General features: G+C 42.5%; 51 protein-coding genes (2 of these 51 cut by a window edge). 30 read left to right on the forward strand and 21 right to left on the reverse strand.

Annotation, left to right across the window (positions count from 1 at the left end; translation table 11 throughout):
* A protein-coding gene (locus tag WKV44_02240; GenBank protein ID MEM5947353.1) for a tetratricopeptide repeat protein crosses the window boundary here: on the forward strand, positions 1 to 439 show its 3' end. The gene continues 3,047 nt to the left of window position 1, outside the view; the window shows 439 of its 3,486 coding nt (coding positions 3,048–3,486); its start codon lies off the left edge, out of view; it ends in the stop codon at positions 437 to 439.
* A gap of 135 nt (positions 440 to 574) precedes the next feature.
* On the opposite strand, the gene ilvE is transcribed toward WKV44_02240, so the two are convergent.
* Positions 575 to 1,669, reverse strand: coding sequence for a branched-chain-amino-acid transaminase (ilvE, locus tag WKV44_02245; protein ID MEM5947354.1), 1,095 nt, complete (start codon positions 1,667 to 1,669; stop codon positions 575 to 577).
* A 358-nt stretch (positions 1,670 to 2,027) separates the two neighbouring features.
* Between ilvE and WKV44_02250 the strand changes: the two genes are divergently transcribed.
* The 8 genes from WKV44_02250 (at position 2,028) to trxA (ending at position 11,326) form a co-directional block, all read left to right on the forward strand.
* Positions 2,028 to 3,083 (forward strand): mannose-1-phosphate guanylyltransferase, encoded by a 1,056-nt coding sequence (locus WKV44_02250; GenBank protein MEM5947355.1) that lies wholly within the window; start codon positions 2,028 to 2,030, stop codon positions 3,081 to 3,083.
* A 144-nt stretch (positions 3,084 to 3,227) separates the two neighbouring features.
* Positions 3,228 to 4,316, forward strand: a complete 1,089-nt coding sequence (locus WKV44_02255; protein ID MEM5947356.1) for a hypothetical protein — start codon at positions 3,228 to 3,230, stop codon at positions 4,314 to 4,316.
* A 240-nt stretch (positions 4,317 to 4,556) separates the two neighbouring features.
* On the forward strand, positions 4,557 to 5,966 hold the full coding sequence (locus WKV44_02260) for a chorismate-binding protein (protein ID MEM5947357.1): 1,410 nt from the start codon (positions 4,557 to 4,559) through the stop codon (positions 5,964 to 5,966).
* Positions 5,947 to 7,539, forward strand: a complete 1,593-nt coding sequence (locus tag WKV44_02265; protein MEM5947358.1) for a bifunctional anthranilate synthase component II/anthranilate phosphoribosyltransferase — start codon at positions 5,947 to 5,949, stop codon at positions 7,537 to 7,539. The genes WKV44_02260 and WKV44_02265 overlap by 20 nt, the downstream gene beginning before the upstream one ends.
* Entirely contained in the window at positions 7,526 to 8,998 is a 1,473-nt protein-coding gene (locus WKV44_02270; protein MEM5947359.1) for a bifunctional indole-3-glycerol phosphate synthase/phosphoribosylanthranilate isomerase, read from the forward strand. Before WKV44_02265 ends, WKV44_02270 begins: the two co-directional genes overlap by 14 nt.
* Positions 8,985 to 10,208, forward strand: coding sequence for a tryptophan synthase subunit beta (trpB, locus tag WKV44_02275; GenBank protein ID MEM5947360.1), 1,224 nt, complete (start codon positions 8,985 to 8,987; stop codon positions 10,206 to 10,208). Before WKV44_02270 ends, trpB begins: the two co-directional genes overlap by 14 nt.
* Entirely contained in the window at positions 10,201 to 10,941 is a 741-nt protein-coding gene (gene trpA, locus WKV44_02280) for a tryptophan synthase subunit alpha (protein MEM5947361.1), read from the forward strand. Before trpB ends, trpA begins: the two co-directional genes overlap by 8 nt.
* Positions 10,942 to 11,008: 67 nt before the next feature.
* Positions 11,009 to 11,326, forward strand: a complete 318-nt coding sequence (trxA, locus tag WKV44_02285) for a thioredoxin (GenBank protein MEM5947362.1) — start codon at positions 11,009 to 11,011, stop codon at positions 11,324 to 11,326.
* A 2-nt stretch (positions 11,327 to 11,328) separates the two neighbouring features.
* On the opposite strand, the gene WKV44_02290 is transcribed toward trxA, so the two are convergent.
* Complete coding sequence (locus WKV44_02290) at positions 11,329 to 12,240, reverse strand: hypothetical protein (protein MEM5947363.1); 912 nt, start codon at positions 12,238 to 12,240, stop codon at positions 11,329 to 11,331.
* Positions 12,241 to 12,398: 158 nt separating this feature from the next.
* Here WKV44_02290 and WKV44_02295 point away from each other — a divergent pair, with 158 nt between their 5' ends.
* From WKV44_02295 to WKV44_02315, 5 genes are all read left to right on the forward strand, one after another.
* Positions 12,399 to 13,022, forward strand: coding sequence for a cyclic nucleotide-binding domain-containing protein (locus WKV44_02295; protein MEM5947364.1), 624 nt, complete (start codon positions 12,399 to 12,401; stop codon positions 13,020 to 13,022).
* Positions 13,023 to 13,036: 14 nt separating this feature from the next.
* A complete protein-coding gene (gene glmS / locus WKV44_02300; protein MEM5947365.1) occupies positions 13,037 to 14,860 on the forward strand; it encodes a glutamine--fructose-6-phosphate transaminase (isomerizing) in 1,824 nt (607 codons plus the stop codon).
* A 95-nt stretch (positions 14,861 to 14,955) separates the two neighbouring features.
* The gene (locus WKV44_02305; protein MEM5947366.1) at positions 14,956 to 16,065 is read left to right on the forward strand and encodes a VWA domain-containing protein; all 1,110 of its coding nucleotides are present in this window, start codon (positions 14,956 to 14,958) and stop codon (positions 16,063 to 16,065) included.
* Between the two features lie 226 nt (positions 16,066 to 16,291).
* A complete protein-coding gene (locus WKV44_02310; protein MEM5947367.1) occupies positions 16,292 to 17,107 on the forward strand; it encodes a dihydroorotate dehydrogenase electron transfer subunit in 816 nt (271 codons plus the stop codon).
* Positions 17,092 to 18,003 (forward strand): dihydroorotate dehydrogenase, encoded by a 912-nt coding sequence (locus WKV44_02315; GenBank protein ID MEM5947368.1) that lies wholly within the window; start codon positions 17,092 to 17,094, stop codon positions 18,001 to 18,003. The genes WKV44_02310 and WKV44_02315 overlap by 16 nt, the downstream gene beginning before the upstream one ends.
* A 93-nt stretch (positions 18,004 to 18,096) precedes the next feature.
* Here WKV44_02315 and WKV44_02320 read toward each other — a convergent pair whose 3' ends face one another.
* The 7 genes from WKV44_02320 to WKV44_02350 form a co-directional block, all read right to left on the reverse strand.
* On the reverse strand, positions 18,097 to 19,104 hold the full coding sequence (locus WKV44_02320) for an alpha/beta hydrolase (GenBank protein ID MEM5947369.1): 1,008 nt from the start codon (positions 19,102 to 19,104) through the stop codon (positions 18,097 to 18,099).
* A 149-nt stretch (positions 19,105 to 19,253) separates the two neighbouring features.
* Positions 19,254 to 21,344: a peptidase U32 family protein gene (locus WKV44_02325; GenBank protein MEM5947370.1), complete on the reverse strand. Its 2,091-nt coding sequence runs from the start codon at positions 21,342 to 21,344 to the stop codon at positions 19,254 to 19,256.
* 148 nt (positions 21,345 to 21,492) lie between these two features.
* Positions 21,493 to 21,771 carry a PG0541 family transporter-associated protein gene (locus WKV44_02330; GenBank protein ID MEM5947371.1) on the reverse strand — a complete coding sequence of 93 codons (279 nt, stop codon included), beginning with the start codon at positions 21,769 to 21,771 and terminating at the stop codon, positions 21,493 to 21,495.
* 1 nt (position 21,772) lies between these two features.
* On the reverse strand, positions 21,773 to 24,961 hold the full coding sequence (locus WKV44_02335; protein ID MEM5947372.1) for an efflux RND transporter permease subunit: 3,189 nt from the start codon (positions 24,959 to 24,961) through the stop codon (positions 21,773 to 21,775).
* A gap of 10 nt (positions 24,962 to 24,971) precedes the next feature.
* The gene (locus WKV44_02340; GenBank protein ID MEM5947373.1) at positions 24,972 to 25,913 is read right to left on the reverse strand and encodes an efflux RND transporter periplasmic adaptor subunit; all 942 of its coding nucleotides are present in this window, start codon (positions 25,911 to 25,913) and stop codon (positions 24,972 to 24,974) included.
* Positions 25,910 to 27,316 (reverse strand): TolC family protein, encoded by a 1,407-nt coding sequence (locus WKV44_02345; protein MEM5947374.1) that lies wholly within the window; start codon positions 27,314 to 27,316, stop codon positions 25,910 to 25,912. The genes WKV44_02340 and WKV44_02345 overlap by 4 nt, the downstream gene beginning before the upstream one ends.
* A 20-nt stretch (positions 27,317 to 27,336) precedes the next feature.
* Positions 27,337 to 28,623: a TetR/AcrR family transcriptional regulator gene (locus WKV44_02350; protein MEM5947375.1), complete on the reverse strand. Its 1,287-nt coding sequence runs from the start codon at positions 28,621 to 28,623 to the stop codon at positions 27,337 to 27,339.
* Between the two features lie 350 nt (positions 28,624 to 28,973).
* Between WKV44_02350 and WKV44_02355 the strand changes: the two genes are divergently transcribed.
* Complete coding sequence (locus WKV44_02355) at positions 28,974 to 30,341, forward strand: MFS transporter (GenBank protein ID MEM5947376.1); 1,368 nt, start codon at positions 28,974 to 28,976, stop codon at positions 30,339 to 30,341.
* A 170-nt stretch (positions 30,342 to 30,511) separates the two neighbouring features.
* Here the strand turns inward: WKV44_02355 and metF are convergent, their stop codons facing one another.
* Complete coding sequence (metF, locus tag WKV44_02360; protein ID MEM5947377.1) at positions 30,512 to 31,396, reverse strand: methylenetetrahydrofolate reductase [NAD(P)H]; 885 nt, start codon at positions 31,394 to 31,396, stop codon at positions 30,512 to 30,514.
* Positions 31,397 to 31,582: 186 nt separating this feature from the next.
* On the opposite strand from metF, the gene WKV44_02365 reads away from it, so the two are divergent.
* Entirely contained in the window at positions 31,583 to 33,547 is a 1,965-nt protein-coding gene (locus tag WKV44_02365) for a phosphoenolpyruvate carboxykinase (GTP) (protein MEM5947378.1), read from the forward strand.
* A gap of 167 nt (positions 33,548 to 33,714) precedes the next feature.
* Entirely contained in the window at positions 33,715 to 34,131 is a 417-nt protein-coding gene (locus WKV44_02370; protein ID MEM5947379.1) for a PilZ domain-containing protein, read from the forward strand.
* Between the two features lie 45 nt (positions 34,132 to 34,176).
* Here the strand turns inward: WKV44_02370 and WKV44_02375 are convergent, their stop codons facing one another.
* Genes WKV44_02375 through WKV44_02385 form a run of 3 tightly spaced genes read right to left on the reverse strand, consistent with a single transcriptional unit; the run spans position 34,177 to position 37,420 of the window.
* Complete coding sequence (locus WKV44_02375; protein MEM5947380.1) at positions 34,177 to 35,391, reverse strand: sodium ion-translocating decarboxylase subunit beta; 1,215 nt, start codon at positions 35,389 to 35,391, stop codon at positions 34,177 to 34,179.
* A gap of 8 nt (positions 35,392 to 35,399) precedes the next feature.
* On the reverse strand, positions 35,400 to 37,190 hold the full coding sequence (locus WKV44_02380; GenBank protein ID MEM5947381.1) for a biotin/lipoyl-containing protein: 1,791 nt from the start codon (positions 37,188 to 37,190) through the stop codon (positions 35,400 to 35,402).
* Positions 37,191 to 37,204: 14 nt separating this feature from the next.
* Positions 37,205 to 37,420, reverse strand: coding sequence for an OadG family protein (locus tag WKV44_02385; protein ID MEM5947382.1), 216 nt, complete (start codon positions 37,418 to 37,420; stop codon positions 37,205 to 37,207).
* A gap of 153 nt (positions 37,421 to 37,573) precedes the next feature.
* Between WKV44_02385 and fabD the strand changes: the two genes are divergently transcribed.
* The 3 genes from fabD to fabF are packed head-to-tail and all read left to right on the forward strand — an operon-like array spanning position 37,574 to position 40,521.
* On the forward strand, positions 37,574 to 38,506 hold the full coding sequence (gene fabD / locus WKV44_02390; GenBank protein ID MEM5947383.1) for an ACP S-malonyltransferase: 933 nt from the start codon (positions 37,574 to 37,576) through the stop codon (positions 38,504 to 38,506).
* Between the two features lie 11 nt (positions 38,507 to 38,517).
* Positions 38,518 to 39,261: a 3-oxoacyl-[acyl-carrier-protein] reductase gene (fabG, locus tag WKV44_02395; protein ID MEM5947384.1), complete on the forward strand. Its 744-nt coding sequence runs from the start codon at positions 38,518 to 38,520 to the stop codon at positions 39,259 to 39,261.
* 18 nt (positions 39,262 to 39,279) lie between these two features.
* Positions 39,280 to 40,521, forward strand: a complete 1,242-nt coding sequence (gene fabF / locus WKV44_02400) for a beta-ketoacyl-ACP synthase II (GenBank protein ID MEM5947385.1) — start codon at positions 39,280 to 39,282, stop codon at positions 40,519 to 40,521.
* Positions 40,522 to 40,658: 137 nt separating this feature from the next.
* Here fabF and WKV44_02405 read toward each other — a convergent pair whose 3' ends face one another.
* Positions 40,659 to 41,114, reverse strand: coding sequence for a hypothetical protein (locus WKV44_02405; GenBank protein MEM5947386.1), 456 nt, complete (start codon positions 41,112 to 41,114; stop codon positions 40,659 to 40,661).
* A gap of 85 nt (positions 41,115 to 41,199) precedes the next feature.
* Here WKV44_02405 and WKV44_02410 point away from each other — a divergent pair, with 85 nt between their 5' ends.
* The 3 genes from WKV44_02410 (at position 41,200) to WKV44_02420 (ending at position 44,347) form a co-directional block, all read left to right on the forward strand.
* Positions 41,200 to 41,892 carry a response regulator transcription factor gene (locus WKV44_02410; protein MEM5947387.1) on the forward strand — a complete coding sequence of 231 codons (693 nt, stop codon included), beginning with the start codon at positions 41,200 to 41,202 and terminating at the stop codon, positions 41,890 to 41,892.
* Positions 41,889 to 43,442, forward strand: a complete 1,554-nt coding sequence (locus tag WKV44_02415; protein MEM5947388.1) for a HAMP domain-containing sensor histidine kinase — start codon at positions 41,889 to 41,891, stop codon at positions 43,440 to 43,442. Before WKV44_02410 ends, WKV44_02415 begins: the two co-directional genes overlap by 4 nt.
* Before the next feature lie 119 nt (positions 43,443 to 43,561).
* The gene (locus WKV44_02420; protein ID MEM5947389.1) at positions 43,562 to 44,347 is read left to right on the forward strand and encodes a DUF2202 domain-containing protein; all 786 of its coding nucleotides are present in this window, start codon (positions 43,562 to 43,564) and stop codon (positions 44,345 to 44,347) included.
* Positions 44,348 to 44,383: 36 nt separating this feature from the next.
* Here WKV44_02420 and WKV44_02425 read toward each other — a convergent pair whose 3' ends face one another.
* Complete coding sequence (locus WKV44_02425; GenBank protein ID MEM5947390.1) at positions 44,384 to 44,965, reverse strand: HD domain-containing protein; 582 nt, start codon at positions 44,963 to 44,965, stop codon at positions 44,384 to 44,386.
* On the reverse strand, positions 44,962 to 45,321 hold the full coding sequence (locus tag WKV44_02430; protein MEM5947391.1) for a hypothetical protein: 360 nt from the start codon (positions 45,319 to 45,321) through the stop codon (positions 44,962 to 44,964). Before WKV44_02430 ends, WKV44_02425 begins: the two co-directional genes overlap by 4 nt.
* Positions 45,322 to 45,478: 157 nt before the next feature.
* On the opposite strand from WKV44_02430, the gene WKV44_02435 reads away from it, so the two are divergent.
* Positions 45,479 to 46,561, forward strand: coding sequence for a glycosyltransferase family 4 protein (locus WKV44_02435; GenBank protein MEM5947392.1), 1,083 nt, complete (start codon positions 45,479 to 45,481; stop codon positions 46,559 to 46,561).
* A 1-nt stretch (position 46,562) separates the two neighbouring features.
* Here WKV44_02435 and WKV44_02440 read toward each other — a convergent pair whose 3' ends face one another.
* Together WKV44_02440 and WKV44_02445 are read right to left on the reverse strand one after the other, a co-directional pair.
* Positions 46,563 to 47,231: an ElyC/SanA/YdcF family protein gene (locus WKV44_02440; protein MEM5947393.1), complete on the reverse strand. Its 669-nt coding sequence runs from the start codon at positions 47,229 to 47,231 to the stop codon at positions 46,563 to 46,565.
* A 37-nt stretch (positions 47,232 to 47,268) separates the two neighbouring features.
* Complete coding sequence (locus tag WKV44_02445) at positions 47,269 to 48,453, reverse strand: hypothetical protein (GenBank protein MEM5947394.1); 1,185 nt, start codon at positions 48,451 to 48,453, stop codon at positions 47,269 to 47,271.
* Between the two features lie 62 nt (positions 48,454 to 48,515).
* On the opposite strand from WKV44_02445, the gene WKV44_02450 reads away from it, so the two are divergent.
* Both WKV44_02450 and WKV44_02455 read left to right on the forward strand, forming a co-directional pair.
* A complete protein-coding gene (locus WKV44_02450) occupies positions 48,516 to 49,484 on the forward strand; it encodes a TIGR01212 family radical SAM protein (GenBank protein ID MEM5947395.1) in 969 nt (322 codons plus the stop codon).
* A 56-nt stretch (positions 49,485 to 49,540) separates the two neighbouring features.
* Entirely contained in the window at positions 49,541 to 50,260 is a 720-nt protein-coding gene (locus WKV44_02455; protein MEM5947396.1) for an alpha/beta hydrolase, read from the forward strand.
* A 43-nt stretch (positions 50,261 to 50,303) separates the two neighbouring features.
* On the opposite strand, the gene WKV44_02460 is transcribed toward WKV44_02455, so the two are convergent.
* The 3 genes from WKV44_02460 to WKV44_02470 all read right to left on the reverse strand — a co-directional run bounded on the left by WKV44_02460 (position 50,304) and on the right by WKV44_02470 (position 54,118).
* Positions 50,304 to 51,599: an aminotransferase class I/II-fold pyridoxal phosphate-dependent enzyme gene (locus WKV44_02460; GenBank protein MEM5947397.1), complete on the reverse strand. Its 1,296-nt coding sequence runs from the start codon at positions 51,597 to 51,599 to the stop codon at positions 50,304 to 50,306.
* A 129-nt stretch (positions 51,600 to 51,728) separates the two neighbouring features.
* Positions 51,729 to 52,922, reverse strand: a complete 1,194-nt coding sequence (locus WKV44_02465) for a glycoside hydrolase family 18 protein (protein MEM5947398.1) — start codon at positions 52,920 to 52,922, stop codon at positions 51,729 to 51,731.
* A 203-nt stretch (positions 52,923 to 53,125) separates the two neighbouring features.
* On the reverse strand, positions 53,126 to 54,118 hold the full coding sequence (locus tag WKV44_02470; protein ID MEM5947399.1) for a 4Fe-4S double cluster binding domain-containing protein: 993 nt from the start codon (positions 54,116 to 54,118) through the stop codon (positions 53,126 to 53,128).
* 57 nt (positions 54,119 to 54,175) lie between these two features.
* On the opposite strand from WKV44_02470, the gene WKV44_02475 reads away from it, so the two are divergent.
* The 4 genes from WKV44_02475 to fmt form a co-directional block, all read left to right on the forward strand.
* Positions 54,176 to 55,717: a DUF5312 family protein gene (locus tag WKV44_02475; GenBank protein MEM5947400.1), complete on the forward strand. Its 1,542-nt coding sequence runs from the start codon at positions 54,176 to 54,178 to the stop codon at positions 55,715 to 55,717.
* A 215-nt stretch (positions 55,718 to 55,932) separates the two neighbouring features.
* Complete coding sequence (locus WKV44_02480) at positions 55,933 to 56,493, forward strand: redoxin domain-containing protein (GenBank protein ID MEM5947401.1); 561 nt, start codon at positions 55,933 to 55,935, stop codon at positions 56,491 to 56,493.
* Between the two features lie 235 nt (positions 56,494 to 56,728).
* A complete protein-coding gene (gene def, locus WKV44_02485; protein ID MEM5947402.1) occupies positions 56,729 to 57,223 on the forward strand; it encodes a peptide deformylase in 495 nt (164 codons plus the stop codon).
* On the forward strand, positions 57,220 to 57,671 hold the beginning of the coding sequence (gene fmt / locus WKV44_02490) for a methionyl-tRNA formyltransferase (protein ID MEM5947403.1). Its footprint extends 502 nt past the window's final position; the window shows 452 of its 954 coding nt (coding positions 1–452); it begins with the start codon at positions 57,220 to 57,222; its stop codon lies off the right edge, out of view. The genes def and fmt overlap by 4 nt, the downstream gene beginning before the upstream one ends.

The raw sequence follows: 57,671 nt of genomic DNA on the forward strand, positions 1-57,671 counted from the left end.
CGCTCTTTTTGCACTTGCCAATACACTGTACATGAGAAAAAGCTATGCAGCCGCAGAGGGTTACTACAGACGTCTTCTGGACATGCTTGAGAAACAAAAAGCAGGGATAGGTTACCTCAACGTACAGGAGGACCCCCGTCACAAAGCCCTTTTGGGAGCAATCATACATGTTGAGAACAACCTTGGAGTCTGCCTCTTTCGGCTTTCTGGAGGCTCAGAAGGCAGCGATAAATATAGAGAAGCCCTTATCTACCTAACGGATGCTCAGGAACTCTTTGTCAATCTTTACCGCGACCCGGCATCACTTGAACGTGCAGGCATAAAAAACCTTGCATTTATCAATCAGGATATAATATTGCATCCTACAACGGACTTTATCCGCCTGCCCCTTGCAATATACGCAAAACTTCCGCCATCTCTTGACGACGAAAATCTATAAATTCTATACCGAACGGCGTACAGCTAAGCTGTCCGCCTTTTTACCCTGTTACTGACAACAAACCCGTATGCCGTTCTTTTTAAAAAAAAGCCGGAGCGTGTAAGCGCTCCGGCGTTCGGTTTTATAATATAAAAACTATTCTATATCAGTCATCCAGCCAAACTTATCCTCATGAGAACCGTATTGTATGCCTTTGAGCGTCAAAAGAAGCTCTCTAGTAAGCTCTCCCATCTTGCCGTCTGCAAAGACGGCTGTTCTGCCCTTGTGTGTTACTGACTCTATATGGGCTATACCTGCTGCAGTGCCTGTCACAAAAACCTCTTTTGCACTGTCCATAACCTCTTCTATGGCGATTTTTCTCTCTTCTGTCTTTATTCCCATTGATTGTGCAAGCTCTATTATGCTCTTTCTTGTAATTCCCGGCAGAATGGTATCTCCCAGAGCAGGGGTAACAAGTGTACCGTCCTTGAGATAGACAAAAATATTGCAGGATGAACCTTCCTCAAGATATTTTCTTTCTTTTGCATCCAAGAATATGGCTTCCATATAGCCCTGGCTGTTGGCTTTTTTCTTGGCAAGAGTGGAGATTACATAGTTGGAAGCACATTTTATCCAACCTGTTCCATTTTCTGTTGCACGTATCATATCGCTTGTTATTGCCTTGTTGTTGGGTCCTTCAAAATATGCTCCAACAGGGGTGCTTACTATTACTACCCAGGGGTGTTCTGACTGGTTGAGCCCTATGCCTGGTTCTGAGTAGCTAAAAGGTCGTATGTATACGGAGTGTCCTGATAGAAAGCCGTCTTTTTCCCATGTATCGGAGTATCGCGGATAGTAGCCAAGGTTTTTATTTTGTCTCACTAGGGTTTTTACGGCATTTACAAAAAGTTCTGGCGGAAACGGAGGCATAAGTATCCCCTCCATGGAGCGCTTAAAGCGTTCTGCATTCTGCTCTGGTCGAAACAGTCTTAGCGAGCCGTCTTTTTGTGGAAAGGCCTTAAGCCCCTCAAATACGGAGAGGGCATACTGCGTAGAAAAGTTAACAAGGGGCAGCTGCGGAAAAGAATTTCTCCTCTCAAGAAGTGCTTCTCTTTCCTGTTCTGAGAGAGTTGCTTCTTTTTCCGCACCCAAGTGCGGTTTTGCCTGATATTCTTCTATCCAACCGTTTGTTGTGTATTTTGCTGTGTAAGTCCACGGATACAATGACAGACTAAAACTTTTCTTTGCCATACCGCAGTGCTCCTTATTGTAAAAATAATGGCTAAAGTTTAGGCCTGTTTTAAAAAATAGTCAAGGATATGGAGATAAAAACGTATTTGCATGCAAAGTATTGTGTTTGTTTTTAGTATACATGTAATATTTTGTGTTTTTGAGTTTTATGTTTCTATATGTAGTATCTTTTTTAAAGATAATTTACCCATTTTTCTTATGTTTTCTACAGGTTTTGCAGTTTTGCGTTTTGTTTTTATTATATTAATGTGTTCTTGTATTTATCTTATTATAAAAATAGTTCTGGATTATTGTTTGTGCTGTTATTAGACTGTGTTGTATAATATTTTTACAATAATTTGCAAAAAGGAGTGCTGTTATGGTGGATGCTGTAATCATTATGGCAGGAGGAAGGGGAACGCGGTTATGGCCGGCTTCTGTGGAGGACTCTCCCAAGCAGTTTTTGCCTGTAGAAGGGGAAAAAAATCTTCTTGACCTTGCTCTAGAACGTGCGTTTGCCTGCAATCCTAATACCCCAGTTTTTATTGTTACTGGGGAACGATATATGGAAAAAACGCTTTCCTGCACGGATAAGCTGGAAAAAAATAGAAAAAAACAAGTTAGGGTCGTGGGAGAGCCTGCAGGTAAAAATACTGCACCGGCCATTATGCTGGGAATGCTGATGGCAGAGAAAGAGTGTGGCAACTGCAATGTACTTGTCCTTACTGCAGACCACCTTATAAAACCCCTGGACGCTTTTGTTGCGGATGTTGAAAAAGCAGTGGAACTTAGTGCCTCTGGATATCATGTTGCCTTTGGCATAAGACCTAGTGCTCCAGAGACAGGATACGGATATATACATGTGGGAGAAAAGATTATGTCTGGGAGGCGTGTCCTTGAGTTTAAAGAAAAGCCCGATGAGCTGACTGCACTTGCTTATCTCAAAGATGGCTCCTATCTTTGGAACTCTGGTATGTTTGTCTTTAATTCTTCTTTATTTGTAAGAGAGCTGGAGAAGCTATCTCCAGATGTTGCTGCTGCTTTTCTTGATGCCGATATGTCAGTGGAGCATGATTATAGAGACGGCGTGAGCCTTTATTATGGCGGAGATTTGCCTGGGATATATGCTAAGACAGAATCAATATCCGTAGATTATGCCCTTATGGAAAAAACTTCACTGGCCTGTGTAGTTGAGGCCGGATTTGAGTGGAGCGATGTGGGGAGTTGGGACGAGTATGCATCGCTAGCAAGTGTTACTGGACAGGTCTTTGAGGCAGAATCCTCAGGCTGTACAGTGCTCAGCGATGTGCCCGTTGCCTTGTGTGGAGTGGACAATCTTGTGGTTGTTTTTAAGAACAACAGGCTTCTTGTTTTAAAAAAAGGAAAGGGACAGCTTGTGCGGGATGCTGCAGAATTCTTTGATAAAAGAAAATAGACTTTTTTAAAAATACGGTTAGCAAAAAATAAAAAAACTTGACAGCGTATTAAGGCGTTGGTATACTTATGCCGAAGGATAAGGGGATTAGTGATGGGTCGTTGACTCTTCTTACCCCTACTAAGATTTTTAGGAGGCTATGTGATGAAAAAACTAACTTTAGTGTTAGTGGTACTGCTTATCGCAGCAGGTATGGTTATGGCCGATGTGACCGTTGGAGGTTGGGGCCGTATAGAGTTTGGTGTTACTGGTAATAATACCAGTGGTTCTAAGCCGATGGTGGTGGCTGGACCTGGTTGGGCAGGTGGCGGAAGAGTTGGAATAGCTATCAATGGTTCTTCCGACAATGTTGGTTTTTCTCTCAATATCAATTCTAATGGTGGTTCTATAGGGATTGGCGATAACGCAAATATCTGGATTAAATTTAATGACATTGTTATGCTTACTTTAGGGCAGGCTCAGGAGGATTCTCTTAGAGGTAAGGTGGGTGACATCTATGGTGCAATGACAGGTGGTGACCAAGATAGTATTTTTATGCGTGCTTATCCTAAGAAGGGTGCTGTTCTTAAGCTCACTCCTGTTTCTGGTCTTACTGCTATATTGGCTCTTGATACAGACAATAGCACAACAACCCTTGAAGATGCTTTTAAGTATATTTATGCTGGTGTTGGATATGTGATAGATGGTGTAGGTTTTGTAAGACTTGGATATAATCCTAATGATAATCAGTGGGGTACTGCTGCTTCATCTCCTGTTGCTGACAATACTTTTGGCTATCTTAACTTTGCCTTCCAGCTTACAGCTGTTGAGGGGCTTAATGCCGATCTTGGTGTAAAGTATAATCTTGCTAATACTGTTGCTGGTGATACTGTTGCTAAGGTTGCTCTTGGTGCTACATATGGCATGGATGCTTTTGGTGCAACACTCAGGGTTGATACTGCTTTCCAGAAGGATGACAGCAATTCTGATACTTCTGAGTTTGATCTCAATGTCGCAACAGACCTTAACTATAGTCTGGATATAGCTACTTTTGGTGTGGTTCTGGCATCTAACAACCTGCTTGATACAGCTAATGCTGGTACTGGAAAGGCTTTCCAGGTTCAGCCTTATGTAAAGAAGGGTTACTCCAACGGGTATGTACGTCTTGGTGTTAATTATCTGTCTATGCTTGATACTGGTGCAGATCCGTCTAGCGTATGGACGATTTTTACAACAGCTGAGTACTGGTTTTAATTAGTATCTAGTTGTCTTATTGTGGGAGCAGCCATTGGATGCTCCCACATTTTTTTTGTATATATAAACAATAAGTACTAGAAAACTTATTTAGTCATCCCTTCCTTGATATATTTACAACATTAATTTTATTTTAAAATCATTTTGTTTCTATTTATAGAAAAATTCTCTTGACAATAAGGATGAGACAATGTATTCTTGCATATATGTTTCTATAAATAGTAACAACTGGAGGACTATGTGGCAATTATCATACGAGAGCTTCCTGCAGAGAGATTTACTCCATATTCCCTTGCCCGCAAGCTTGGAGCAAAGGCTCTACTGGAATCCGCTTCTTTTCTAAAGGGCAGAGAGAGATATTCTCTTCTTCTTGTTGAGGAAGCCTTCCGTCTGGAGCAGAGAGGAAGAGATGTCTTTTTTATAAAAGATGGTAAAAGGTTTAGGATAAAGAACCCGGGGAGAGATATTCTAGACGCATGCAGATATTTTGCAGATCAGCATGAGAGAGCTGACTATGACTTTCCTCTGCCAACTGGAGGAGTAGGATTCTTGTCTTACGAGTTTGCTTCCTTTTGCGATAAGATAAATATAGCAGACAAAGAAGAGCCTCTGGGGCTTCCTCTTGCTTCTTTTATTTTTGGGCATCTGTGGGTTGTTATGGACCATTATACGGACAGGATGTTTCTAATTGCTATGGATTACAAGGAGGCTCCGTGCGATATAGCCGCACTTGCCGATAGGACTGAGTCTATGCTGGATAATCTTGATTTTTCCTTCATGGCGGCTGCTCCATCTGCTTCTTATAATATAGAGGATGTAAGCTGCGACCAGACCTGGTATCTTGATGCTGTATCTACAGTTAGGGATGAGATTATTGCCGGTAATCTCTTGCAGGCAGTACCGTCCAGAAGGTTGTCTTTGCGTACGGATATGCCTGCCTTTGAGGCATATCGGGTTCTTAGATCTTCCAACCCTTCTCCTTATATGTTTTTTCTTGATTATGGAGATTATCAGCTTTTTGGCGCTTCTCCCGAGGTGCAGATAAAAGTAAAGCACGGAGAGGCTGTAATAAGACCCATAGCGGGCACTAGAAGGCGTGGCCGGGATGCTGCGGAGGACTTTGCACTTGAGCAGGAGCTTCTTGCTGATACCAAGGAGAGGGCAGAGCACATAATGCTCGTGGACCTTGCAAGAAACGATCTTGGCCGCGTATGCGTCCCAGGATCTGTTATGCCTGCGGAGTATATGGTTGTTGAGAGGTATTCTCATGTCATGCATATAGTCTCGGAGGTGAGGGGCAGGATTGCAGACGATTATAGTGGTATTGATGCCTTTAGAGCAAGTTTTCCTGCGGGTACTGTGAGCGGTGCTCCAAAAATCAAAGCGATAGAGACAATAAGCAGGATAGAGCCTGTAAAGAGGGCTTTTTATGCGGGTTCTGTGGGATATATTGAGCCAGGAGGAGAGCTGGATACATGTATAAGCATACGCACTGCGCTTAAAAAAGGGGATATGCTTTATTTGCAGGCAGGAGCTGGCGTAGTGTACGATTCTGTCCCGGAGAGAGAATTTGAAGAAACCAGTGAGAAATTGGCTGCTCTAATGCATGCCATAGGTTTGGAGGAAGAACATGTACCTTCTGATAGATAATTATGATTCTTTTACTTATAACCTTTTTCAATATATATCCGAGATCACGGATAAAGAAATCAAAGTTGCAAGAAATGATGAGATAAGCATACAAGAGATTGAGAGCCTGTCGCCGGAGGCTATAATAATCTCTCCGGGACCAGGCAGGCCTGAGGATGCCGGAATATCTTTAGAAACCATAAAAACATTTGCTGGAAGGATACCCATACTTGGAGTATGTCTAGGGCATCAGTGTATTGCTCAGGCTTTTGGTGCAAGGATAATACAGGCAAAGGCTATCATGCATGGTAAGACGGATATGATAAATCATGATGGCAGGGGTGTATTTCGTATGCTTCCCAGTCCTTTGGAGTCCATGCGATACCATTCTCTTGCTGTTGATGCCGCAACTTTGCCGGAAAATTTTGAGATTAGTGCCACAAGTCCGGATGGAGAAATTATGGGAATACGGCATAAGGAATATGTTCTAGAAGGGGTTCAGTTTCATCCAGAGTCAATAGGACAGAAAGAAGGCAAAAGAATTCTTTCTAATTTTCTCACATATAAGAGAGAGCCCTTTGATATACGATCTTTTATATCCGCAAGGCTTGATAAAAAGGATGCCAGCAGAGAGGAGGCGGAAGCCTTTATGGATGAGCTTACATCCGGCAACCTAAGTCCTGCTCAGATAGCCGGAGCACTTGTTGCAATAAACGCCAAAGGCTTTGCTTCTCAGGAGGTAGCTGGCTGTGCAGCTGTCTTAAGAAAAAAAGCTGTCAGAATAAATCCTGATAAAAAAGTTCTTGATACATGCGGTACAGGAGGAGACGGGTTGGGAACCTTTAATATCTCTTCTTTTTCTGCTCTCATTGCAGCAAGCTGCGGTGCATCAGTAGCAAAGCATGGTAACAGAGCTGTAAGCTCAAAGAGCGGTAGTGCAGATTTTTATGCTGCAATGGGGCTTCCTGTTGAGCTTCCTCCTTCAGAAGCGGAAAAAATGCTCAATAAAGAGGGCTTTGCGTTTCTTTTTGCTCCTCTATATCATAAAGCAATGAGATATGCAGCAGCACCAAGGAAAGAATTAGGGATAAAGACCATAATGAATTTCCTTGGGCCATTATCCAATCCCGCCTTTGCATCTTACCAGCTTATAGGTGTTTTTTCTAAAAACTATCTTAGGCTCATGGCAGAAGCGGCAATACAGCTCGGAGTAGAAAAAATTATGACGGTACATGCAGAAGATGGCCAGGATGAGATATCTGTTTGTGGAAAAACGCATTATATTTTGGCTGATAAAGATGGTAACATAGAAGAGGGCTCTATTACTCCTGAGGATATGGGACTTGCAAGATACAATGTATCTGAGCTTATATTTGGTGATGTATCAGATAATGTCACCATAGCAGAAAGACTGCTTGATGGGGAGGGGCCTGATGCTGTAAAGGCCGCAGTGTGTGCCAATGCAGGAGCTGCTCTATATGTTGCTGGATTTGCAGCAAGCATAAAGAGCGGAGTCATGATGGCTATGGATGCTCTTTCTACGGGTAGAACAAAGGCTTATGTAAACAGGATTAGAAGTTATGCAAAAAATTAAAACAGATAGTGATATAGGTATAAAAGAGGATATTTTAAAAAAAATAATATATGACAGAATAAAGAGAATAGATAGGTATGGACATACCCAGGGATTAACTATTCCAGATAAACGGCAGTATCCTGTTATCCCTTTTGGGAGGGCGCCTTTTATTATAACGGAGATTAAACGCTGCTCGCCTTCTAGGGGTAATATAGCCGGAGGTATGGATATATATTTACAAGCAGAAAAATATGTAAAACAAGGATCACGTAATATCTCAGTCCTTACGGAAGAGCAATATTTTGGAGGTTCCTTAAGCGATCTTATGACCATAAAGGCCAGGTTCCCTCAGATTTCCATACTGAGAAAGGATTTCCTGCTTGATGAGGCTGATGTTGATGTTTCTTACAGAGCAGGTGCAGATGCTGTGTTGCTTATAGCAGGTATTCTTGATGATGTGACTCTTAGATTAATGTATGATAAGACAAAAGAATTAGGAATTGCAGCTCTTGTGGAGGTGCATTCTCTGGAGGAGCTGGAGAGAATATCTGTTTTGGAACCTGAGTTTGTGGGTATCAACTCAAGAGATCTTGTGAGCTTTAATGTTGATATTTTAACCCCTGTCAAGTTAAGACGACATATTTCCTGGGATGCACGTGTGGTTTTTGAATCCGGGCTATGGGAGTTTTATCATGCCTATTTTGCTTCTTCTTCTGGTGCTGCTGGTATCCTTGTGGGAGAAGCACTTATGAGAGAGCCGGAGAGATTTGAAGGATTGGCAGCAGGTCTATCCGCAGGTCAGAGGACAAGAGCAGAAGGGCAATCTTTTTGGCAGTATCTTATGGTTAGGCTTGAGAAGCATCGCCCTCTTGTGAAAATATGCGGACTTACTAGAGAAGAAGATGTAGCCTTTGCAGACAGACTTGGTGCCGATTTATTGGGATTTGTTCTTGCGGATTCTCCCAGAAGGGTAAACAGAGATTTCTTGAGTACTATTGGCAGAACTCAGGCAAAAAAAATAGGCGTGGTTGTCGAAGGCCAAGGGATATCCATAGAAGATGCTGTAGCTCTTGTAAAAGATGGCTTGCTGGATGCGCTCCAGTTCCATGGTGATGAGCCTAAAGAGCGTTTAATGAGTTTGGATATACCATGGTATAAAGCGGCAAGAATAGAAGATGTCTCAGATATGGATTCTGCACTTGCGTATAATTCTCCAAGACTGCTCATAGACGCAAAATCAGAACATGCCTACGGAGGTACGGGCAAAAGCATAGATGATTCTCTCATTGATTATGCAAAAACAAAAACAAGCTTATGGATTGCCGGTGGTCTTTCTCCCGATAATATTAAGAATATCGTAAGGAAATATAATCCTGAGTTAGTGGATGTTTCTTCTGGTGTGGAAGAATCTCCAGGCAAAAAAGATAAGGCAAAATTAAAACAATTTTTTGAGGAGCTTTTTGATGCAGCTTTATAATGACTTTTTTGGCAGGTTTGGAGGTCGTTATGTTGCAGAGGTTTTGAGAAAACCTCTGGATGAGTTAGAACAGTCTTTTATAGCTGCCATGAGTAATGAAGGCTTTCTTTCTGAGCTGGAGTATCTGCAAAAGACATATATAGGTCGTCCTACTCCGCTTATGTTTGCTGAGAATGCAAGTAATATTCTGGGAGGCAGTAAAATATATATAAAAATGGAAGGTCTTGCCAATACTGGCGCACATAAGATCAATAATGCCCTAGGGCAAGCTCTGCTTGCAAAAAAGATGGGTAAAAGCAGAATAATAGCAGAAACAGGGGCTGGACAGCATGGAGTGGCTACGGCAAGCGTTTGTGCCAGACTTGGATTGGATTGTACCGTATATATGGGTGAAGTGGATATGGCCAGACAAAGACCCAATGTATATCTCATGGAGATGTTTGGGGCTCAGGTAGTTCCTGTTTCTAGTGGCTCCAGAACTCTAAAAGATGCAGTAAATGAAGCCCTCAGAGACTGGGCATCTTCCTGGGATACTACTCATTATCTGATAGGTTCGGCACTTGGGCCTTCTCCGTTTCCGGATATGGTGAGGGAGTTTCAATCTGTGATTGGAAAAGAGCTAGTAAAACAGATAGAAGAAAATGTCAAGGAAGATGTAGAAGCGCTTGTTGCCTGTGTAGGTGGGGGGTCAAATTCCATAGGTTTTTTTGCGCCTTTTATAGAACAAGAAAGGCCTGCGCTTGTAGGAGTGGAGGCAGGAGGAAGAGGGTTGGGCAATGGAGAACATGCTGCCAGAATGACGGGCTGCGGAGTAGAAGGGATTGTTCAGGGATATAAGAGCATGTTTTTGCTTGATTCTGACGGGCAGGTCTTACCTACTCATTCCATATCAGCTGGACTTGATTATCCGGGAATAGGTCCCCAGCTTGCACATCTCGGAGAAACAGGACGTGTGATTTTTACACGAGCAACAGACAAAGAGGCCTTGGAGGCTCTCCGGTTTTTTGCTCGCCATGAGGGTGTGATTTTTGCTTTGGAATCCGCTCATGCAGGAGCTGCTGCAATAAAGCTTGCAAAAGAAGGTAGTCCGGATAAGGCAATAATAGTCAATATGTCAGGGAGAGGGGATAAAGATATCTTTATAACAGCAAAGATAATAGATGGAAACAGATGGAGAGATTTTTTACTTTCGGAGGCCGGTGATGCATAAAAAAAGAATAATGGCACATATGATACCTTATTATCCGTCACCGGAAGCTTCTTATGATGTTGTACGTGGCCTTGTGGATGGTGGAGCATGGGCTCTGGAAGTGCAGTTCCCTTTTTCTGATCCCACTGCGGATGGACCGGCCATCCAGGGGGCGTGCACTACAGCGTTGGAAAACGGATTTACTGTTGATAAAGGAATAGATTTTATCAAGAAAATAAGAAAGGATTATCCAAAACTGCCAGTCTTTGTTATGAGCTATGCCAGTATACCTTACAGAGTGGGAATTCCTCGTTTTGTTTCTATCATGGCGGAACTGGGGATAAATGGGCTTATTATACCGGATTTACCTCCTGACTATGATGAAGGGTTTTATGAAGAATGTATTACAAGGGATTTGCAGCCTGTTCCTGTTGTTATTCCTGATATGACAGAAGAAAGGCTTTCTCTTATTACTGATAAAGCAGGGGAGTATATATATGCTGCTCTAAGAAAAGGAATAACGGGACAGCATACTGAATTGGGAGAAGACAACATTGGTTTGTTATCAGTATTAAAAAATAGAGGTTATAAGACACTTGCCGGTTTTGGTATTGATAGCCCGGAGCAGGTGGCAAAGCTATCACGCCATGCTTATGCAATTGTTGCGGGCTCTGTTTTTGTAAGGATATGCAAAGAAAACCGAGATGATATCTATGGTTCTGTAAAGAAAAAGGTAGAGTATTTGCTTTTATAAATATGTATATGGACTTTATATGTAATTTTTATAATATTTAATTATGAGTATTTTTTACGGAGGATTTATGGCAATAAACATAACTGCTGCAGATTTTAAAAAAGAAGTTATAGAATCCGATATCCCGGTTCTTGTGGACTTCTGGGCCGAGTGGTGTGCTCCATGTAAGATGGTTGCTCCTGTTCTAGAAGAACTTTCCAATGCATATTCAGGCAAGCTTAAGGTTGTAAAGGTAAATGTGGACGAAGAACCCGATCTTGCTGGTAACTATGGAGTTGTAAGTATCCCTACAATACTTTTATTTAAAAATGGAGAAGTTGTAAAACAGCATATAGGAGCGGCTCCTCTATCTGTTTTTGAACAGCTTGTTCAGTCTTATATTTAGATTTAATAGACTTCATCGCTGTTTACAGAACCAAAACTAGACTGTGATGTAGGAACAATATGCCAGTCTAGTTTGCTGTTTGTATCAACAGGGACTGATGCTCTGTTTATTGAGCGGGTGGATGTGGAAGGATCCGGGTCAATGCAAAACTCGGGTAGCAATATTTCTTCGGTACTTTCCCATCCACCAAGCTTAAATATCTCTTGTGCTCTGTCAAAGATCTTCTTTGTTCCAAACCCTTGATATCTGGATGATGTTCCAGTACTGTATACTACTGCATCCAGGAGTTCTCCACCTACTCGTGTATAGAGGCTTATGACTCCGTTGTTGCCTGATAAGCCTTTACCTCCGGACAGCCAAAAATCCCATCCACCGGAACTTGCATCCTTGCCACCCGATACATCTGGTGCGGTTGTTTCGTTCTTTTCTTCTGTCGTACCATCCGGCTTTGTATGCAGTACTACAAAGCTACCTGCTTCAAGATAAAGGGAAGGGAAGATAAAGCGCTGATCCCAGTCAGAATCTGTTCCCTCGTATAACACTATGCCCCCTATGTTTCCAGCACTTAGCAGGAAAAGCTCCACGCAATCCGGATGTGAGGAAGAGCCTTGGGTTGTAAACTCATTAATAAGGATATGTGGAATATTAGGATTAAAGCCGTAAAAAAACAGCAAAAAACTAAGGTGGTTTCCACTCTTATCCGTTATCTCGCCGTCAACAGAAAGCCTTTTTCCCGGCTCAACTTTGCCGTCAAGTTGAAACTCCAGCTTTGAATCTGTTATAGTTATATTTTTTATGGAAAAGCCGTCATTACACATAAGATTTTCTTTGTTTGCAATAACGGGTTCTGAGAAAAGTATGTATCCTGTATTTTCCCCGGACATAGCATAGTCTGCAATTGTAGGCGGAATCATATCAGAGTCATTCGGTATTATTGGAGATTGTTCCGAGCAATTGTTAAAGAAAAAAAATAGGGATATAATAATAAGGGTTTGAAACTTTTTCATTACCTAAGATATACTGATAAATAAGATAATTTGCTTTAAAAATTATTTGTAGTTTAGGAGAATTTATGTCAAATCCCCTTTTGGAAAAATATGGAAAGATATTTCCTGCAGGTACGATTATATTCAGAGAAGGAGATTCCGGTGATAACATGTTTATCATTCAGCAGGGAAAGGTGAAAATATCAAAAAACATAAGTGGTAAAGAACATACTCTGGCTGTTCTTGATAAAGGGGATTTTTTTGGTGAGATGGCTATTGTTATACGTGCCCCTAGGAGTGCAACGGCCATGGCGATGACAGATGTGCTTGTTCTTTCTTTTACCCGCGAGGGTTTTCAGAGCATGGTTGAGAAAAACTCCAAGATAGCACTTACAATAATTGACAGATTATGCAGAAGACTTCAGCAGACCAATATGCAGCTTCAGCATCTTGTTAAAAATAATCTCAAGAGTCTTATAATGCTGGATCTTTATTTTGCTTTTAAAGGTTCTGATGGTATTCTCAAGTCTATTCCCTACAAAAGTACTGTCAATGAGATCGCACTCAATAAAGAAGTGGATACGGAAGAAGTAGTTAATATAATAAAAGAATTTATGGAGGAAGGACTTTTTTCCATAGAGGGGGATGAACTCCTTCTTCTTGATTTTAAAAAGCTTGCTTCCATTGTTGACAATCAGAATATAAAATAAAGGAGTCTTTAATAATGTGTGGAATAATCGGATATTGCGGTCCAAAGCCTACTGCCAAAGTCCTATTGGAAGGACTAAGAAGGCTGGAGTACAGAGGCTATGATTCTGCTGGGATTGCTACCATAAAAGATGCGGAACTCACTGTGATAAAGAAAACAGGCAAGATAAATGATCTTGCATCTGTTGTCCCTGCTTCTCTTGACGGGCAATATGGTATAGGCCATACAAGATGGGCAACACATGGTGCTGTAAACGATGTAAACGCCCATCCTCACGTATCTCAAAATGGTAAGATTGCAATAGTACACAACGGTATAATAGAAAACTTTGCATCGCTTAAGGAAACTCTGGAAGAAAGGGGCTACAGGTTTGTATCCGATACAGATACGGAAGTTCTCGCTCACTTGGTAGAAGACTTTTATGAGGGGGATTTGGAAGAAGCTGTAAAACGGGCACTCTCTCTTGTAAAGGGTACTTATGGTCTTTTGTGTATATGTACAGAAGAGCCTAATACAATAATAGGTGCAAGAAATGGTTCTCCTCTTGTTATTGGAGTAGGCGATGGAGAGATGTTTCTTGCCTCGGACGTTACAGCTATTCTAGGGCACACCAGGCAGGTTGTCTACCTTGAAGACAATGAGGTTGTAAAAGTATCATCCGAGGATTTTACAACAACTGATATAAGAAATACCCCAATAAGCAAGAAGATAGAAAACATAACCTGGGAATTGGAAGAGATAGAAAAAGGAAAATATCCCCACTATATGCTCAAGGAGATTTTTGAGCAGCCGGAATCCGTCAAGAGAGCTATGCAGGGCCGTCTTGACGAAGAGTATGCCACCGCACATCTTGGTGGTCTCAATATGAGCACTAGGGAACTCCTTGAGATAGAGCAGGTTGTTATAATAGGTGCTGGTACTTCCTATTATGCAGGCATGCTGGGTGCTTACATGATAGAAAACCTTGCTAGAATACCTGCCACAACTGAGCTTTCTTCAGAAATCCGCTATAGAAACCCCATAGTAAAGCGTAATACACTCTATTTTGCTGTCTCTCAGTCTGGAGAAACCGCTGATACACTATATGCCCTGCGAGAACTCAAGAGAAAGGGAGGCAAAGTCCTTGGCATCTGTAATGTTGTAGGTTCCTCCATAGCGAGGGAATCCGATGGAGGTGTCTATATCCACTCTGGACCAGAGATTGCAGTAGCATCTACCAAGGCCTTTACATCTCAGATTACAGCTTTTTATCTTTTTGCTCTTCTTATGGCACGAATGCGTGACCTTTCTTTTGAGGATGGCCTTATACTGCTCAGAGGGATGAAGGAACTCCCGGATAGGATAAACGCAGTTCTCAAACAGTCCGAGCACATAAAACACTTGGCGGAAAAGTACTCTTATGCACGCAATTTTTTGTTCCTTGGCCGTGGACTCAACTATCCTGTAGCACTGGAAGGTGCTCTCAAGCTCAAGGAAGTTTCCTACATCCATGCTGAGGGCTACAGTGCGGCAGAGATAAAACACGGCCCGATTGCTCTTATCAACCCGGATACACCAAGTATGTTTATAGTTCCTCGTGACGAGTTACGGGACAAGGTCATCACAAATATGAAAGAAGTAAAATCAAGAGGTGGCAAGGTTATTGCTCTATGTACGGAAGGTGACAACGGAGTGCGACAGATAGCAGACGATACAATAGAAGTTCCCGAGGTTAACCGCTATCTTAACCCCTTTCTTATGGTGGTACCATTGCAGCTCTTTGCTTACTATATGGCCATCAAGCTGGGACGGGATGTTGATCAGCCAAGAAATTTGGCAAAAAGCGTTACAGTAGAATAAAAACATAATACCGAACGCCCTGCCGCTGCTTGTGCAGCGCAGGGCTTTTTTATAGATGCTTATAAGAAGTTGCCGACATACCGATAAGAGATGATATGAAGAACCGTTATATTGCGGTTATATGCTTTATTTTGTTTTCAAGTCTTTTTGTCTTTTCTCAGGATTTATCCGTAAAACCGGATGAGCTAATAATAGAGCAGGCACTAGAAGGCGGTTATCACCTATGGATAAAAAAGAAACCTGATATAGCATCTGTACTAATAACAGAATCCACGGAAGATCCGGCAAGAAAAGTCGCAAGCTATGCACTCAGGACAACAAGCTATAATAAGATAAACGGAGAAGAAAAAAGACTTCTCAACGGTGAGTTTCTTGACAATTCAAGAGGATATTATCTTATTGACTCCTCTGCAGAAAAGCATCCCATTCTGGGAGAGGCTTTTCATATTTTTATCCCGTATGTTGTTGTATACGGCTATCCTTGGACCAGACACGGAGAAATGCAGATTTTGGACGGTAGCTATCTCAACATCAGAACCTTTGTGCGTCCTTATGCTGATTATTCCGGTGGTTTTAAAGATAATCCCTTTATATTGCGCGTTGTTCAAAAACCTTTTACAGGACCGCCTGAGGCAAACTATATGCCGCAGGCAGAGGAAAGCTTTAAAAAACTTTCCCAAAGGAGCAAGACACCTCTTTTTTACTCTACAGGACATGAGGATGTACTCAGTCAGATAAAAAAGGTGCTGGAGGATAAAAAAGGCGACAGCCTTGATCTGGTGCTTGTACTGGATACGACACAAAGTATGGAGGATGATATTCCGTTCCTTCAGAAACAGCTTGTTTCCATTATCCGGAATACTTGTAAAGGGTATAAAAAAATAAGAGTAGGTGTTGTCCTCTATAAAGACTATATGGAAGAATATCTCAATAAGGTTATACCTTTTCAATCGGATCTGGATAGGTTTAATTCTCTTATTTCTACCATACGTGTGTCTGGAGGACGGGATTTGCCGGAAGCAGTCTATGAGGCTCTATATGCTGCCCTTATAAGGTTTGATTGGCTCTATGATGACAGGAAGATTATTCTTATAGGCGATGCACCTCCTCATCCCTTTCCCAGAGGTTCTGTCACTGAGGATATGGTTTATTCTGCAGCAGAGAAAAAGCATGTGCTGGTTTTTCCTATACTTCTCCCTCAATAGTTTCCAGCTGTTTGCCAAAGGCAGGTCTTACCGCAGTTTTCTTGTTCTTTTGCAGTATAAGCTGAGGTAAGACCGTTCGGTGTTTTTTCAATTGAAATTTTTGACTGTTTGTGCTATACTCTCAAACGAAGGACGACCTTATCCTTCCCCTGTCCTTCATGCGTGGGAGGGAGGGCGGCAGGTATGTTGCCCTCCTTTTTTATAGATGTAAAAATGTCTGAGGAGCTTGGAGAAAGCTTCTTTTTTTTTTATAATCGCCATGATGTGTGATAGCAATGTTTCTTTTTCTTCTGTTTCTGTGCTTGAGCATAGACAGATAGCGGACGGGTATTTTTTTATGTCTTTTGAGTATCCCAGTTTTTTTTCGCGGCCTCGTCCTGGGCAGTTTTTTACTTTGCGGGCGGGGGATTCTGTTGTTCCGCTTCTCAGACGGCCTTTTGCTTTTTCTTTTTTTTCCAATGATAAGGCTGGCTTTATCTATCAAAAGCGTGGCAGGGCTACGTCCAATCTTGCTGCAATGAGTGCAGGCGAGCAGATTGATATTATTGCTCCGCTTGGCAATTGTTTTCCCATGCCTTCTAGCGTAGAGTATCCTGTGCTGCTTGCAGGTGGTGTGGGACTGGGACCTGTGCTTTTTTTCTCCAGCGAGCTTGAGAGACAGGGGATTTCTCATACTCTTATCATAGGAGCAAGGAATTCTTCTTTTATCCCTGAGTATAAGCCGTCTTCTTTGGTTTCTTTTTTTGTATGTACGGATGATGGTTCTGCTGGTTTTAAGGGCAATGTTGCGGACCTTTTACTGGAGAATATGCCTCCTGCTGGGGCTATCCTGTATGCCTGCGGTCCCAATCCCATGATGAAGGCTTTACACAGCATTGCTCTTGATAAGGGGTTTATGCTGTGGGTCTCCATGGAACAGGTTATGGCCTGCGGTGTGGGGGCCTGTGCAGGTTGTGTTGTGCCTGCTAGGGGCTCGTATGTGCGTGTCTGCAAAGACGGACCTATTTTTGACAGCAGGGAGATAGAATGGACCTCAGTGTAAGGATAAGAGACAAAGTTCTTCCCAATCCCGTGGGTGCGGCATCGGGTACCATAGGCTATGGCAGCGAGTACGAGGGGCTTGTGGATTATGACAGACTGGGCGCGCTGTACACCAAGGCTGTTACGCCGGAACCAAGAGAGGGTAATCCAATCCCCCGCATTGTGGAGACAACAGCAGGGCTTCTCAACTCCATAGGGCTTGCCAATGTCGGTCTCAAGCGCTTTTTATCGGAGAAATGGCCTTATCTTTCCTCTCTTCCCTGCCCTGTAATAGCAAATGTAGCGGGGAGCAAGCCAGAGGATTATCTGCAGGTAGTTTCTGTTCTGGAAGAGCATACGGATATGTGGGGCTATGAGATAAACATATCTTGTCCCAACGTAAAAAAGGGCGGTATCACCATTGGCACTGAGCCAGATGTTGTAGAAGACCTAACGGCATCACTTAGAAAACTGACTAACAGGCCTCTCATTGTAAAACTTACGCCCAATGTTACGGATATCCGGCTAATAGCACGTGCTGCGGAAAACGGTGGAGCGGATGCGCTGTCTTGTATCAACACTGTTGTCGGTATGGCTATAGACATAAAAAGGAAACGCCCTGTTATACCCCAGAAGACAGCCGGGCTTTCCGGTCCTGCCATAAAACCCATAGGTATAGCTGCAGTTTATCGTGTAAGGACTGCTGTCAGCATCCCCATTATAGGATTGGGTGGGATAATGAACGCAGACGATGCTATAGAATATCTGCTCGCAGGTGCTTCCTGTGTCCAGATAGGTACAGGGCTTTTTGTCGACCCCACTATTACGGTTAAGGTTCTGGAGGGGATAGAAGAGTACATGAAGCAAAACAATATGAACTCTATCTCAGACTTTTCCTCATACTGGAAAGAATGGTAATTTTGTATACCGAACGCGGCCTATGCAGCAGCATAGGCCGCTGCCTCCGGCGGAATAATTAAATGATAAGGATATCTTTTTATATATTCTCATTTATGGGCTTATGGTGTCTGATAAAAAGCCTTTTATATCGGCCATTACATCTTCATCCGGAGCTCCGCTGTCTAGCTCAAAGTGGTCTGCATTTTTTTCTGTTATGATATATATGGTATCTATCTTGTTTCTAAGTTTTTTTTTGCTGTAGTCGTTGTCAACAACATTATCCTTTGCTGCAAGAATTAGGAGAGTAGACGGCATATCAATGTGAGGTGTTTTTTCCAGCTTTTTTTGCCATATGACAAAGTAGTCCAGCCATGTAAACGGAAAAACTCTGAGCCCCAGTTTTGTGCGGGCAAAAGCACGATAGGAATGTGCAAAGATGCTTGTTATTGTTCTTACCGATGTCAGAATTCCCTGATACGGGAGCTTCATAAGAGGAGCAAAAAGAACTATTTTTTCTATTTGTGTTTTGTAACGCATGCTGTAATCTATAAGTGCAAGTCCGCCTGTGCTGTGTCCTATTGCGTAGTATGGCCGGGGTAGGTACGGAGAGAGATTAGTGATAGTATTGTTGACAGAATCGCCGTAGATATAAAATCCAGGCCAGGCATCTCCTCTTGTGCCTGTAGATAAACCATGCCCGGGAAGGTCTATAAGAATTGTTGCAAGTCCCATAGTAAGGAGCTCCGATGCTAGCCTGCCATAATGTGAGCTGTCCGTAGCATATCCGTGAAAAACAAATACACTGCCTGTTATGTTTGTTTCTGGTAAGAATATATGTACAAAAAGGCTGTAAGGTCCGGATGGTATTGTACCTGCAAGATGTTTTACAGGGGGATGTTCTCCTTGCAGTATGCCGGATGCATAGTTATAAAACTCTGTATTCTTTTCTTGCGGTATGGATAGATTGCTCAGGGTACTGCACTGCTGCCATAGTTTTCTGCGATATTCTTCTGTTTCATCATAGGTAGGATTGATGCTTGTACAGGAAACTGTGAGGAGAAAGAGAGCAAAGGGGGCAATGGCAAAAATTGTCCTTATGCCGATGATTGTGCTTCTCATCTGTTATAAGTATAACAGTATGTGTTGCTTTTTTAAGTATTTGCACAAATATTTTTCTTGTTTCTGTATTGTTTCTTTTTGCCGCAGGCAGCAGAGGCTGCGCCATTACTATCTGCTGTGCTTTTGTGTGCGCAGGTTCTGCGTTCGGTTTATTTTTTTTGTTGTACTAGGGTATAGCTCATGTTCTCTTTGTGGATGATTGTGAGTGTTTTTTCTTTTTGTGTGAGCAGGGGCTCTTTTGTGTTGTGGATGACTCTTGAGTAAAATATAGGAGGGTTAAAATCTGTATAGCAGGGGTGTTTTACTGGGCTTTCTATCCATGGATAGGAAAAGGCAAGGTTTGGAATTATGTGTTTGTAGAGGTTTTCTGTAAGGTGGTTGGAATTATATAGAAGATAATCCGTAAAGAATGCAATGCGCTGCTGATATATTGTTGCAAGATGTTTTGCCCAGAGTATGTGTGCGGGATTGTTGAGGCCTATTAGAAAGTTTTCTTGTGGGTTTTTCTCTATGATATTATGTAATTGGCTGTATGTGCTTTTGTAGGAAAAGGTTGTGGGTGCCAGAGGAATGACTGTATAGGTTTTGTTTTTTATTGTGAGTTTTGCGAGTGATTTTGTATCTATGTTTGTGTAGTCTGTTACAAATGGTAGGTTGCTGTCTCTGGGTGATAGTGTGTTGCGAAGAGGAATCGATGGTGTGTTTAGGGGAGGATTCTGGCTGTGTTTTTGAGTGCTAGTTGGGTTATCCAGGTTTTTGTAAAGCAGGGAGAAGATTGCTCTTCTTGTCTGTTTTAGGAAGGATGGGGGGTAAAATATGCGGGTTATGTTTATGCTGTCTTCTGCGTTTATTGTGAGTTCTGCTTTTATGGGTATTTGTCCGGCAGGGCTGTAGTAGGAGAATAATTGAGTCAGTTTTGTGTATGTTATTTCTTTTTCTGCTGCTTTTTGTAGTGAATGGTAGTATTCTTCCTCCAGGGTCTTGTCTGCAAAATCAAGTTTTATATGTAGTCTGTCTTTGTATATTGTTATGTTAATTTTTGTATGGAGAGGTGCTTTCTCAAGTGCTGAGGCTTTTATCTCAGGGAGTTTATTGTCGTGTGCCGAGAGAAGTCTGATTTCATGCTGTTCTGCAAACTTCTTTGGAATGTTTATCCATACTTGCATACCTTTTTGGGCCTGTGTTAGTTTTGTCTGGTTTTTTCTTATGCTTTTTATTGCCCAGGCTGTAATTTCTCCTTTTTCTATTATGCCTGCTCCATCTCTTATGTGTATTTCTTGCTCAAGATGCACAAGTGCTTCTTTTTCTGCTACTTTTTTTATTGTTCCCAGCTTGAGTCCTCTGTGCCCCGGGTAGTCCGTGTCTATGAGTTCTTGTTCTTTGTGTGTTTTTATGTGGCCTTCTCCAGTATTTCTCATAAAGCTTAATGCAAGTTTCTCCATAAGCTGAGGATCAGTTCTTCTTGTGTCCAGTTTTTTTCTCCAGAGTCTGACTGCTGCATCTACGTATTCTGGCGATTTCATTCTGCCTTCTATTTTAAAGGAGCGTATGCCTGTTTTTGCTAGTTCTTCTGCGTGTTCTATTAGCATTAGGTCGCGCATGGAGAATGTGTATTGTTTTTTCTTGTCTTTTTCCTGCCATGTTCTGCATACCTGTGCGCAGACTCCTCTATTGGCAGAGCGTCCCAGCATTAGTCCGGAGGCAAGGCAGATGCCTGATGTGCTGTAACACATCGCGCCTGATACAAAGACCTCGTACTCTATTTCTGGTACTTTTTGTATGATTTCTTTTATTTCTGCTATCTCCAGCTCTCGTGCAAGGATTACTCTGGAGAAGCCAAGCTCTGCCATGAGCCTTGCTCCATCTGTATTGTGTATTGCCAGTTGTGTTGATGCATGCAGTGTGAGATTGGGGAAGTCTTTGCGTATGAGATCTGCAAGCCCCAGGTCCTGCACAATGACTGCGTCAGGTCTCAGCATGCTCAGTATGCGCAGCCAGTATCGCGCTTCCTCAAGTTCTGTATCGCGTATAAGGGTGTTGAAAGCTATGTTGAGCTTTACTCCCTGGGCTTGGGAAAAGGCTCGCAGGGCAGATAATTCTTGTAAAGAGGGGTTGTTGGCAAATGCCCGTGCAGAGAATCTAGGCAAACCTGTGTATATTGCGTCTGCTCCGGCTTTTATCGCGTAGATACCTGCAGCCAGGCTGCCTGCGGGAGCTAGAATCTCAGGCTTGTTTTTCATGATGAGAGCATAGCACAGCCTGCCGTATTGTTCTATAAAAAAGGCAGGCAGTGTAGCTGCCTGCCGTTCGGTATTAGTTATTTTTTTTAACCGAATGCTGCTGCCTTGCGGCAGCAGCTTGTACCCCGCGGGGATTTTCTTAGGAGAGCTATGCTTCTGTCACAAAGAGTTTTATACCCTCTTGTGGAAACATTCTTTTTAATTTCTGTATTATGGCACGGAGTTTCTCCAGTGTTTCTTCATCCGTATAGCTTATGATGATAAAGTTGCTTTCTGGCCATATGTGGTCTCCGCGCCTGGGACCGCTTGAGCCCTTGCCCTGAACTTGAGGAATCTGTGTATAGTAAAAGTCTTCTATTTCTTCTTCTATCAGGTCAAAAAGGTCTTCTTCTACAGAATGGTTTGCTATTATTTCCACTCTTTTCATCTTATGCCTCCTCTTCTACGAGTCTTGAGCGCATTTTTTTCTCTTGTTCTTTTCTGCGGCCTTTAAACCAGTCTGATATGCGGTTGAATCCGTAGTAAATTATGGGAATCAAAAATAGTGTGAGGAATGTGGATACAGTAAGTCCGCCTACAACTGTCTTGGCTATGGGCTGTATGAGGCTCATGCCTTCTCCCTGTGTAAATGCTATGGGTGCAAGTCCGAGTATTGTTGTGAGGGCTGTCATGAGTACTGGGCGCAGTCTGTTCCCGCCGGCTTCCACACAGGCATCCAATAGCGGCAGTCCTCTTTTCCTTAGCAGATTGGTGTAGTCTACCAGGACTATACCATTGTTTACCACTATACCCACAAGTATGACAAGTCCTACTGCGGTGTATATGCTGAGTATGGTTCCGGTAAGGAGATGTACGGCCACTATTCCTATGATGGATAGAGGTATTGTAAAGAGTATGATAAATGGGTCAAGAAGGGACTCAAACTGACTTGCCATAATGCCAAATACCAGCATAACTGCAACAAGCATTATTAATGCAAACTTGCCAATATATTCCATAAGCTGCTTGTAATCTCCGCCAAACTCTATTGTAAGTCCTTCTCTGGAAGGTATTTCTTGTGTTATTAGTTCTCTAAGAAGTGGTTCTGCTTTGTCAACTGTTATGCCCTGGGCAAGGTTTGCCTGAACGTGTATTGTTCTTGTCTGATCTTCTCTTTTTATGCTTGTGGGACCTGTGCTTCTCTTTATTTCTGCTATGTTTGATAGAGGAATTTTTTGTCCTCCCGAGCTTGTTACAAATATTCTATCAAGAGTACTAAGCTTGTTTCTGTCTTTTTCCGGGAGTCCAAGATGTATGTCGTACTCGTTACCGGATATGCGGAATTTTCCTGCATTTATGCCGTCTATTGCAGCTTCTATCTCCTGTCCTATGGTGTATACATTGAGTCCTAGAGAGTATGCTTTTTGTCTGTTTATGACAATCTCTACCTGTGGGAGACCTTCTTCTGCATCTACCTGCGGATCTATTATGTAGTCTGACAGCTTGGTTTTTATAAGCTCTTCTATCTTGTATGCTGTTTCCTTAGCTATTGTAAGGTCATCGCTTTTTACGAGAACATCTATGGGAGTGGAGCTTCCTGATGGATTCCCCATCTGAGTTCCTGAGGAGAATTCAAAGCTTACTCCGGGGAAGTCGTCAAAGTGTTTTCTCAGTTTTTGCTGGATTGTTTCTGCGTTGTCTATACGCTTGGCATACTCTGGAAGGGTTATGAGTATGCTGCCTTTGTGAGTACTGGTTGCTCCCAGTCCAAAGAATGCGCTTTCTCCTGCTGTTATCATTATGTCTTTGTAGCCTTTTATCTCATCTTCTATTATGCCGGATAGTTGGAAGAGCACTTCCTTTGTCTTCTGTACGGATGTTCCCAGAGGAAGCTCCACATTGAGTGTTACGCTGTCCGGTTCTTCCGAAGGTGTAAACTGGAATCCTATTTGGGGGATGGCAGCAATGGAGACTACAAATAGTATCAAAATTACCAATATTGTTTTAGTTTTGTTTTTGAGTGTCCAGCTGAGTGCTTTTTTATAGCCAGAATCAAGTTTATCAAAGAACCGTGCAAATGGTCTGTCGAGTTTTTGCAGAGTAGGAGTTAATGGTTTTTCTTTTCTGTTGTTGAGTTTGAGGTATTTGCTCGCAAGTACGGGTACCAGTAGAAATGCTACGATCATGGAAGATATGAGAGATATGACTATGGTGAATGCAAGGTCTGCAAACATTTCTCCTATCATCTCAAGCTCTGTCTTAAATATTGCTATGGGTATAAAAACTGCTACTGTTGTAAGGGTGGATGCGGTTATTGCTGTTATCATCTCTTCAGAGCCCAGTATGGCTGATATATGGGGTTTTGCGCCTTTTTCTCTATACCTATATATGTTCTCTAGCATAACTATGGAGTTGTCCACAAGCATTCCTACGCCCAATGCAAGTCCTGTGAGTGTCATTATATTGAGAGTTATGCCTGCAAAGTATATTGCTGCAAGCGATATTATGACTGAGATGGGTATGGCAAATCCTATTATCAATGTGGGCTTTATACTTCTTAGGAAGAAAAACAGCACGAGCATAGCAAGGATTGCTCCGCTTATTGCCGAGCTTGCTACCTGAGAAAGCGATGCTCTTATGATTTCTGTTGTATCTCTTGTAATCTTTATCTCTACATCGGGAGGAAGGGTCTTTTGTATCTCCTCTATTTTTTTCTTTGCCCTGTCTGCTACTTCTACGGAGTTTGTTCCGCTCTGCTTAAGTATGGATATGGATACACTGGGTTTGCCGTTGACATATACCATTGTATCTACTGTGGAATATCCCATATACACATCTGCAATATCTCTCAGCCTTATAGGTATCATCTTGGGCATACCTGCTGCAGATTGTGTTGGTTTGTAGCTTATTACAGTATTGGCAATATCGTCCAGGCTTGTATATTCTCCAGCAGTTCTTACCAGATAGTTGATATCATTTTCTACGATTCTTCCACCCGCAAGCTGTATATTTTGTGCCCTAAGTATATTGGCAAGCTGTGTCATGCTCAGTCCGTAGGCTTCCAGTCTGTCCAGTGCGATGTCCACCTTAACCTGAGGTATTCTTCCTCCGTTTACGCTTGCCATGGATACGCCTGTTGTCTGTTCCAGTCTGGGAGCTATGTAGTCTTCTGCCAGCTTTCTTAGTTCTTCTTGAGGTCTGTTTCCTTCTACTGTCAGTCGCAATATAGGGATGATGGACGGGTTAAACTTAAATATCATGGGGCTGGATGCATCATCAGGCAGAATATCGCGTACAAACTCCAGGCTGTCTCTCACGTCATTGGCTGCATCCGACATATCTGTGCCGTATGTAAACTCCAGTACAAGCATGCTGGAGCCTTCTGCTGAGGTTGATGTTATGCTGTTGAGATTGCTTACGTTTCCAAGAGTACTCTCAAGCGGCCTTGTTATGGTTTTTTCCACCTCTTCCGGGCCTGCTCCCTGGTAGCTCGTGGAGATAACCAGTACCGGGGGATTTATTTCTGGATAGAGGTCTATTGTTATATTGAGTGCCGTATATAGGCCAAACAATACCAGTATGACAAAGGCAATAAGTATTGTAGTAGGCCTGTTTACCACTGTTCTGCTAAGTGACATGTTATTCTCCTTACTCTATGGTATCTTCTACAGGTAACGGAGCTATCTGTTTTACTATCTTTACCCTGGAACCGTCATCCAGAAAGTTGATACCTTCCAGGACTATTTCTTCACCCTCTTCCAGACCTGATTTTATCTCTGCCTTACCGTTTATCTTTATACCTGTTATGACCTCAAAGCGTTTTGCAACAAACGCATCGCCGTCTTTTTTTATCTTATATATGTATTGTTTCCCTTCTCTTTCTGTTATGGCATTTGCAGGTATCTTTATCACGTCTTTTTTATCATCCGTAACCAGTTTGAAGATTGCAAACATGCCAGGCTTAATCTTGTTTGCATCGCCGGTAAAGCTGAGCTTGATTTGCATGGCGCGGCTGGAGCTGTCAACTACGGGGCTCACCTCGCTTACATAAGCAGGAAAGCTTTCTCCTGGGAAAGCGGAGAAGCTTACTACAGCCTTTTGTCCTTCCTGTACTCGGGAGACAAAGCGCTCAGCAACATAAGCTACAACTTGCAGTGTACTCAGGTCAGCCAGCTTGGCAACAGGCATGCTCTGTATAACCGTTGCACCCAGGTGCATAGGTAGAGCTATTATATTACCTGATATGGGAGCCTTTACTGGACTTGCCACAAAGTCCATACCCGGACGAGAAGGGTCAACCTCGGCAATAACCTGTCCCTTCTTCACATAATCGCCTACACCAACATATAACTTTGTAAGTTTACCTGTTGTGTCTGCATATGCATCAACTGTGGATTTTGGCTCTACATCGCCGGAAAGCTCTATGTAGTTTATAATCTCACCTTTTACTGCTTTTGTTGTTGCAACAGCAAAGGTTGTCTCTTTATCCTCTGTTTTTGCTGTTTTTGGCTTTTCACAGGATACTAGTATGATACTTGCAATAAGTATTGCAGCAAAAAGCCCTGCTTTAAAATTTATTTTTCTCTTCATTTTTCTCCTCCGATAAATTGGTCTATTGGTTGGTTTAAATCATATGCAAGGTCTATAAGTCCGTTAAGAATCTGTGCCTTGGTGCTGAGTACTGAGAACTGAGCTTGTCTCAAGGTATTCTCAGCATCCATCACGGCTACAAGGTCCTTGAGCCCGGATTTATAGGCTTCTTCTGCTAGATTATAAGAAGTCTTGGCCAGCTCAAGATTGAGATTTGAAGCTTCCAGGTTTTCCATGGCGGTTTTTACCGACAAAAGATGAGAGTCTAGTGACATCTTTGCTCCTTTTAACATATCCTCAAGCTGGTTTCTCAGCTTTTTTATGTCTCTCTCTGTGTTTGCAAGTTTTACCCATGTGGAAGAACCCGGGAGCCATGAATCCACCGGCAGTGTAACAGTAAGCCCAAACATACCGCTACTCTGAGACCACTTGTCCATATCTTCAAACCATGAGTCCTTAAAGGGGTCGCCGGAGAAACTCGGATCTGCAGTAAGAGTAAAAGTCAGCATAGGCAGCATCCCACCCATTGTTATTTCTTTTTGGAGCTTTTGCATGCTGATTGCACCTACAAGTTCCTTTATATCCGCTCTGTCTGCAAAAGATACCTCCATGCTGTTTATGTTATTAATATCCACAGAAGGAACTTTTATCTCTCCTACAAGTTCTATGGGCTTATCAAGTGCTATACCCAGCATCATCTTAAAGTTGCTGAGAGACATCTTATATGCCATATCAAGCTGGCTTATTTGTGGTTTCATAGACTCCCATGCAACTCTGGAAGAAAGCAAAACCTGTTGGTCCACAAGCCCGTTTTTATAAAGTTTTTCTGTCTGCTTATATCTTGCTTCCGCAGCATTGAGACTTTCTTTCATTATATTGAGTTGTTCCTTGCTGAGAAGCAGGTTATAAAAAGCTTTTCTTACATCTCGCTCTGTCTGTCTCTGCAGTTTTTCCAAGCTGATCTGTCCCATCTCGTAGTTCTTGAAGGCTATCTTTATGCCGGAAACAAGCTGTGTTGTTAGTGTTAGATTTGCCTGTATGCTAGTAGAAAGCATCCATGTAAGCGGAATTTCTTGCTCATAATAAATAACCCTGTCATACATACTGCTACCAGAAAAAACCTCGGAAGTAGTATCAGGAATTAGCCCACTTATTGTTTCTGTTGACTCATGCATTTTGCTAAGTGTTGCGCTTGCACTTATGCTTGGATAAAACTGATTAAAGACCGTGTTCTTTGTGAGTCCACTGCTCTCTAGATCCAAAGCTGCATTCTTTATGCTGCTGTTGTATTTGAGCGCATACTCTACAGCTTTATCCACGGTCAGTCTTTCTGCTTCTTGTGACCATATTATGCCGGTCACGACAATGACAAAAATCATTGCAATAATCTTCTTAAACCGCATCATTTCCTCCGTATCCTAATCTAGATAAAAAATTTATCTTTGTTTGCCATTCCGAATAGCCCTCTTAAAAAGAAGGCATAAATATCTTTTGCATCCTCTGGAGAGAAAAACTTTCCCGGCTTTCTCTCAAGAGAAGAAAATATGAGAGCATGAAGATAGAGCATGGGTTTGTGCTGCTTTACCTCCTCTTTGAGAGGAAGTCCTGCAAAAATCCCATAAAGCCCCTGGTATTGGCCAAAAAAGTCCTGCTCTTTCTTCTCTTCCTGATGTGGCATCGGCAGATTGAGTCTCAACCATGCCATTATTCCCAGAATTCTGCTGTGGAGCTCTACATAAGCAGCAGAATAAAGGATATAGCAGAGCACCTTCTCCTGTGTGTTGCGACACATTGCAAGCCTTGTTACAAGAGGATCCATAAAACCCTTGATCTGGTTGACCATTACCGTTTTTATCATGCTCTCTTTATCCTTAAAATGAGAATAAAGAGAACTCTTGGACATGCCCAGCTCTCTTGCAACCTCACCCAGACTTGTACCCCGCATGCCTTTTGTGTTTATCAACTTCTCAACAACCTCAAATATTTTATGAAGCTCAGGGAGTTCTTCTTTTTCTACCTTTGCAATATTGGCAACATACTCTGCATCCACAGGCTCTAGAACAGCATCCTCCCTGCAAATGCCAATACATAGAGTCTCGACTACAATCTGCTTGATAACAGAAAGCTCTTCTTTTGAAACAGAAGAACCTTCCTTGTATTTTTCCATAAGTGGTTTGAGAAGCCCCAAGGCCGAGGTGGTCTGAACCAATACATATGCTGTATCCAACTGCCTCTCATCCAGGACAGGCGCCCCAGTCTTATCAAAGAGGCTGAGAAAAAGCTCCTTCTCTCTTTTTTCCATACCAGAGTAGAACTCGGGGAATTGCTCCGTATAAATTTTGACATTGGGCGGAACAAAAAAGAAAAGATACTCTGCAGGATGTGTGTAGAGACTATCCGCCTTGGCATACACAAAAAGCTCCATAGCTTCTTTAAAACTCTCAGCAGTTTCCATGGCAGCTCTCAAAGCCTCATAATGTGCTCTGTGCAGCCTGTCAACCTCATCGCGTATGGCTTCTATAAGAGCATCCTTTCCTGGATAATAGCGATAAATTGCCTGCTTTGTTACCCCCAACTCCTTTGCCACATCGTTGAGGCTGGTTGAGGAGAATCCTGACTTTGCCCAGGCATTGATTGCCGCCTTTATAATATCGGCGTGCTCCATGTTTACTCCTTGTTCTGTTTTTACCGAACGGTCGTTAACAAACATAATACTTGTCAACATAAACGTCAAGTCCCATATGCATAAGAATTCTTTTTTTGTAGTTGTTACGTTTTTTGAGAAATAATTTAACCGAACGTCGGACATGCTCCCGGTGAGGTACAGTAAAAGGCAGGGTACATGTCCTCCTGCCTGTGGCATAAAGAGGGCAAAAGTTTTGTACGATAAGCAGGTTTTTTATGTAGCCGGAGGCAGTGCGGGACGAGCGGAGCGAGTCTCGTACGTTCGGTATAAAATACTTATGTTAGCAGAATGATTTGGTCTTAAAAAAACAATTTTCGGCTGTCGGCCGATTTTCTGCTTGCTTTTTTTGCATTTTTAAACTATTCTCATTAACCATGGAAGAGAAAAAACTTAGCAGAAAATTAAAGCTGGGATACGGAGTGGGTGACCTTGGTGGAAACTTGTTTTTTACCATGATGGGTTTTTACCTGCTCTACTACCTGACAGATATTGTAAAACTACCTGCAGCTCTTGCCGGGACGGTTCTTTTTGTGGGTAAGGCATGGGATGCTATTTCTGATCCTATAGTCGGTACTCTCTCTGATAGGACAGTCTCAAGAATGGGTAGGCGCAGACCGTATATGTTCTACGGTGCTTTGTTCTTGCTTGTGTTTATGACGATTGTGTTTTTCCCTGTTACCAATGCTTCTGTCTTATTTAAGGTTGTATGGTATGCTGTTATGCTGTGCTTTCTAAATACTGCGTATACCATGGTCAATATTCCCTACAGTGCACTGGCACCGGAGCTTACTGCTGATTATAACGAGAGAACGGTTCTCAATGCATACAGAAATATCTTTGCTCTACTTGGTACTTTTTCAGGTGCCTTGCTTATAATGCCTCTTGCTTCTGTTTTTCCGGATGTTAGGTTGGGCTGGCCTTTTATGGGGGCTGTCGTGGGGCTTATTATCCTTATTACTACTTTTATCACAGTTTTTACCGTGAGGGAAAAACCAAGAACAAACACATCTTCCTCCAAGGTGCAGGTTTTGCAGGCATATCTTTCTGCCATGTCTCTCAAGAGCTTTCGTATAGCACTTGCCACGTGGTCTCTTTTTATAATAGGCATCAATGTTATTCAGGCTGCGCTGGTTTATTATTTTACATACGTTACCGGTGGGAGGGGCAGCTTTTCTGTTACCTTGATGGTGCTCTTATCTGCAGCTTTGGTTTCTGTTCCTTTCTGGGCTTTTGTTGCAATGCGTAAAGGCAAGCGTTTTGCCTGGAACCTGGGAATGCTTATATTTGCCGTATCTGTTGTGCTTTTTGTATTTCTGGGACCAAGGGTTCCGTTGCTTGTTTCTTATCTCTTCATACTGGTAGGCGGTTTTGGATTTTCTACGCAGTATGCAATCCCGTATGCAGTTTTACCGGATATAGTTGAATACGATTTTGTAAAAAATGGTATCCGCAGGGAAGGTGTTTTTTATGGTATATGGACTTTTATGAGCAAGGCGGGGCAGGCACTGGCCTCTTTTATGACAGGCCTAATCCTCCAATTTTTTGGATATGTTCCGCCGCTTGCAGACGGAGCACCTGCTGCCCAGCCTGATAGCGCCCTATTAGGTATACGTCTGCTTGTAGGTCCAATCCCTGCGGTTTTCTTTATAGTTGGGGTGATTGTATTCTTGTTTTATCCAATTACCCGGGAGTTCTATGACAGGGTTATCAGAATGGCAGAAGAGCGCGGTTCTTCTACATGATAAGCTATGTTTTTAAGATGAAAAGGCACGGCATAAAGCCGTGCTTTTTTATACCGAACTCTTGGATGCCTCAGCATCTCAGCTGCCTCCGGCAGGAGCATGCTATATAGTGCCTTTGTTTTTTATGTGCTGCAGGCAGGCAGAAGGTTTGCCTTCTGCCGTTCGGTTTATCATAGTCTTGTAAAGTTCTCCACACCCAGTGCATTGGCTATCGCCAATGCTGCACGTGAGTTGTTGAGCGTGTATATGTGTATTCCCGGCACATTGTTGTCCAAAAGGTCTCGTATTTGTTCTGCAGCCCAGTGTACCCCCGCGCCAAAAAAGCCTTCGCTATTGCCGCCTGCTCTTGCAAGGGATTTTAGAAGTTTTGCAGGATAGCGCATGCCAGCTGCAAGCTCCGCCATCCTTTGCATGTTGTTGGGATTGGTGATTGGCATTATGCCGGCTACTATCGGCACATCTATACCTGTAAGACGGCAGCGCTCGCAGAAATCATAATAGTCACGGTTATCAAAGAAAAGCTGGGTTACAAGAAAATCCACACCCGTATCCACTTTTTCCTTGAGATATTCCATTTCTTTGAGCCTGTTGGGGGTTTCTGGATGTCCCTCGGGAAAGGCTGCGGCACCTACACACATGTGTGGAAAGTGTTCTTTTATAAAGGCCACAAGGTCGGAAGCATGGGGGAAGTCTTTGTATGGAGAAGGATGATCTTTTAGGACGGGCGGGATATCTCCTCTTAGTGCAAGGATATTGTGTATCCCTTCTTTGTCATACGTATTGAGGATATTGAGGATTTCTTCTTTTGTTGTACCTACACAGGTGAGGTGAGCCACCACATCTATGCCAAGCTCTGCGCGTATCTTGAGTACCAGCTTGTGAGTATTATCCCGTGTGCTTCCACCAGCACCATAGGTTACGCTCACATAGTCGGGATTAAGTCCAGAGAGTGTGCGTATAGTTTTATAAAGCTCATTCCAGCCTTTTTCTGTCTTTGGTGGAAAGAATTCAAAGCTAAAGAGAGTTTTGCCTTTTTTAAAGAGTTCTCTCAGCATATTGCCTCCTGTTTTCGCTAGTACTTTACACAAAAAAAACTCGTGTGTCAGTTGGTTTTTATTGTATATTTATTCATTTTTTGTGTATATTATTGCATGGTTATTGACCAATGCAAATGAAAAAATTATTATAGAATGACTGTCAGAATACGGTCGCAAAACAAATCCCATGGAAGGAGCATATCCATGCTAGAACTTAGAAAAGGCATAGATATTCTGAGTCATGTAGGTGGTATCAATAATATTGCTGAGGCTCAGGATCTTTTTAAGAAAAGCCTTGATTCCGAAAACCTTGCAAAGCTTGAGAAGATTAAGAACGAAGAAGCTCTTCTTAAGATTGCAAATGCCATTGCTATTTGTGAGCCGGATGAGGTGTTTGTTAACACTGGATCCAGTGAGGATGTGGATAAGATAAGAAAATGGTCCATAGAAACAGGAGAGGAAGAGCCTCTTGCTGTAAAAGGACATACTATTCACTTTGACCTGCCTCAGGATCAGGCTCGTCTGGTTAAGCAGACTTTTTATATCATAAATGACGGAGAAAAGACCAGTTCTCTCGCCAAGTCCATTGCCCGTCAGGATGCTCTTGAATATGTAGAGAAATATGTCAAGGGGATAATGAAGGGCATGAGAATGCTGATAGGTTTCTACAGTAGAGGACCTGTTGGTGCTCAGGCTGCAATCCCTGCCATAGAGATATCAAGCTCCAATTATGTTCTCCACTCTGCAGAGATCCTTTACAGAAACTGTTACGAGAGTTTTGACGCCGAGGTTACTAGAAAAGGTGTTTTCTTTACCAATCTGCATTCTCAGGGACCAAACAGGCCCGAGGATATCCCCAATGCCCGCATCTTTATGGACAGGAGCTGGTTTACAACTTATTCCACTTTCTGTACTTATGCCGGTAATACCCTTCTTCTCAAGAAAGGAAACCACAGATTTGCTGTTGATTACAGTGTATATGTTAAAACAGCAGAAGAGCTTTCTGAGCACATGTTTATTACAGGTATCAAAGGTCCCGGTGGTCGTGTAACATACTTTGCAGGTGCTGCTCCCTCCGGCTGCGGTAAGACCACAACTGCTATGGCAGGCGATGCCTTTATTGGCGATGACCTTGCACAGATGTGGATCGCAGAAGATGGTACTGTACGTGCCGTTAACCCGGAAAAGGGTATCTTTGGTATTGTAGAGGATGTTAACCAGGAAGGTGATCCGTACCTCATGAAGGTTTTAAGAGGCGAGGGCAAAGAGGTTATCTGGTCCAATGTCCTTATAGACGAGAATAAGAAGCCTTACTGGGTAGGTTGCGGAGAAGAGATTCCCAAGAAGGGTCGCAACTTCCAGGGTGAGTGGTACGAGGGCAAGACAGATGAGAACGGCAAGCCTATTCCTCCGTCTCATCCCAACTCCCGTGCAACTCTCCATGCTTCTGATATTGAGAACCACAATACAGAGCTCGCAGAAGATCCCAAAGGTGTTCCAATCAAGGTTATCACATACTCAGGTCGTGACAGCGATACAATGCCTCCTGTTTGGGTTGCTCGCAACTCGGATGAGGGCGTTGTGATAGGTGCCTCCATAGTATCCGCTGCAACTGCTACTGAGATTGGTGTATCAGGTGTAAGACGTCAGCCTTGGGCAAATGAGCCTTTTATCCCCGGGCCTCTTGCCGATTATATGCAAGCTCAGTTTGACTTCTTTAATTCCAAAAAGATTAAGGATTCTGATCGTCCCGTTATGGCGGGTATCAACTACTTCCTTACCCATGCGGCACGCGGTGGAAACGGTAAGGGTCTTCTTGGAGAGAAGCGCGATGTTAAGGCATGGCTTGGCTGGCTTGAGCTCTATGCTAATGGCGATGTTGAGGCAATAGAGACTCCCATAGGCTTTATTCCCAAGTATGAGGATCTCAAGAAGCTTTTTGCAGAGAGGGTTCCCGGTGGTAAGGAGTATACCAAGGAGCTTTATGACATGCAGTTCTCTCTCTATATAGACAATATCATTGCACGCATAAGGCTTCAGAGAGAGGCTTACAGCAAGGAAAGTGCTATTCCCCAGAAGCTGTTTGAGGTTTATGACAAACAGGAGAAGGAGCTCCTTGCACTCAAGGAGAAGTTTGGTTCTGTTGTTAAGCCGGATCAGCTTGCATAATTATTTTTATGATGTCGAACGCGCCGCCTGCATGGCGGCGCTTTTTTTTAACCTTTTGTCTGCTGTAGGCAGGCCTTACAGCGATTCTTTCCTGTTTTTGCTGGATATTGACTGCTGTAAGGCCGTTCGGTTTAAAAAATTGGAAAATACAGCAGGGCTTTATTATAATGAGAACGGAGGTTCTTATGGGTGGTGCTGAGAGACGTCGTTTTCCGCGCGCCAGAGTGGATGTTCTGGTTATGTATGATATTGTGGATTGGAAGGAAACTGAGCTTGTTCCTGAGGCTGGTGCTACTCTGCATACGCGCGATATAAGTGCCAGTGGTGTAGGTCTTGCAGAGGGTTTTGCCGTGGATAAGCATATGTTTAAAAAGCTGATAAATGGTAAGAAAAAGCTGCGCATTGCTTTGCAGCTTCCAGGAGAAACAGAGATGCTTTATTGTTTTGCCCGGCTTGTGTGGGGTGCAGAGCCTGTTGATGGCAGAATTGAGAGGGCTGGTTTTGCCTTTATAGATGTGTCGCCTGTGTTTTTTTCCCGTGTCAGGGATTTTGTGCAAAGATGGATTGACAGAGAGGGGAGATAAAAAAGGCCGGCAATTCCGGCCTTTTTTTGTTTATAGTAATCTTTATCAGTGAGGTATTACTGCAAGCAGCACTCCTGCTGCAACTGCAGAACCTATTACACCCGCAACATTGGGTCCCATGGCGTGCATGAGAAGGAAATTGTGCGGATTTTCTTCTTGGCCTACTTTATTGGCAACTCTTGCTGCCATAGGTACTGCGGATACTCCAGCAGCTCCTATAAGCGGATTGACCGGGTGTTTTCTGGAGACTGCATTCATAAGCTTGGCAAGGAGTACGCCCGCTGCTGTTCCTACGGAGAAGGCAAATGCTCCCAGAATAAGAACTCCAAGTGTATTTGCGTTGAGAAACTTTGCCGCTTCCATCTTGGAGCCTACTGCAAGGCCGAGCATTATTGTTACTATGTTTATAAGCTCGTTCTGCATTGTGTTCCAGAGCCTGTTTATTACGCCTACTTCTCTTGCAAGGTTACCAAACATAAGAGCACCAAGAAGGGGTGTTGCACTAGGAAGAAGCAGTATACATACGGTCAATGTGGCAAGAGGAAAGATTATCTTTTCCAGTTTGCTAACGTGCCTGAGCTGCTCCATCTTGATTGCTCTTTCTTCTTTTGTTGTAAGCAGACGCATAATAGGCGGCTGTATAACAGGTACCAGAGCCATATAGGAGTATGCCGCAACCGCAACTGCTCCCAAAAGATCGATATCCAGCCTTGATGCCACGTATATGGATGTGGGGCCGTCTGCTCCGCCGATTATACCTATGGCACCTGCTGCCTGCAAATCAAAACTAAAGAAAGACGGCAGATAATGGCCAAGCAAAAGTGCTCCAAGAAGTGCGGCAAAGATTCCAAACTGTGCCGCAGCACCCAGAAGAAGGGTCTTGGGATTGGCAAGAAGAGGGCCAAAGTCTGTCATGGCCCCTACTCCCATAAATATTATGAGAGGAAACACTCCGCTTGTTACTCCCACATCGTAGAACATCCCTATAAGGCCTGTTTTTATCTCTTCCAGCTGGAGCATTCCTTCCGATATTGCTCCGTGCAGTTCCGTATGGGCTGCAATCTCTGCAAAAGGTATGTTTGCAAGTATTGCGCCAAAGCCTATGGGAAGAAGAAGAAGGGGCTCAAACTCTTTCTTTATTGCAAGATAAAGAAGTACAAAGCCTATAACTATCATTATGGCGTTGCCCCCGCCGCCGTTTATAAAGCCGTAGAGGCCTGTGGTTTCCCATAGCTGTTTTAATCCGTTTAATATGGACATATGGCCTCCTACTCTATTTCTATGAGTACATCACCGCTTTTTACGTGGTCGCCCTGCTTTACCAGTATGGAGGCTACTCTGCCTGCCTTTGGAGCATAGATGGGGTTCTCCATCTTCATTGCTTCCAGGACGATCACTTCCTGTCCGTCTTCTACCTCGTCGCCTTCTGCAACAGGGATTCTAAGCACAAGACCCGGCAGCGGTGCCTTAACCTCTGCCTTATCTCCGGATGATGCGGCAGAGCCTGCTGCCTTTTCGTCAGCTTCGCTTATGGCTATGTCGTAAGCTTTTCCGTTTACTATTGCCTTGTCGCCTTCTATTTTTACGGTGTATTTCTTGCCACCAACGCTTACAGCGTATGCGCCGGAAGAAGAGCCTGCTGATGCATCTTTCTGTTTCTGGCCTTTTCTTACGCCGAGCTTTGCCTCTCCCTTGAGGAACATTATGCCTTTGTCCTTACATGTTGCTGCAATAAAGATATTTTCTTCCGTTTCTTCCAGGTTGTTCTCTTTGAGAGCCTTTCTTGCAGCCTCTATGCCCTTGTTGGGGTCTCTGTCGTTTATGTCTACTACAAGTTCTGTTGTAGGCTCGAGCCCGAGCTGCTCCTGTGCAAGCTTTACAATCTCGGGATCCGGCGCAACGGGAGTTTTACCAAAGTATCCCAGAACCATCTTGCCGTAGCCTTCCGCAATCTTTTTCCAGGGGCCAAACATTGTGTTGTTAAATGCCTGCTGGAAGTAAAACTGAGAAACCGGAGTAACGGATGTCGCAAAACCGCCGCGTCTTACAACCTCTTCCATGTTCTTTATCATTTCGGGATATCTGTCCATAAGGCCGTTGTCTCTGAGCATCTGTGTGTTTGCTGTAAGAGCTCCGCCGGGCATCGGAGAAAAAGGAATTCTCGGTTCTACCGCACGTGCCTCGGGAGGTGTAAAGTAATCTGCCATGCACTCCTTAAAGACCTCTTCCACTTCCATTATCTTTACGGGGTCTATGCCAAGGTCAAACTCTGTTCCTCTAAGAGCATGCCACATTGTAAGAACATCGGGCTGACATGTTCCGCCGGATACAGGTGCGAGCGAGAGGTCAATCTGGTCTGCACCTGCCTCAAGAGCAGCTTTGTACTGTGCAATGCTTACTCCCGCTGTCTCATGGGAGTGGAATACCAGTCTCACATCGTTTCCGAGAAGCTTTCTTGCTTCTTTTATTGTCTCGTATACCTTCTGCGGGGTTGAGGTTCCGGATGCATCTTTAAAACATACGGAGTTGTACGGAATCCCCGCATCAAGAATCTGCTTGAGTGTGCTTGCATAAAAAGCAGGATCATGTGCTCCCTCACATCCGGGAGGAAGTTCCATCATTGTTACCACAACCTCGTGGTTAAGACCCGCATCTGCTATTGCTTTTCCTGAGTCTATGAGGTTGTTTACGTCGTTTAATGCATCAAAGTTTCTTATTGTGGATACACCGTATTTCTTAAAGAGCTTTGCATGCAGCTTGATTATATCTCTTGGCTGAGAATCAAGACCAACTACGTTTACTCCTCTTGCAAGCGTCTGAAGGTCAGCATCAGGTCCTGCCACATCCCTGAGAGTTTTCATCATCTGGAATGCATCCTCATTGCAGTAGAAGTAAAGGGACTGGAACCTTGCTCCGCCACCTATCTCAAAGTGGTTCATTCCTGCATTGACTGCTGCTTCAAAAGCAGGCAGAAAATCTTTGGTAAGCACTCTTGCCCCGTATGCGGACTGAAATCCGTCACGGAAGGCTGTTACCATAAAATGTACGCGTTTTTTCATGGCATATTCCTTTCTTATCGTGTTTTGTGGTGGACTGCGGCTATTGCTGCAGCAATCTGTGCGGTGTTATCCGCAGCTTTCTGTTGTGGTTCTTCCGGTTTTTCCGGAAAAAATCGATTGATAATCTTTGTAGAAATGTTTATTACAAAGACCAGGAGTATCAGAAAAGAAAAGACTACTCCCATCCCCAGAACCATAAGAATAAGGCCCTGCTCTATTATGTTAGGCATAGAGTCTCCTTTAATAAAGGATTTTTTATTGATTTAGTATATTCTTTATACGGATATCTTGCAAGCATGCGGAAGGATATAAAAGCAATAATTCGGCCATTGACCGAAAAAACAAAAAGGAGTAAACTTTTATGAAATATCAGGGAGGAAAGAATGAAGTATGCATTCTTGTTTCCAGGCCAGGGTGCCCAGTACCCGGGAATGGGAAAGGATTTATATGAAAGCTCTGACAGAGTAAAGGAGCTTTTTTCTGTTGCGGAAAAAGCCTCCGGTATGGACGTAAAGTCTCTTCTTTTTGATGCTACGGAGGAAGAACTCAAAAGAACCGATAATACTCAGATAGCAATAACACTGGTAAACCTTGCTTCTGCAATCTGCCTTGAGGAGCACGGATATAAAGGCTCAATATGTGCCGGCTTTAGCCTTGGAGAGTATGCTGCCCTTGTCTATGCAGGTGTCATATCCCAAAAGGATGTCTTCTCCATTGTGCGCAAAAGAGGAGAGCTTATGGAAAAGGCCTCCCGCAACATGGATGCAAAGGGCGGCAAGACAGGGATGAGCGCAATATTGGGGCTTGCGCCGGAGAAAGTGGAAGAAGTCATAAAATCTCTTGCTTCCGACAAAGTCTTTGTTGCCAACTACAACAGCCCAAAGCAGGTTGTACTCTCGGGTACGGAAGACGGCCTTGCTGTTGCGGAAGCAGCATGTAAAGAAGCCGGAGCAAAACGTGCAGTAAGACTTAAGGTTTCCGGGCCTTTTCATTCTCCTCTTCTGGAAGAGGCACGCAAAGAGTTTGCGGACTTTATAGCTTCTTATGACTTTTCTGACCCGGACAAACCCGTATACTCCAATGTTACGGGCACTGTCATAAAAGACGGAGAGACTGCAAAGAATCTTGCAATAGAGCAGATTGTTTCTCCCGTAAGATGGATTGACGAGGAGTCTGCCATACTGGCAGAAAAGCCTGACCTCTGCCTTGAGGTTGGTCCTGGAAATGTTCTTTGCGGGTTGTGGAAAGCTTTTTCTTCTGATATATCTTGTCTGCCCGCAGGGAAGATAGAAAATATAGAAAAAATCTCAGATTAAAGGAGTATGATATGTTGTTAAAGGACAAAAATGCTGTTGTAACAGGCGGTGCACGCGGTATAGGTGCGGAAATGGTAAAGCTTTTTCTTAAAGAAGGAGCTTCCGTATGGTTTGTAGACCTCAATCCCAGCGACATAATGGATGAGTTTGAGTCCCTTGCACAGAAGAGCGGGGCAAAGGTTGTTTATAAGCAGTGCAATGTTGCGGAAGAAGAGCAGGTTAATACGGTTGTGGAAGAAATCTTAAAAGAAGCAGGTCAGATAGATGTGCTTGTAAACAATGCGGGAATAACAAGAGACGGGCTTATCTTTAGAATGCCTTCTTCCGACTGGGACCTTGTTCTCAAGGTTAACCTTACAAGCGCTTTTTATTTTTCCAAAAAGGTTGCTCATGCAATGGCCAGGGCAAAAACAGGTTCTATCATAAATATTTCTTCTATCGTAGGTGTTCATGGTAATGCCGGTCAGTGTAACTACTCCGCATCCAAGGCTGGTATGATAGGCCTTACCAAAAGCCTTGCTCAGGAGGTTGCTTCCAGAAACGTGCGTGTAAACGCTGTTGCCCCCGGTTTTATAGACACACCTATGACAGAGAAGCTTTCCGATAAGGTCAAAGAAGCCCTCCTCTCACGCATACCAATGGGAAGACTGGGAAGCCCCGAGGAAGTAGCAAAGATTTGTCTTTTTCTAGCTTCCGATCTTTCTTCTTATGTTACTGGACAGGTTATAGGCGTTGATGGTGGAATGGGCATGTAAGCCCAGGAGGAATATATTATGAAGAAGAGAGTAGTAGTTACGGGAATGGGCAGTGTTACTGCACTTGGGCACAATACGGCCCAACTGTGGGATGCTGTAAAGGCTGGAAAGAGCGGGGTAGGAAAGATTACCCATTTTGATACCACTGATTATGCGTGTAATATTGCGGCAGAGGTCAAGGACTTCGATGCAAAGGCTGTGCTGGGAAAAGAAGCCCGTAAGATGGATAGATTTTCCCAGTTTGCTGTTGCTGCTGCAATAGAGGCTATGGATGATGCTGGTCTTTCTGCTGGCTCATATGATCCCGAGAGGCTTGGTGTCATAATAGGAAACGGTATCGGCGGACATACTACGGAGGAAGAGTCTCATAAGGCTCTCCTGGAAAAAGGTCCAACAAGACTTCCGCCTATGACAATCCCCAAGATAATAAGCAATATTGCACCTGGTAATATTGCAATAATGCTCAATGCTCAGGGTCCGTGTTATACGATCACAACGGCATGTTCTTCCGGTACTGATGCCATAGGTGCTGCACTAAATACTATACGTGCAGGCCAAGCGGATATAGTTATAACAGGTGGTACAGAAGCTGCCATAACCCCTTTTGGTATTGCAGGATTTATAGTCATACAGGCGCTCAGTACTGGTTTTAATGATACTCCGGAGAAGGCTTCCCGTCCTTTTGACAAGGATAGGGATGGTTTTGTCATGGGAGAGGGTGCAGGTGTTCTTATCCTTGAGAGTCTTGAGCATGCAAAGGCTAGGGGAGCTCATATCTATGCCGAAGTTGCAGGCTACGGCATGACCTGTGATGCCAACCATCTTACAGCTCCTCATCCAGAGGGGGTAGGTGCAGCGAGAGCTATGAAGCTTGCTCTTGAAGATGCAGATCTCAAACCAGAAGATATAGATTATATCAATGCACACGGGACTTCTACACCGCTCAACGATCCTCTTGAGACTCTTGCCATCAAGAAAGCCTTTGGTGAGCATGCGTATAAACTTAAGGTTTCTTCCACTAAGTCCATGACAGGCCACTGTATAGGTGCTGCAGGCGGTATAGAAGCCATCCTCACAGTCATGGCAATAAAGGAGGGCTTTGTGCCTCCTACAATCAATCTTGACGAGCCTGACCCCAAGTGTGACCTTGATTATGTGCCTAATGTTGGACAAAACCTCAAAGTAAGAGCTGCTATGTCCGAGACCCTGGGCTTTGGCGGGCACAACGGTGTCATTGTTTTAAAAGAATATACCGAATAATTTTATATACCGAACGCCAGACCGCTTTATGCGGTCCGGCTTTTTCCTCTATCTGTATAGAATGTTGTTTTTATATATTTATATGACACAAAAAAGGCGGACAGCCAGCTGTCCGCCGTTCGGTTTATATGCATTTTTTATTGTGGTGGTAGTTCTTTTTTAAACTCAGGAAAGTGATATTCTATTGTACCGTTTCTTGTTATTTCCATGCTTGCATGTCCCTCCTCTGCAAGTTTTTGCAGCTCTTTTTCCGATTCTTTTAGGTTGAGGTCTGTTTCTAGGGCTATGATTGTCGGAGTTACTACGCCGTTGTGTTCTTTTGCAGACATCAGGATCTGTTTTTCTATGCTGGCAGGTTTTTTGGGTTTGCTGTCCAGGCGATTTCTAAGGTTTCTTTGTATGAGTCTGCGTATGCCGTGAGTAAAGGGAATCAGGCCTGCAAATACAAAGGGAAATATAAGCCAGCCTGTTAGGCTTATCATCATAAATCCAAAGACTAGCATCATAGCTCCGCCCGTTATTATTTCTTCTTCTGCTCTTTCTTCTCTTCTTTTTTTTCTTTCTTCCCAGCTTTCCCGGTCTCTGCGGCCCATTTTATCTCCTTGGAGTCTTTTTATAATTAGTTTACATATATTTTTCCTACTTGTCATCTGTTTTCTGAGGGGGTATATCTTATGTATGGCTTTTGTTTTTGTTGTAGAGGATAATGAGAATATATCCGAGGCTGTAGAATTGTATCTTTCTTCTGCTGGTATGGAGGTCATAAGCTTTCCTTCGGCATCTGGGGTTTTGGAGGCTGCAAGAAATAGAGTTCCAGATATCTTTGTCTTGGATATTATGCTGCCTGATAGGGACGGCTTTTCTCTTGCAAGGGCTATAAGAGCAGAGTTTCCTGATGCGGGTATTATTTTCCTTACTGCACGTGTTGCGGAAGCGGACAGAGTGAGGGGTTTTGAGATAGGAGCGGATGACTATATTATAAAGCCTTTTTCCAACAAAGAGCTTCTTATGCGGATAAATGCTCTTCTCCGACGTATGGGACGGGATTCCAACGGAGAGACCAGCAGTCTTGTTTTTTGCAAACAGGGACATAGTCTTGAGATTGATTTGACACTGCCGCATGTTTTGCTAGATAGCAGGCAGGTATCTCTTACACCGGCGGAATGGAAAATCCTGGTCTTTCTTGCCAGTCACAGAGGTCAGGTCTTTTCCAGAGAAAGAATCTTAGAATCAGCTCTTGATTACAGCTATGAGGGCTCTTCTCGTACAGTTGATACACATATAAAAAATCTTCGTTCCAAGCTTGGAAGCGACGTGTGGATAGAAACCATACGCGGATTTGGTTATCGTTTTACAGGAGATGGGAAATGAGAGAAAAACGGCTTATATACAGGATATTTCTTGCGCTTGGACTTTCCTTTGCCATACTTTCTGCTTTGTTGTCTGTTGTACTAGTCTTTTCTCTTAATGCATCCACAGGAGCGCTAGAAAGAGAAAGAGAAAAGCAAATTGAGAAGTCTGTAGCAGAGGCTGTAAAAGAACTGGCAAGTTCTGGTGAGCCTTTTACAAGACAGTCGCTCAACATTACTCTGAGAGGCTTTAGAGACAGTCTGCTATTCCTTTTTGTTTTTGATAACAGAAGAGATCTTATTTACAGCTTTATAAAATGGGATTTTCTTCCTCCCGAAGCAAGAACCTTGCTTAGAGGAAGGATAGGAGACCCCAATTTCCCGCAGGGCATGGGGGGGATGATGAAATCTCCTCCTATAAATATGGATGATTTTCTTGATATTCCAAAACCTGTTCCCGTAATGAAATCGGGAACAGTTGTTGCCTATATCTCTGTCAAGACACTGCCAGTATCAGATAGCCGGGAATGGGCAGCCTTTTTATCCAGACTTGTGCCCATCCTCATAGCCGGAGTTTTCCTCTCCCTTCTTGTAGCAGGCATAGTACTGTTTTTTGTCACAAGCGATATAGCAAGAGTAACAGAACTTCTTGCAGATGGCCTTGATAGGATAGGACGAGGTCAGCGGAATGTAAGTTTCCCCTTTGTTGGCATATCGGAGCTTGCCATAATAAGCCGTTCTGCCTCAAAACTGCAGGAACAGCTTTTGCAGGAAGAACGGCTGCGCATACAGTGGGCACAGGACATTGCTCATGATTTGCGCACACCTATAACAGCACTTAGGTCCCAGCTTGAACTTTTGGAAGAAGGAATAGTAAGCGCGGAGCCTGCACGTATAGAAAAACTGCTTGCTGAGCTAGGCAGGCTGGAGGAACTTGTTTCTGCACTTTCTATTCTTACGCGTCTTGAATCGCCGGAGACCCTTATTACAACCGAGCCTGTGGACATAAAAAGAATACTGGAGCAGACGGCTATCAGGTTTGCAGAAGCCAAAGACAGACCTCTCAAAATAGAAACAGAGCAATGTGCAGAAGGCAGTTTTGTTCTTGCCGACCCAAGTCTCCTTATCAGACTCCTAGAAAATCTGCTAGATAACGCATACAAACACGCAAAAGGAGACGGTCCTGTCATTGCAAGCCTCAAGAGCCCATTAAGCGGCAAAGACTTTCCTCCAGAACTTCTAAGAAATATAAAAACCGAACGCAGCCTGCGCAATGCGCAGACTGCTTTTCCCTATGCAGGACAAAAGAAAGAGCCACATAACGAACAAAACGATACAAGAAAATACATACTTCTTGTCATAAGCAACCCAGGCAAAATAGAAAAGTCCGATTTACCCTACATATTCGAAAGGCTTTACAGAGGAGAAAAAAGCAGAGGGAGCAGAGGGAGCGGACTTGGCCTGTCCATAGCAAAAGCAATAACAGAAAAATTTTCTGGCACAATAAGAGCAGAAAACAGTCAAGACAGAGTAAACATAAGCCTCGTTTTCCCCCTTGCAGAAAAAGAATAGAAAAATTAAATCTTTACAAAATCTCCTTTTTTCCTTCACAGAATCTCCACAATCGTATCGTAGCTTTATTGTGTACCGTGAGTTTCACGGAATTAGAAACTTTATTTGGAGGTTCTTTTATGAAGAAACTTATTATTATGGCACTTATCATCACAACAGTAGCTGCAACTGCATTTGCAGCACCATGGAAAAACGGACAGCCACAGCAGCCACAAGCACAGAACGGACAGTATCCTGGCAGTGGCAATGGCATGATGGGAGAAAATGGAGATAGACCTCATGGCATGGGTATGGAAGATAATATGGGATTTAGAATGCTAGAAAGCATACCAGCTTCTGAGCTTTCTGCAAAAGAAAAACAGGATATAGAAAGCCTTATAGAATACGAGAAACTCCTAGGAGACATAGAAGCAGCATATGCAAAAACATTTCCCGGCAGCATGTTTGACAGACATGCAGATGCTCCGCACGGAACAGCCTTTGACTTCTTTCTTGAAAGATACGGCTTGGATAATCCTGTAGAAGGTATGAAAGAAGGAGAGTATAAAAACTCGTCTCTTGAAAGCCGCTATAAAAAACTTGCAGGAGAAACAGAGCTCAAAGATGCAGTAAAAAATAGCCTTGCACTCACAGAAGAGCTCCTTGTAAAAGTAAGACAGGCAAGAGAAAACTCTGATAACGAAGATCTGGATATCTTTTATATCCGTTTTGAACAGGGGCTTGCTAACAGGCTTGCTTCCGGCGCAAAGCTACTTGTATTTGTTGGAGAAACCTATAAGCCTTCTTATCTCTCTCAGGATGAGCTTGACGAACTAATACTGAATACTAGAGCAGGTGGCCCTGGAAGAAAAGATTTTCAACCAGACGGCCAGGGAAGAGGGAACCCCGGACGCGGTAGGAAATAAGACGACAAAAAGGGAAGCGTTTTTCGCTTCCCTTTTTTATTGAGGATTTCCCTCAAGACCTATCTCTTTTGCTACCTTTTTCATTCCTTCTATAGATTCTGCAATCATTTCAGAAAGGTCTAACCCGAGCATAGTGCAGCCCTCTTCTATAAGCTCTCTGTCGACAGCAGCAGAGAAACTCTTATCCTTAAACTTTTTCTTTACGGATTTTACATTCATATCCATTATGCTTTTTGACGGTCTTACCAATGCAGTGGCTGTTATAAGTCCGGATAGTTCATCTGCAGCAAACAATACCTTTTCCATATAGTGTTCTGGCTTTACATCCGTCACTCTTTTCCAGCCGTGGCTGAGTATTGCTCTTATATAATCGTCAGGCCAATCTTCTTCTCTGAGAATTTCTTCTGTCTTTTTGCAGTGCTCATCTGGATATTTTTCATAATCCAAATCATGTACAAGGCCTATTATAAACCACTTATCAGGATCCTCTCCTGATTTTTTTGCAAAATGTTCCATTATGGATGCTACGGCAAGGCTATGTGCCCTAAGGTTTGCAGCTGTAATATAGCTATCAAGAAGTTTCTGTGCATCATTCCTAGATGGAGTAAAAGACATCATAAACCTCCCTTATTTATTATGTCATAAAAAGTATGCTCTGATACATAATTACTCTGGGCATACAGTTTCTTATTCCGGTAGTATCTGACATATGGTATAAGAGCATTTTTCCAGACAGTCTCCTTAAATACCATAAAACTTTCAAAAATACTGCTGGTATCATAGCAGAACCATAGAACAGCTAGATTGTCGTTATTTTTTACGATATCCGGCAAATATTTTAGCATTGCAGACCATTGGGGGCACCATTGTTGAGTTGCTATAAAGACTGTGTTTTCATTATTAAGCAAATCGTCTGTAAGTTCCTTGTTTTTTATTATATTTAGGGCTTCCTCTTCTGTGATTTCTCTAAACATAGTATTATATTAGCAGCAGATAAAATAAAAATAAATACACTTATATAGTAAAAATACTATAATTGTAGATATATAAAAAAATTGTCGATACAAAAAGGAGTTGCGATTTTTGTCAGTTGGTTTATTATTATGTAATAAAGAGGGGTTGGGGTAAGCTGTGAAAATTCTTTTTGTAACAGTAAAGAGAAACATGGGATGCTCGGGGGCATCTCTGTATGTCAACCGGATTGTCTCTTATTTAAAGGACATGGGGCACAATGTAAAAATGCTATCAATCTCCCACGAACCTTCTCTTGCAAGTTCTTATTTTCTGGGAATGTCGGACAGGTTTCAGAAGAAGATAGAATCCATACTATCTTATCTCAAACCGGAAAAGGTGCTTATAGACGATAGAGTACTACCTGCCCTCTGGAAAATAGCAAAAAATAAAAGACTATCTTCTTTCTATTCTTATGCTCTTCTTTATAAGTGGGAATCCTCAAAGGAACCTGTAAGTTTAGCTGGCTACGTGACACAGGAACTAAAAAAAACAACAGCAAAAGCAGCCAACGGTATAATAACATCTCATCCTCTTATAAAAAATAAAGTTGTAGAAGTATGTGGTGATGGCTGCTCTGTTACTGTTCTGCCACCTGGTTTTGATAGATTATATCGTCATACGGAAGAGGTTTTTATTAAGAAGAAAGCTCATCTTCCGGAGTTTAATATACTTTTTGTAGGTAATATTCTCAATCATAAAGGATTGGATTTATTATTAACCGCTCTTTCTTATATCAGAAAGAAAGGCATTAAAAAGTGGAAGCTCAATGTAGCAGGTTCTGCTGCCATAGATCCCTCTTATGTGTTAAGAATCAGAGAAGAAATACAAAGCCTATCTCTTGCCAACCATGTGAATCTATTGGGAATGGTGGATGATTATACTCTTGCTGATTTGTATGAGAAATCTCATGTAGTAGTAAATATGAGCAATATGATGGAAATGGGGGTTGCCACAGGAGAAGGCTTCTGTTATGGTACGGTGCCTATAGCCAGTAAGACACTGGGAGCAAAATATTGGCTGGAAAATGCCGGTATATGGCTCAAGCCCAATGATCTCAAGAGCCTCTCACTTGTATTGTATGATTTTATTACAGATAGAGAAAAATATCTGGAATATTCCTTACGTGCATATAGGATGCATAAAGAACTCCCTGCATGGAAAGATTCCTTAAAAAAGGCGCTACACATTCTGACAGAATAGTCTATTCTATGTCTATCTTTTCTCCGAGAAACTTGGGTTTAACACCTATTATAAGATCCCACAATGCCTTTGTCCTTGCAAATACTTCTCTTATCTGTACGCCAAATCCTCGTGATATTGGTACATCCTTGGCATTGTAGCCTACTGCATCTATTCCCTTATAGGTTGCAAGGAATATAGCTCGATAATTATGAAACTGTTGTGAGATAATAGTGATGCTTTTCTGTCCAAAAACCTCTTTTGCCCGTACTATGGAGTCAAGTGTTCTAAATCCAGCATAATCAAGAAAGATTCTTTCTTCTGGGATTCCTCTTTTTACCAGCTCTTTTTTAAACTCTATGGGCTCATTATAATTTATTGTCTTATTATCTCCGCTGACAAGTATGAAATCTATCTTGGCTGCCTTATACAACTCTATTGCAGCCTCTATCCTGTATAGAAAATAGAGGTTGATTCTTCCATCCCTGTCCCATCTGGAAGTTCCCAAAAGTAATCCCACTTTATTCTTTTTTATGCTTTCTAGATTGTAAAAGGTTTTTCCCTCTGATGCTCTTATCACAAGGCAGTTTGCAATTATAATAAATAGTATTATAAAAATAAAAACAGATAATAGGAAAACAGCTATAACCCTTTTTTTTAATGATATGTAATCAAGCAGTTTATGAAGCATAGTATAATTATATTTTTAAAAATATTTTTTTAGAAGTCTATTCCAAAGGTCTGTTACTTTTTTTAGCAAGTATTTCATCTAGCCATGGTAAAAGTTTTTTTTCTATAAATTTTTTTATATCTTCCTCCTGCGGCGGAGAAAACATTATATGCTCAGACTCTGGTATCTTCCCTGCAAGTTCTCTGTATGCTATAGGGAAAACCGCCTCGCTAATCTCTGTTATGCTGCTAAGCCCTCCTGCCATGCCAAAGAACGGAAGCCCTTGTTCTTTGGTATATTCTATTATTCTTTTCTGAGTATCCTGATCAAATAGCCAGTTTAAAAACAGTTCGGATATATCTTGTTTCTTTGATCTTACAGGTACTGCGGCATATACCAGTCTTCCTGTTGCAGGAACAATGCTGTCTCCAGATAAAAACTTAAAGTCCAGCTTTTCTCTGGATTCTTCTCTTATGGAGAAAAAATCGGAAAGACGCATATACATCATCCCTGTTCTATCTTGGAGTATACATTGCTCCTGAGGTAGTCTAAGATATTTATCTCCGTAGTTTTTTGCTATGGTATAATCTGTTTTTGAAGCAATGTACCAATCTGCTATAAAGTCGGTAAAAGCCTCAAGCTCTCTATTGTCCCATATTATCTTATTGTTGTTGGCTTTTACAAAGTTTACTTTGAAGAGATGCAGTGAATCCATGATAAAATCATCCGAAAAGACAGGAAAAAATACAGGATCCTTTAGCTTATTGTTTTTTATCATAGTCTTTTCTGCTGCCATCTTCTTTGCGGATTTTATATCTATAAGAATCCCATCCGAATAATCCGTAAAAGAGTCTTTTTTTGCAACAAAGATAGGAAGGTCAAAACTTATGGGGAAAAATTTTATACCGTCACTGTTTCCGGGCATCTTTAATATACCGGAATAAAACCTTTTTCCATCTGCTATCCTGTTGTTCTTATTGGGATAGGGTAGAAAATAAGAATGCTCTAGAGTAGTATCCGTGATAACGAGGTCTATGTCATTGTGCTGTGACAGATACAGAGAAATATCGTCTTCAAAAACAAGCTCAACCTTTTCCATAGGATGTTCTGCCATAAAAAGCTCTGCCCAAAGCGTAGTCTGTTCTATATTGGTAAGCACTCTTATGCTGTAATCTACCCCGGTATTGCAGGAATAAATCAGGAAGCCAAGGGTGCATATAAGCAGCATGAAAAAGCGGTTCATAAAATCTACTCTAAGAATGATGAAGACTCTTGTCAATGAGCTATAAAAAAAAGAAAATATAGATGATGAGCAATCTCACAGCCAACAGACCATTTTTTTCTTTTTCCGATTATTTGCGTAAGAGATACGGTGAGAGAATTTACAGGGTAGGAGTTGATGCCGGATTTTCCTGCCCCCATAGAAAAGACACCTATGGGGGATGTGCTTTTTGTGATGCAGCGGGTTCTAGAGCCCCTTATCTGGATGTAGCAAAAGGGCTCAAAGAACAGATAGACAGGACCATAATCTTTTTAAAAAAGCGCTATAACGCCACTGGATTCTTTCTGTATTTTCAAGCCAATACCAACACCTATGCACCGGCAAACAGGCTTAGAGAGCTTTATGACTATGCTCTTTCCCTTGCTTCCTTTAAGGGGCTTATTGTCTCTACACGTCCTGATTGTCTTGACGACAAAAAAACATCCCTTCTTGCCGACTACAAAAAACAAGGTTATGAGGTATGGGTTGAGCTGGGTCTTCAATCTATGCATGATAAGACGCTGGCTAGAATAAACCGCGGCCATGACAGAGCTTGCTGGGAAGAAGCCATACATAGACTGGGCAATGCAGGAATATACAGGGCAGCCCATCTTATAGCAGGACTTCCCGGAGAAGATCTGAGTGATTTTCTTGCCTCTGTAAACTATGTCGCCAAGACTGGGACAGAAGCTGTCAAGCTGCATGACCTCCATCTTCCTCTCGGAAGCGCCCTTTACAAAGAGTTTCTCCATGGAGAACTCTCACTGCTCAGCAGACAGCGTTATATAGACTACGTCATAGCTGCGATAGAGCACATGCCTAAGGATATGATACTGATGCGTTATTCAACGGATACAACCTATGCAAGACGAGGTTATCCCCACAAGTATATTCCCAAGCAGGCATTTATTGTTATGATGGAGAGGAAGCTCAAGAGTCTTGGAACATATCAAGGAAGACTATGGAAAGGCGGTGAGAGAAATACGCTCCTTAGCGATTTTATAAATAAATAATACCGAACGGCATACAGCTGTCGCTGTATGCCTTTTTGTATTATAAGGAGAAGAATATGGGAAAAATTATAAAAAGAATTATTGTAGCTATTATTGCACTATTGCTTCTTATGAGCGCAGGATTTTTGCTTTGGGCCCAAATTTCTGTATACCCGGCCTTTCCTGAGGCAAAAGCTGTCTATGAAAGAGCGGAAAAACAGGACGATTTTGTTGTCTTTGGAGACAAGAAATCAGATACAGCATTTGTTTTTTATCCCGGAGGACTTGTGGATCCTGCTGCATACAGCATAATGCTTAAAAAACTAGCTGACAGAGGCATCCTGGTTTTGCTTGCACCCATGCCGCTGGATTTTGCTTTTTTGGATATAGACAGGGCAAAAAAAGCCTTGGGCATATATCCCAATGTAAAAAAGTGGATAATAGCAGGGCATTCTCTGGGAGGAGCTATGGCCTGTGAGTACGTAAAAAGACATCCCAATGATTTTTCTTATCTTGTGTTACTTGCTTCTTATCCTGCGGAATCCACATCCCTAAGAAACAGTGATATAAAGGTACTCTCTATATATGGTACTGAGGACATTTTAGACAGAGAAATATTTATATCTTCTGCAGCAAGGCTTCCCTCAGATACAAAGTTTCTGGAGATAGCAGGTGCAAATCATGCCGGCTTTGGACATTACGGACCTCAGAAAAAGGACGGAGAGGCAAAGATAAAAAGAGACACTCAGCAGGATATCACGGTAAAAGCCATATACGACTTTATTTATTCTAGATAATAGCTTATAAAAAAGGAGCTGCATATGGCAGCCCCTTTTTATTTTATATGTTTAATTCTTTTGCTGTTTTAAATATTTCCAAGAAAAGTTCTTCCAGATTTTCTTCCGGAATGCTTGCAAACGTAACCCTCAGCGTTGATGGACCAAGGGATATTGTTCCTATACCCTTGGCAAGAAGCGCTTTTCTTAGCTCTTCTGCATCTACCTTTGTCTTAAAACTCATAAAATAACCGGAGTTAAAAGGAAGAGGGCTGAGTCCACAATCCAAAGGCATGTTGGCAAGGATTTGCTTGGTTTTTTTATAGCGTGATTTGAGAAGTTGTGCCCACTCTTCAAGCTCTTTTTCCATTTGTGGGTCAGTAAGTATCTTTTTTACAAGTGTCTGAGCAAGTCTGTTGGAGTTGGATATGCTTGCTCTAAGAGAACCTCCAAGTTTTTTCTCCAGCGCTGTAAATTGTTCTTTGCTCAATACAGGAGAACCAAAGGTAAGAAAACCTGTGCGAAAACCCCAAGCGTATAGCTCTTTTGTTGGACCGTCTGCCTTTACTGCCAGAATATTGGGATGTGCATTACAGAGTTTTTCAAATATGGAGTGGGTGTATATTCCCTCTTCGTAAAACAGTCCAAAATATGCATCATCCGTTACGGCTAGTATGTCTATGCCATCCTCTGCAAGCTCTGTGAGTGCACTTGTTATGCTTTCTGCTTCTTTTTCTGTGGGAGAATAGCCCGTTGGATTGTTGGGAAAGTTGAGTATTACTATTGCTTTTTTTACGCCAGAAGCTTTTATGCTATCTTTAAGAGCTTTTGTGTTAAAGATTCCTTCATCGGAAAAAAGAGGATAGGTTACAAGCTCTGCCTGCGCTCTTCCCTCAAAGAGCAGCCTGTAGTTGCCCCAGAAGTATTCCGGAAGGAATATCTTATCTCCCGGATTGGCAAAAAGGTCAGCTACTTGTGACAGACCGGATGTAAGTCCGCTTGTAACTATAGGAAGACTTATGTAGTCTTCCTTTACCTTGGGGTTTTTGTGTATTATGTGCTCTTTCCATAGCTTCCTAAGCTCTGGATCTCCTGATGTGGGTGCATAGGAGACTATATCCTTGGGGACCAGGTTAGGAATCTCTTTTTGTACTGCCTTGAGCATTATAGGGATGCCCGGTTTTTCATTGGCAATACCTACTGTTGCGTTAAAACGGTGAGCTTTTTCACCTGCTTCTGCGGCTTGTGCTACTATCCCTTTTGGGAAAAACATGCGTAGCCCCATGGCAGACAGAAGTCTTAGAGCTGCTGTTCCTTCCAGAGTTTGGTTAAGTTCCTGTGCTAATGGGTTTATCTTCATACTATACTATTTGCCTTGTTTTTATAGGTTTGTCAATGCATAAACTTGCAGTTTTATGTATATTTATGCAGTTTGTCTGATAAAAAGATGGAGGCGAAAAGACTTTTCGCCTCCATGCAAGGATGAAGCTTACCTGGCTTTCTCATGGAGAAAGGAGTACAGTCGTTCCTCTATATCATGTCCGTACTCCCAGACCATAATTCCGCCAAGTCCTTTTTCTTCTATATATTTTATCTTGTAATCAAGTGATTCTCTGTCGTCATAAGTTATCCATGTATCTCCGTTATAGAGAAACGGAGCTTTTGCCAGGTCATCCCAGTATCTGGTGTATTCCCCACTTTTTTCCAGTTTTTCTATGTCCGTATAGCTTATGCCATCGGGAAAGGCTGCTTCTTTGTAGGGTTGGAAAAGCCCGTTGTTTTCTGGCATAACTCCTTTCCAGGCTCTTCCGTAGAAAGCAACACCCATGAGAATTTTTTCTGGTGCAATGCCTTTTTCTAGATATAATTGTATTGCTTGGTCAGTGCTCCAACCACCCCATGCCGGGTCCGATGGGTTGTTATAAAGGTTGGTGTGGTGTCCTGTTGTATCGCTCCATGCACCATAATAGTCGTAGCACATTATTTTAAAGTAAGTTATATATTTTTCTACCTCTTTTATATCTATTTTCTCCACATACCATGTACTTGCAGGTACAGCTATACTGAGACCCAAAGGCCTGCCAAGTTCTTTCTCTGCTAGGTTAAGAGCTTCTCGTGTTTCTTGCAGTAACAGTATAAAGTTTTGCGCATCTTCCGGTCTAGTTTTTATGGGGAGTCCCCAGTCCGGGCCTACGGGATATTCCCAGTCTATATCCAGACCGTCAAGGTTATGTTTTTTTATCCAGTCTATTGCGTCTTTGATAAAGGTTTCTCTGTTCTCTCTGCTTGCTGCCATATCGGAAAAACCATCGGCTCCCCATCCTCCTACGGAGAGATTTATCTTGAGGGATGGGTATTTTTTCTTAAGCTTTTCCACTTCTTGGAAGAGATTGGGAAATGTTCTTTTCTTCTCATCTTTGCCGTTGTACTCGGGAATGTATATCTTGTTGTTTTGGGTCAAAAGCCCAAAGGAAATGTTGAGCATATCTATCATGTCTCCTCGTATATCCTCTGCTTTCCAGTTGATATTCTTTTCTATCTCTTCCTGTGTACTTCCAAGAGGCCATGTTCTTATATACGATACTACCTCTATCCTGTGCATATCCTTTTTTTGTATACTTTGGCATGCCATAAGTGATACTATAAGTGTCAGAAGAAAGAGCAATGTTTTTGTTTGTTTCATATTTCCTCCATTTTGATTATATATTGATTTATTTTACATCTAAATTCTTTTTTTAACAATAAAAATAAGTTTTATGTTGGTTTGTTTTTGTTGTATATATGGTTTTTGTTTTTGCCGAAGGCAGGCTTGCCCGTGTTTTGCTTTTTTGTTTTACTGTGTTCGGGCAAGCCGTTCGGTATAATGTGTTTTTTGTTGTTTTTTTATCAGTTTGCGATTTGTTTTTTTGCCCAAGTTGCGGCATCTCGTATAACAGAATCGTGAGAGTGTGTATGCTCTTCTATTGCGGGAGAAAGGCTTTTGCACCTTAGGTAGCCTGCTACTATGATTGCGTTTCTTATGAGTGTTTTTGTATCAAGCCATGATGAGGCAAGTGTGCTTTTTTTTATAAGCTGTTTTATGTGCTCCGGACTGGATGATATAAGGATATCCAGAGGTAGAGTGCTGCCTATTCTTCCTAGGGATATTTTTTCTCTCTCCTGTAAGTCTTTTCTGTTGTGAGGACAGGCTGCCTGACAGTGAGGACACCCGTAAAGTGTTGTTCCCCATTTTTCCATTATTTCTTGAGGTACTATCGTGTGTGTGCTTGCATAGTATTGGATGCAGCGTTCTTTTTGTAGACCTTTTTCTGTTATTGCCTTTGTGGGGCATGCTGTTATGCAGGCAGCACAGGTTTTGCATAGTGGGGTGTTTTCTTGCTGTCTGTAGTCATCCCAAGTTTCTTTGTCTTTATCGCAGCCAGGACTGTTGTACTGCATTTCCGGAAGTCCTTTTGGGATAAATGGAAGAAGGACTCCTCCTATGCTTATGTACGAGCCGTATGTTTTGTTGATTATGAGCCCGTTTTTTCCCATTACTCCAAGACCGCTTTTTACTGCCATTTGTTTTTCTGGAAAGGGGGAGTTGGAGAATATTCTGAAATCTGCTTTTTTATAGCCTGTTTTAATGCAGATTGCAGATACCAGTTTTTTGAATCTTGCTGTCAGTTCTGCATAGTGGTTGGCCTGCGCGAAAGGTGCTATATCCGCACAGGCTCTGTCCGATATATACTTTTCTTTTCCCTGCAGGCTGTAAGGGATGAAGGATATCAGGAAAAAGGGATATTTATTACTTATTCCTTCTATTTTGTCTGTTTTTCCGTAAGAGAGATGTTTAATTCCCGCTTCTTCTGCGTATTCAAGTATATCGGAATAATTCATAAGCTGTTAAAAACTATTTCGTTGACAGTAGGGCATATTTTACCATACTATATAGATATGCCACAAGAATCAAAGGGTGAGGTTTCTCACGGCTTTTTTGCAAGACTTCTCGATTTGTTCTTTTCTGCTAATGATCCTGTCAGGGCAAGAAAGCGTGAGCTTAAGAATATAGCCAAGTCTATAAAAAAAAGCAGGTACAAGTTTTATAACCCAAAGACAGGAGAAATGCTGCCTCAGTTTGCACAGTTTTTTTTCCAGGTTTACAGGGTGATAGGCCCTGCCCAGACCATACTTCAGCATGCAGAGAATTCCAAGGCTCTTAGACATATAACAATAGAGTACTTTGTTCCTGAGAACAAAAGAGAACTCTTTGCTTCTCTGGACCCGGAGGTGATAAAGTCAAAGGCAAGAGAAAAAGGATTGGAAGAGGTTGCATTGGAGGTACATAATACCCTTGCGGATATATACGGGGTTTTTGGGCCGGAGCTTATTGAGAGAATCAATACAGTCTATGAGACAATGATGTACTTTGTAGGCTTTATAAAGTTTGACTATTATTTTCTTCTGCGCAAGTTTGACTCCGCACTTCCCGAGAGGGGTTTTAATTTTACTCCGCGTTTTGAGCCTATTAATGCGGAATATATCAGCGAAGATCTCAAGGATTTTGCCCATCTTATAACGCCTTTTAACCCTGCCATGGATTTTTCCGATGTTTTTGCTATTTTTAAACTCTATAAAGGTATGGAGATTGTTGATATCAGGACATGGCAGAGAATGTATAATGCGCTTCTTGCTATAAAACGCAGTGATATCCTTACGCTTATAATCCGGCATATAGATAAAAATCCCTCGTTTTCAGTTCCAATGCTTGTGAGCAAGCAGGATATAGTTGAGGGCGTTCTGGAAGAAATAAAGAACGAGGCAGAAAAGGCTCTGGGACAGCTAAAAAAAGAGAGAAAAAAGGCCCAGCTTGAACAGCTATTAAAGCTGGTTTTTAACACCAACATAATAGCCAGAAGCAAATACTATACAGATACAGGTTCTGCTCAGTTTTTAAAACACAGCCTGGGGACATATCTGTATACAGAACCATTTAATTATCTCAAAGCCTTTCTTCTTGATTATTATAAGAGCTCAGTGAGAGAAATAATAGAACTCCTCATAGTCCGCGGACAATGGACAACCCCGCAGGTTTCCCAGCAGCTATCAGAAGCCTATTACAGAGTTATGGACATATCTCAGGAGGTAGTCGCCTTGGACGAATCACTGGGGGAAGAAGGCGAGCGCGGCACAAAAATCAAGCATTATCTCAATAGAGTAAGCAAAGAACCAGCTGCAAAACGGTTTCTAAGACAATACCTCGATGAGATAAACGAGAAAGTACGACAAATCATAATAGAAACAGCTCAGAACCTCATAGCAATAGGGAAAATACTCAAGAGCCTCATAGAAGACCATCAAGCACAGGGGAAGCAGGTGCTTGTCAATTGGCGGGAAGTAGAAAACGCCTACGATGGAGAAATCCGCGACACGATGGTCGATGTTTATAAAAAAATCTACTATTTTATAAAGATCCTGCAACTGTTTGTAAAAAAATAAATATTTTATATCGAACGTTAGGAACTCGCACAGCTCGTTCCTAACTGCCCTCGGCAAAGTATAGCTTTTCTCACTTCTATCTTGGTTTTGGAACTAGACAGAAAAAGCCTTGTATTTTATATATTATATTATTACTAATATAATATAATTTGACAATTTTATAAAAATATATTACTTTTTTTGTAATATCTCATTGTATGAAAGGGGTGAATGATATGGTAAAGATTGGACAGAAGGTAGAAAGCTTTACTGCAAAGGCTTATCAGAACGAGCAAATTAAGGAGATAAGCCTAGAAGATTATAGGGGAAAGTGGGTTGTTGTTTTCTTTTATCCCGCTGATTTTACTTTTGTATGTCCAACGGAGTTGGGCGAGCTTGCTGACTACTATGATAAGTTTGTGCATGAGGGTGCAGAGATTCTCTCAGTAAGTACAGACACAGAGTATGTGCATAAGGCTTGGCATGACGATTCTCCGACAATTGCAAAAATCAAGTTTCCCATGGTGGCTGATCCTACCGGTAGGATATCAAGGCAGTTTGGTGTGTATATCGAGGAAGAGGGGCTTGCATTACGCGGTAGTTTTCTTATCAATCCAGAAGGTATTCTCAAAGCTTATGAGATTCATGATCTGGGTATAGGCCGCAGTGCGGAGGAGCTTCTGAGAAAACTGCAGGCTGCAAAGTTTGTAGAACAGCATGGTGAGGTGTGTCCTGCAAGCTGGAAACCAGGCAAGGAGACTCTCAAGCCCGGACTCGACCTTGTTGGAAAAATCTAAGAGGTATATAATAAGGTATAGCTGTTAGTAGGGGTCTTATGACCTTGGGGCTGTCTTTTTTTAAGGCAGCCCTGTTTTTTTGTGTCTAACTGCATGATAAGGTTGCTTGTTACAGCCGCAGGCAGACAAAACCGTATATTGCTTGATCTGATGCGATTTTGCCGTTCGGTATATGGTTTTGTGACTTTATTGTCTTAATTCTTTGTTTTTTGTACTATTTAAACAGGAGTTGTTTATGGATTTGCGTTATATGGGTGATGATGTTCTGAGGCAGAAGGCTACTCTTGTGCCCGATATTGATGAAGGGCTTTCCCGTATTGTTGAGAGCATGTTTGATGTGATGAATTCTGCACGTGGTGTTGGACTTGCTGCTCCGCAGGTAGGTATAAGCCAGCGTTTTTTTATATGCCATGCTCCAGATGATGAGCCAAGGGTTTTTATCAATCCTGAGATTATTTCTACTTCTCCCGAGCTTTCTGCTTATGAAGAAGGTTGCCTGAGTATTCCCGGAATTTATGCGGATGTTGTAAGGCCAGCTAAGATAGAAGTACAGGCTTGGGATTTGCGCGGTAGGCCTTTTAAGCTGGAGGCAGATGGCTTTCTTGCACGTGTTATCCAGCATGAGTATGATCATCTCAACGGTGTGCTTTTTCTTGACAGACTTCCTTCCAAAAAGCGCTCTAGGCTTGAGAATATGTTCTTTAAACAGATGGCAAGAGGAGAAAAATGAGGGTCCTCTTTGCCGGTACTCCTTCTTTTGCCCTGCCTTCTCTTGAGAAGCTTGCGTCCTGTTTTGATGTTGTCGGAGTATTGACCAATCCTGATGCACCCGCAGGCAGGGGGCGGCAGCTTAAACCTTCTCCCGTAAAACAGAAGGCTTTGGAATTGGGACTCAGGGTACTTACGCCTTTCAGATTGGATGCCGATGCAAGGACTGAGGTCTCTGCACTTAAGCCGGATGTGCTTGCAGTTGTGGCTTATGGGAAGATTTTTGGTCCCAAGTTTTTGTCTCTTTTTCCTATGGGAGGAGTAAATGTACATCCGTCTTTACTCCCTCTGTATAGAGGTCCTGCGCCCATCCCTTTTGCTATTTTAAACAGAGACAGTGAGACAGGTATTACTGTCCAGAAGCTTGCTCTTAAGATGGATAGTGGTGATATAATATTGCAGGAAAAAAG

Source organism: Spirochaetia bacterium 38H-sp (assembly GCA_039023545.1).
In the GTDB taxonomy this organism is placed as follows: Bacteria; Spirochaetota; Spirochaetia; order Winmispirales; family Winmispiraceae; genus Rarispira; species Rarispira pelagica.

Excerpts from the sequence above, each read along its gene's own strand:
- ilvE (MEM5947354.1), bottom strand. The coding sequence starts at position 1,669 with ATGGCAAAGAAAAGTTTTAGTCTGTCATTGTATCCGTGGACTTACACA.
- WKV44_02250 (MEM5947355.1), top strand. The coding sequence starts at position 2,028 with ATGGTGGATGCTGTAATCATTATGGCAGGAGGAAGGGGAACGCGGTTA.
- WKV44_02255 (MEM5947356.1), top strand. The coding sequence starts at position 3,228 with ATGAAAAAACTAACTTTAGTGTTAGTGGTACTGCTTATCGCAGCAGGT.
- WKV44_02265 (MEM5947358.1), top strand. The coding sequence starts at position 5,947 with ATGTACCTTCTGATAGATAATTATGATTCTTTTACTTATAACCTTTTT.
- WKV44_02270 (MEM5947359.1), top strand. The coding sequence starts at position 7,526 with ATGCAAAAAATTAAAACAGATAGTGATATAGGTATAAAAGAGGATATT.
- trpB (MEM5947360.1), top strand. The coding sequence starts at position 8,985 with ATGCAGCTTTATAATGACTTTTTTGGCAGGTTTGGAGGTCGTTATGTT.
- trpA (MEM5947361.1), top strand. The coding sequence starts at position 10,201 with ATGCATAAAAAAAGAATAATGGCACATATGATACCTTATTATCCGTCA.
- trxA (MEM5947362.1), top strand. The coding sequence starts at position 11,009 with ATGGCAATAAACATAACTGCTGCAGATTTTAAAAAAGAAGTTATAGAA.
- WKV44_02290 (MEM5947363.1), bottom strand. The coding sequence starts at position 12,240 with ATGATTCCGCCTACAATTGCAGACTATGCTATGTCCGGGGAAAATACA.
- WKV44_02295 (MEM5947364.1), top strand. The coding sequence starts at position 12,399 with ATGTCAAATCCCCTTTTGGAAAAATATGGAAAGATATTTCCTGCAGGT.
- glmS (MEM5947365.1), top strand. The coding sequence starts at position 13,037 with ATGTGTGGAATAATCGGATATTGCGGTCCAAAGCCTACTGCCAAAGTC.
- WKV44_02305 (MEM5947366.1), top strand. The coding sequence starts at position 14,956 with ATGAAGAACCGTTATATTGCGGTTATATGCTTTATTTTGTTTTCAAGT.
- WKV44_02315 (MEM5947368.1), top strand. The coding sequence starts at position 17,092 with ATGGACCTCAGTGTAAGGATAAGAGACAAAGTTCTTCCCAATCCCGTG.
- WKV44_02320 (MEM5947369.1), bottom strand. The coding sequence starts at position 19,104 with ATGAGAAGCACAATCATCGGCATAAGGACAATTTTTGCCATTGCCCCC.
- WKV44_02325 (MEM5947370.1), bottom strand. The coding sequence starts at position 21,344 with ATGAAAAACAAGCCTGAGATTCTAGCTCCCGCAGGCAGCCTGGCTGCA.
- WKV44_02330 (MEM5947371.1), bottom strand. The coding sequence starts at position 21,771 with ATGAAAAGAGTGGAAATAATAGCAAACCATTCTGTAGAAGAAGACCTT.
- WKV44_02335 (MEM5947372.1), bottom strand. The coding sequence starts at position 24,961 with ATGTCACTTAGCAGAACAGTGGTAAACAGGCCTACTACAATACTTATT.
- WKV44_02340 (MEM5947373.1), bottom strand. The coding sequence starts at position 25,913 with ATGAAGAGAAAAATAAATTTTAAAGCAGGGCTTTTTGCTGCAATACTT.
- WKV44_02345 (MEM5947374.1), bottom strand. The coding sequence starts at position 27,316 with ATGCGGTTTAAGAAGATTATTGCAATGATTTTTGTCATTGTCGTGACC.
- WKV44_02350 (MEM5947375.1), bottom strand. The coding sequence starts at position 28,623 with ATGTTTGTTAACGACCGTTCGGTAAAAACAGAACAAGGAGTAAACATG.
- WKV44_02355 (MEM5947376.1), top strand. The coding sequence starts at position 28,974 with ATGGAAGAGAAAAAACTTAGCAGAAAATTAAAGCTGGGATACGGAGTG.
- metF (MEM5947377.1), bottom strand. The coding sequence starts at position 31,396 with ATGCTGAGAGAACTCTTTAAAAAAGGCAAAACTCTCTTTAGCTTTGAA.
- WKV44_02365 (MEM5947378.1), top strand. The coding sequence starts at position 31,583 with ATGCTAGAACTTAGAAAAGGCATAGATATTCTGAGTCATGTAGGTGGT.
- WKV44_02370 (MEM5947379.1), top strand. The coding sequence starts at position 33,715 with ATGAGAACGGAGGTTCTTATGGGTGGTGCTGAGAGACGTCGTTTTCCG.
- WKV44_02375 (MEM5947380.1), bottom strand. The coding sequence starts at position 35,391 with ATGTCCATATTAAACGGATTAAAACAGCTATGGGAAACCACAGGCCTC.
- WKV44_02380 (MEM5947381.1), bottom strand. The coding sequence starts at position 37,190 with ATGAAAAAACGCGTACATTTTATGGTAACAGCCTTCCGTGACGGATTT.
- WKV44_02385 (MEM5947382.1), bottom strand. The coding sequence starts at position 37,420 with ATGCCTAACATAATAGAGCAGGGCCTTATTCTTATGGTTCTGGGGATG.
- fabD (MEM5947383.1), top strand. The coding sequence starts at position 37,574 with ATGAAGTATGCATTCTTGTTTCCAGGCCAGGGTGCCCAGTACCCGGGA.
- fabG (MEM5947384.1), top strand. The coding sequence starts at position 38,518 with ATGTTGTTAAAGGACAAAAATGCTGTTGTAACAGGCGGTGCACGCGGT.
- fabF (MEM5947385.1), top strand. The coding sequence starts at position 39,280 with ATGAAGAAGAGAGTAGTAGTTACGGGAATGGGCAGTGTTACTGCACTT.
- WKV44_02405 (MEM5947386.1), bottom strand. The coding sequence starts at position 41,114 with ATGGGCCGCAGAGACCGGGAAAGCTGGGAAGAAAGAAAAAAAAGAAGA.
- WKV44_02410 (MEM5947387.1), top strand. The coding sequence starts at position 41,200 with ATGGCTTTTGTTTTTGTTGTAGAGGATAATGAGAATATATCCGAGGCT.
- WKV44_02415 (MEM5947388.1), top strand. The coding sequence starts at position 41,889 with ATGAGAGAAAAACGGCTTATATACAGGATATTTCTTGCGCTTGGACTT.
- WKV44_02420 (MEM5947389.1), top strand. The coding sequence starts at position 43,562 with ATGAAGAAACTTATTATTATGGCACTTATCATCACAACAGTAGCTGCA.
- WKV44_02425 (MEM5947390.1), bottom strand. The coding sequence starts at position 44,965 with ATGATGTCTTTTACTCCATCTAGGAATGATGCACAGAAACTTCTTGAT.
- WKV44_02430 (MEM5947391.1), bottom strand. The coding sequence starts at position 45,321 with ATGTTTAGAGAAATCACAGAAGAGGAAGCCCTAAATATAATAAAAAAC.
- WKV44_02440 (MEM5947393.1), bottom strand. The coding sequence starts at position 47,231 with ATGCTTCATAAACTGCTTGATTACATATCATTAAAAAAAAGGGTTATA.
- WKV44_02445 (MEM5947394.1), bottom strand. The coding sequence starts at position 48,453 with ATGAACCGCTTTTTCATGCTGCTTATATGCACCCTTGGCTTCCTGATT.
- WKV44_02450 (MEM5947395.1), top strand. The coding sequence starts at position 48,516 with ATGATGAGCAATCTCACAGCCAACAGACCATTTTTTTCTTTTTCCGAT.
- WKV44_02455 (MEM5947396.1), top strand. The coding sequence starts at position 49,541 with ATGGGAAAAATTATAAAAAGAATTATTGTAGCTATTATTGCACTATTG.
- WKV44_02460 (MEM5947397.1), bottom strand. The coding sequence starts at position 51,599 with ATGAAGATAAACCCATTAGCACAGGAACTTAACCAAACTCTGGAAGGA.
- WKV44_02465 (MEM5947398.1), bottom strand. The coding sequence starts at position 52,922 with ATGAAACAAACAAAAACATTGCTCTTTCTTCTGACACTTATAGTATCA.
- WKV44_02470 (MEM5947399.1), bottom strand. The coding sequence starts at position 54,118 with ATGAATTATTCCGATATACTTGAATACGCAGAAGAAGCGGGAATTAAA.
- WKV44_02475 (MEM5947400.1), top strand. The coding sequence starts at position 54,176 with ATGCCACAAGAATCAAAGGGTGAGGTTTCTCACGGCTTTTTTGCAAGA.
- WKV44_02480 (MEM5947401.1), top strand. The coding sequence starts at position 55,933 with ATGGTAAAGATTGGACAGAAGGTAGAAAGCTTTACTGCAAAGGCTTAT.
- def (MEM5947402.1), top strand. The coding sequence starts at position 56,729 with ATGGATTTGCGTTATATGGGTGATGATGTTCTGAGGCAGAAGGCTACT.